The organism is Ruminococcus sp. AF20-12LB (assembly GCF_003478985.1).
GTDB lineage: Bacteria > Bacillota > Clostridia > Lachnospirales > Lachnospiraceae > Blautia_A.
The window spans coordinates 173,014-230,684 of record NZ_QUGH01000002.1 but is presented as its reverse complement, the minus strand read 5'-3'; the positions used below and the strand labels follow the sequence as shown (position 1 = coordinate 230,684).

General features: G+C 45.4%; 54 protein-coding genes and 1 pseudogene (2 of these 55 only partly in view). 6 read left to right on the top strand and 49 right to left on the bottom strand.

All coding sequences use genetic code 11. The annotated features are described in order from the left end of the window. From gltA to DWX61_RS03720, 8 genes are all read right to left on the bottom strand, one after another. Window positions 1-416: the 5' end (the start) of an NADPH-dependent glutamate synthase gene (gltA, locus tag DWX61_RS03755; RefSeq protein WP_118513425.1), read on the bottom strand. It extends 979 nt beyond the left edge of the window; the window shows 416 of its 1,395 coding nt (coding positions 1-416); the start codon lies at window positions 414-416; its stop codon lies beyond the left edge, outside the window. Then, complete coding sequence (locus DWX61_RS03750) at window positions 416-1,303, bottom strand: sulfide/dihydroorotate dehydrogenase-like FAD/NAD-binding protein (protein ID WP_118513423.1); 888 nt, start codon at window positions 1,301-1,303, stop codon at window positions 416-418. The genes gltA and DWX61_RS03750 overlap by 1 nt, the downstream gene beginning before the upstream one ends. A 165-nt stretch (window positions 1,304-1,468) precedes the next feature. Further along, window positions 1,469-2,182, bottom strand: a complete 714-nt coding sequence (locus DWX61_RS03745) for a ClpP family protease (RefSeq protein WP_118623889.1) — start codon at window positions 2,180-2,182, stop codon at window positions 1,469-1,471. Between the two features lie 67 nt (window positions 2,183-2,249). Then, window positions 2,250-2,993 (bottom strand): YebC/PmpR family DNA-binding transcriptional regulator, encoded by a 744-nt coding sequence (locus DWX61_RS03740; protein WP_118368856.1) that lies wholly within the window; start codon window positions 2,991-2,993, stop codon window positions 2,250-2,252. A gap of 154 nt (window positions 2,994-3,147) precedes the next feature. Further along, window positions 3,148-3,495, bottom strand: coding sequence for a type II toxin-antitoxin system PemK/MazF family toxin (locus tag DWX61_RS03735; RefSeq protein WP_021650556.1), 348 nt, complete (start codon window positions 3,493-3,495; stop codon window positions 3,148-3,150). Between the two features lie 156 nt (window positions 3,496-3,651). Then, the gene (gene alr / locus DWX61_RS03730; protein WP_118623887.1) at window positions 3,652-4,821 is read right to left on the bottom strand and encodes an alanine racemase; all 1,170 of its coding nucleotides are present in this window, start codon (window positions 4,819-4,821) and stop codon (window positions 3,652-3,654) included. After that, complete coding sequence (locus tag DWX61_RS03725; protein ID WP_118623886.1) at window positions 4,818-6,335, bottom strand: NAD(P)H-hydrate dehydratase; 1,518 nt, start codon at window positions 6,333-6,335, stop codon at window positions 4,818-4,820. Before DWX61_RS03725 ends, alr begins: the two co-directional genes overlap by 4 nt. A 61-nt stretch (window positions 6,336-6,396) precedes the next feature. Then, window positions 6,397-7,047 carry a redox-sensing transcriptional repressor Rex gene (locus DWX61_RS03720; RefSeq protein ID WP_502685119.1) on the bottom strand — a complete coding sequence of 217 codons (651 nt, stop codon included), beginning with the start codon at window positions 7,045-7,047 and terminating at the stop codon, window positions 6,397-6,399. 211 nt (window positions 7,048-7,258) lie between these two features. On the opposite strand from DWX61_RS03720, the gene abc-f reads away from it, so the two are divergent. Then, on the top strand, window positions 7,259-9,175 hold the full coding sequence (gene abc-f, locus DWX61_RS03715; RefSeq protein WP_118623884.1) for a ribosomal protection-like ABC-F family protein: 1,917 nt from the start codon (window positions 7,259-7,261) through the stop codon (window positions 9,173-9,175). Between the two features lie 30 nt (window positions 9,176-9,205). On the opposite strand, the gene DWX61_RS03710 is transcribed toward abc-f, so the two are convergent. Then, window positions 9,206-10,072: a pyridoxamine kinase gene (locus DWX61_RS03710; RefSeq protein WP_118623882.1), complete on the bottom strand. Its 867-nt coding sequence runs from the start codon at window positions 10,070-10,072 to the stop codon at window positions 9,206-9,208. 92 nt (window positions 10,073-10,164) lie between these two features. Between DWX61_RS03710 and pdxR the strand changes: the two genes are divergently transcribed. After that, window positions 10,165-11,481, top strand: coding sequence for a MocR-like pyridoxine biosynthesis transcription factor PdxR (pdxR, locus tag DWX61_RS03705; RefSeq protein ID WP_114002416.1), 1,317 nt, complete (start codon window positions 10,165-10,167; stop codon window positions 11,479-11,481). Here the strand turns inward: pdxR and DWX61_RS03700 are convergent. The 21 genes from DWX61_RS03700 to DWX61_RS03600 form a co-directional block, all read right to left on the bottom strand. After that, the gene (locus DWX61_RS03700) at window positions 11,478-12,119 is read right to left on the bottom strand and encodes a precorrin-8X methylmutase (protein WP_118623880.1); all 642 of its coding nucleotides are present in this window, start codon (window positions 12,117-12,119) and stop codon (window positions 11,478-11,480) included. The genes pdxR and DWX61_RS03700 overlap by 4 nt on opposite strands. Before the next feature lie 2 nt (window positions 12,120-12,121). Continuing rightward, on the bottom strand, window positions 12,122-13,642 hold the full coding sequence (locus DWX61_RS03695; protein ID WP_118623878.1) for a cobyric acid synthase: 1,521 nt from the start codon (window positions 13,640-13,642) through the stop codon (window positions 12,122-12,124). Continuing rightward, a complete protein-coding gene (gene cobD, locus DWX61_RS03690) occupies window positions 13,627-14,679 on the bottom strand; it encodes a threonine-phosphate decarboxylase CobD (RefSeq protein WP_118623876.1) in 1,053 nt (350 codons plus the stop codon). Before cobD ends, DWX61_RS03695 begins: the two co-directional genes overlap by 16 nt. Window positions 14,680-14,706: 27 nt before the next feature. Further along, on the bottom strand, window positions 14,707-15,684 hold the full coding sequence (gene cbiB, locus DWX61_RS03685; protein ID WP_118623874.1) for an adenosylcobinamide-phosphate synthase CbiB: 978 nt from the start codon (window positions 15,682-15,684) through the stop codon (window positions 14,707-14,709). Then, entirely contained in the window at window positions 15,671-17,074 is a 1,404-nt protein-coding gene (locus DWX61_RS03680) for a cobyrinic acid a,c-diamide synthase CobB (RefSeq protein ID WP_118623872.1), read from the bottom strand. Before DWX61_RS03680 ends, cbiB begins: the two co-directional genes overlap by 14 nt. Continuing rightward, a complete protein-coding gene (gene cobK / locus DWX61_RS03675) occupies window positions 17,075-19,048 on the bottom strand; it encodes a precorrin-6A reductase (RefSeq protein WP_118623870.1) in 1,974 nt (657 codons plus the stop codon). Beyond that, entirely contained in the window at window positions 19,041-19,772 is a 732-nt protein-coding gene (cobJ, locus tag DWX61_RS03670; protein WP_021650567.1) for a precorrin-3B C(17)-methyltransferase, read from the bottom strand. Before cobJ ends, cobK begins: the two co-directional genes overlap by 8 nt. Further along, window positions 19,765-20,853, bottom strand: a complete 1,089-nt coding sequence (locus DWX61_RS03665) for a cobalt-precorrin 5A hydrolase (RefSeq protein ID WP_118623868.1) — start codon at window positions 20,851-20,853, stop codon at window positions 19,765-19,767. Before DWX61_RS03665 ends, cobJ begins: the two co-directional genes overlap by 8 nt. Before the next feature lie 3 nt (window positions 20,854-20,856). Continuing rightward, the gene (gene cobM / locus DWX61_RS03660; protein ID WP_118513401.1) at window positions 20,857-21,615 is read right to left on the bottom strand and encodes a precorrin-4 C(11)-methyltransferase; all 759 of its coding nucleotides are present in this window, start codon (window positions 21,613-21,615) and stop codon (window positions 20,857-20,859) included. Window positions 21,616-21,618: 3 nt separating this feature from the next. After that, complete coding sequence (gene cobI, locus DWX61_RS03655; protein ID WP_015524809.1) at window positions 21,619-22,320, bottom strand: precorrin-2 C(20)-methyltransferase; 702 nt, start codon at window positions 22,318-22,320, stop codon at window positions 21,619-21,621. A gap of 108 nt (window positions 22,321-22,428) precedes the next feature. Next, window positions 22,429-23,646, bottom strand: a complete 1,218-nt coding sequence (gene cbiD / locus DWX61_RS03650) for a cobalt-precorrin-5B (C(1))-methyltransferase CbiD (protein ID WP_118623866.1) — start codon at window positions 23,644-23,646, stop codon at window positions 22,429-22,431. A gap of 19 nt (window positions 23,647-23,665) precedes the next feature. Then, a complete protein-coding gene (locus DWX61_RS03645; protein WP_118623864.1) occupies window positions 23,666-25,006 on the bottom strand; it encodes an MATE family efflux transporter in 1,341 nt (446 codons plus the stop codon). Window positions 25,007-25,222: 216 nt separating this feature from the next. Continuing rightward, window positions 25,223-26,812 (bottom strand): AAA family ATPase, encoded by a 1,590-nt coding sequence (locus DWX61_RS03640; protein WP_118623862.1) that lies wholly within the window; start codon window positions 26,810-26,812, stop codon window positions 25,223-25,225. 177 nt (window positions 26,813-26,989) lie between these two features. After that, entirely contained in the window at window positions 26,990-27,220 is a 231-nt protein-coding gene (locus DWX61_RS03635; protein WP_182433939.1) for a hypothetical protein, read from the bottom strand. Window positions 27,221-27,260: 40 nt separating this feature from the next. Beyond that, the gene (locus DWX61_RS03630; RefSeq protein ID WP_182433938.1) at window positions 27,261-27,632 is read right to left on the bottom strand and encodes a GNAT family N-acetyltransferase; all 372 of its coding nucleotides are present in this window, start codon (window positions 27,630-27,632) and stop codon (window positions 27,261-27,263) included. 15 nt (window positions 27,633-27,647) lie between these two features. After that, window positions 27,648-28,031 (bottom strand): SMU1112c/YaeR family gloxylase I-like metalloprotein, encoded by a 384-nt coding sequence (gene gloA2 / locus DWX61_RS03625; protein WP_015524800.1) that lies wholly within the window; start codon window positions 28,029-28,031, stop codon window positions 27,648-27,650. A 185-nt stretch (window positions 28,032-28,216) separates the two neighbouring features. Next, on the bottom strand, window positions 28,217-30,085 hold the full coding sequence (glmS, locus tag DWX61_RS03620) for a glutamine--fructose-6-phosphate transaminase (isomerizing) (RefSeq protein ID WP_118623856.1): 1,869 nt from the start codon (window positions 30,083-30,085) through the stop codon (window positions 28,217-28,219). Between the two features lie 94 nt (window positions 30,086-30,179). Beyond that, window positions 30,180-31,565, bottom strand: a complete 1,386-nt coding sequence (gene glmM / locus DWX61_RS03615; RefSeq protein ID WP_118623854.1) for a phosphoglucosamine mutase — start codon at window positions 31,563-31,565, stop codon at window positions 30,180-30,182. A 15-nt stretch (window positions 31,566-31,580) separates the two neighbouring features. Continuing rightward, window positions 31,581-31,655 (bottom strand): hypothetical protein, encoded by a 75-nt coding sequence (locus DWX61_RS19510; protein ID WP_353652862.1) that lies wholly within the window; start codon window positions 31,653-31,655, stop codon window positions 31,581-31,583. A gap of 559 nt (window positions 31,656-32,214) precedes the next feature. Continuing rightward, window positions 32,215-33,369 carry a Coenzyme F420 hydrogenase/dehydrogenase, beta subunit C-terminal domain gene (locus tag DWX61_RS03605; protein ID WP_118623852.1) on the bottom strand — a complete coding sequence of 385 codons (1,155 nt, stop codon included), beginning with the start codon at window positions 33,367-33,369 and terminating at the stop codon, window positions 32,215-32,217. Window position 33,370: 1 nt separating this feature from the next. Beyond that, on the bottom strand, window positions 33,371-34,777 hold the full coding sequence (locus DWX61_RS03600) for a lipopolysaccharide biosynthesis protein (RefSeq protein ID WP_118623850.1): 1,407 nt from the start codon (window positions 34,775-34,777) through the stop codon (window positions 33,371-33,373). Window positions 34,778-34,987: 210 nt separating this feature from the next. Here DWX61_RS03600 and DWX61_RS19070 point away from each other — a divergent pair, with 210 nt between their 5' ends. After that, entirely contained in the window at window positions 34,988-35,203 is a 216-nt protein-coding gene (locus DWX61_RS19070) for a hypothetical protein (RefSeq protein ID WP_147419608.1), read from the top strand. Between the two features lie 54 nt (window positions 35,204-35,257). Here DWX61_RS19070 and DWX61_RS03595 read toward each other — a convergent pair whose 3' ends face one another. The 11 genes and pseudogenes from DWX61_RS03595 to DWX61_RS03545 form a co-directional block, all read right to left on the bottom strand. Beyond that, window positions 35,258-36,352: a polysaccharide pyruvyl transferase family protein gene (locus DWX61_RS03595; RefSeq protein WP_118623848.1), complete on the bottom strand. Its 1,095-nt coding sequence runs from the start codon at window positions 36,350-36,352 to the stop codon at window positions 35,258-35,260. Between the two features lie 4 nt (window positions 36,353-36,356). Beyond that, window positions 36,357-37,517: an O-antigen ligase family protein gene (locus DWX61_RS03590; protein WP_118623846.1), complete on the bottom strand. Its 1,161-nt coding sequence runs from the start codon at window positions 37,515-37,517 to the stop codon at window positions 36,357-36,359. 15 nt (window positions 37,518-37,532) lie between these two features. Further along, the gene (locus DWX61_RS03585) at window positions 37,533-38,555 is read right to left on the bottom strand and encodes a glycosyltransferase family 2 protein (protein WP_118623844.1); all 1,023 of its coding nucleotides are present in this window, start codon (window positions 38,553-38,555) and stop codon (window positions 37,533-37,535) included. A 113-nt stretch (window positions 38,556-38,668) separates the two neighbouring features. Next, a pseudogene (locus DWX61_RS19665) lies at window positions 38,669-38,884 on the bottom strand (DapH/DapD/GlmU-related protein); the annotation flags it as partial. A 522-nt stretch (window positions 38,885-39,406) separates the two neighbouring features. After that, window positions 39,407-40,348, bottom strand: coding sequence for a glycosyltransferase family 2 protein (locus tag DWX61_RS03575; protein ID WP_118623840.1), 942 nt, complete (start codon window positions 40,346-40,348; stop codon window positions 39,407-39,409). After that, window positions 40,348-41,442, bottom strand: a complete 1,095-nt coding sequence (locus DWX61_RS03570) for a glycosyltransferase (RefSeq protein ID WP_118623838.1) — start codon at window positions 41,440-41,442, stop codon at window positions 40,348-40,350. The genes DWX61_RS03575 and DWX61_RS03570 overlap by 1 nt, the downstream gene beginning before the upstream one ends. Window positions 41,443-41,446: 4 nt before the next feature. Beyond that, window positions 41,447-42,184: a WecB/TagA/CpsF family glycosyltransferase gene (locus DWX61_RS03565; RefSeq protein WP_118623836.1), complete on the bottom strand. Its 738-nt coding sequence runs from the start codon at window positions 42,182-42,184 to the stop codon at window positions 41,447-41,449. Window positions 42,185-42,188: 4 nt separating this feature from the next. Further along, window positions 42,189-42,848, bottom strand: coding sequence for a D-sedoheptulose-7-phosphate isomerase (locus DWX61_RS03560; protein ID WP_118623834.1), 660 nt, complete (start codon window positions 42,846-42,848; stop codon window positions 42,189-42,191). 26 nt (window positions 42,849-42,874) lie between these two features. Continuing rightward, window positions 42,875-44,206, bottom strand: a complete 1,332-nt coding sequence (gmhB, locus tag DWX61_RS03555; RefSeq protein WP_118623996.1) for a D-glycero-beta-D-manno-heptose 1,7-bisphosphate 7-phosphatase — start codon at window positions 44,204-44,206, stop codon at window positions 42,875-42,877. A gap of 4 nt (window positions 44,207-44,210) precedes the next feature. Further along, complete coding sequence (locus DWX61_RS03550) at window positions 44,211-45,212, bottom strand: GHMP family kinase ATP-binding protein (protein WP_118623832.1); 1,002 nt, start codon at window positions 45,210-45,212, stop codon at window positions 44,211-44,213. A 634-nt stretch (window positions 45,213-45,846) separates the two neighbouring features. After that, entirely contained in the window at window positions 45,847-47,028 is a 1,182-nt protein-coding gene (locus DWX61_RS03545) for a zinc ribbon domain-containing protein (RefSeq protein ID WP_118623830.1), read from the bottom strand. A gap of 562 nt (window positions 47,029-47,590) precedes the next feature. Here DWX61_RS03545 and DWX61_RS03540 point away from each other — a divergent pair. Continuing rightward, window positions 47,591-48,487 carry an RluA family pseudouridine synthase gene (locus tag DWX61_RS03540; protein WP_118623994.1) on the top strand — a complete coding sequence of 299 codons (897 nt, stop codon included), beginning with the start codon at window positions 47,591-47,593 and terminating at the stop codon, window positions 48,485-48,487. A 54-nt stretch (window positions 48,488-48,541) separates the two neighbouring features. On the opposite strand, the gene DWX61_RS03535 is transcribed toward DWX61_RS03540, so the two are convergent. The 4 genes from DWX61_RS03535 to DWX61_RS03520 form a co-directional block, all read right to left on the bottom strand. After that, complete coding sequence (locus DWX61_RS03535) at window positions 48,542-49,306, bottom strand: type III pantothenate kinase (RefSeq protein ID WP_021651710.1); 765 nt, start codon at window positions 49,304-49,306, stop codon at window positions 48,542-48,544. 19 nt (window positions 49,307-49,325) lie between these two features. Continuing rightward, window positions 49,326-49,964, bottom strand: coding sequence for an ECF transporter S component (locus DWX61_RS03530; RefSeq protein WP_118515968.1), 639 nt, complete (start codon window positions 49,962-49,964; stop codon window positions 49,326-49,328). Between the two features lie 154 nt (window positions 49,965-50,118). After that, complete coding sequence (gene coaBC / locus DWX61_RS03525) at window positions 50,119-51,324, bottom strand: bifunctional phosphopantothenoylcysteine decarboxylase/phosphopantothenate--cysteine ligase CoaBC (RefSeq protein ID WP_118623828.1); 1,206 nt, start codon at window positions 51,322-51,324, stop codon at window positions 50,119-50,121. Window positions 51,325-51,338: 14 nt separating this feature from the next. Beyond that, complete coding sequence (locus tag DWX61_RS03520) at window positions 51,339-52,226, bottom strand: peptidylprolyl isomerase (RefSeq protein WP_118515966.1); 888 nt, start codon at window positions 52,224-52,226, stop codon at window positions 51,339-51,341. Between the two features lie 278 nt (window positions 52,227-52,504). Between DWX61_RS03520 and DWX61_RS03515 the strand changes: the two genes are divergently transcribed. After that, window positions 52,505-52,984, top strand: coding sequence for an S-ribosylhomocysteine lyase (locus DWX61_RS03515; protein ID WP_015524777.1), 480 nt, complete (start codon window positions 52,505-52,507; stop codon window positions 52,982-52,984). Window positions 52,985-53,176: 192 nt separating this feature from the next. Here DWX61_RS03515 and DWX61_RS03510 read toward each other — a convergent pair whose 3' ends face one another. The 3 genes from DWX61_RS03510 to DWX61_RS03500 form a co-directional block, all read right to left on the bottom strand. After that, window positions 53,177-53,707, bottom strand: coding sequence for an SH3 domain-containing protein (locus DWX61_RS03510; protein ID WP_118623826.1), 531 nt, complete (start codon window positions 53,705-53,707; stop codon window positions 53,177-53,179). Window positions 53,708-53,798: 91 nt separating this feature from the next. Further along, the gene (locus DWX61_RS03505) at window positions 53,799-54,803 is read right to left on the bottom strand and encodes an XdhC family protein (protein WP_118623824.1); all 1,005 of its coding nucleotides are present in this window, start codon (window positions 54,801-54,803) and stop codon (window positions 53,799-53,801) included. 32 nt (window positions 54,804-54,835) lie between these two features. After that, window positions 54,836-55,981 carry an aminotransferase class V-fold PLP-dependent enzyme gene (locus DWX61_RS03500; protein ID WP_118623822.1) on the bottom strand — a complete coding sequence of 382 codons (1,146 nt, stop codon included), beginning with the start codon at window positions 55,979-55,981 and terminating at the stop codon, window positions 54,836-54,838. A gap of 84 nt (window positions 55,982-56,065) precedes the next feature. On the opposite strand from DWX61_RS03500, the gene DWX61_RS03495 reads away from it, so the two are divergent. Beyond that, the gene (locus tag DWX61_RS03495) at window positions 56,066-57,286 is read left to right on the top strand and encodes a dicarboxylate/amino acid:cation symporter (protein WP_118623820.1); all 1,221 of its coding nucleotides are present in this window, start codon (window positions 56,066-56,068) and stop codon (window positions 57,284-57,286) included. Between the two features lie 170 nt (window positions 57,287-57,456). On the opposite strand, the gene yedF is transcribed toward DWX61_RS03495, so the two are convergent. Then, window positions 57,457-57,671 carry the final stretch of a sulfurtransferase-like selenium metabolism protein YedF gene (yedF, locus tag DWX61_RS03490; RefSeq protein ID WP_118623818.1) on the bottom strand. It continues 397 nt past the right edge of the window, so 215 of the gene's 612 nt are visible here — the last part of the coding sequence; its start codon lies beyond the right edge, outside the window; the stop codon is at window positions 57,457-57,459.

Sequence of the window (57,671 nt, the reverse complement as noted above, 5' to 3'; positions counted from 1 at the left end):
TTAACCTCTGCTCCTGCAGGTTTGATATCATGCTCCAGAGCATAGTCTGCAACGAATCTCTCCAGCTTACCGATAGAAACAGCCTCGCCCTTCTTACCGCGGATACACTGTCCCTCGCACTGGGATTCCTGCGGACATACACGACCACAGATAGCCGGAAGTGCGGAAGATAAACCGATCACCTTGTAAGCCTCTTCCATGTTGCCCTCTTTGATGTGCTCGATAAATCCCGGAATATCGATGGATACCGGACATCCCTCTACACATTTCGGTTTTTTGCACCCGAGACATCTCTGTGCCTCTTCCATTGCTTCTTCCTGGTTATATCCAAGACATACTTCCTCGAAGTTTGTCGCACGTACCTTCGGATCCTGTTCTCTTACAGGAACTTTTTTTAACATTTTTGCATCTGCCATTAGTTGTCACCTCCGCAATGTCCGCATCCACCGTGGTGGGTATCGCCTTCCTGAAGCTTCAGTAATGCACGGCCCTCCTGGGTCTTATACATCTGACTTCTCTTCATAGCCTGATCGAAATCAACGAGATGTCCGTCGAACTCCGGTCCGTCTACGCAGGCAAATTTGATCTCATCACCGACCTGGAGACGACAAGCGCCGCACATACCGGTTCCGTCAACCATGATCGGGTTCATGCTGACAATTGTGTGGATACCAAGCTTCTTGGTAAGAAGACAGACAAATTTCATCATGATCATCGGTCCGATCGCTACACAGACGTCATAATGCTTGCCCTCATTTGTCACAAGATCCTCAAGAGTCTTTGTTACCATACCGGAACGGCCATAGGAACCGTCATCTGTTGTAACATAAAGATTGGAAACAGCGCCAAGCTCTTTCTCAAGGATAACCATATCCTTAGTCTTGGAACCAAGGATAACATCAGCTGTGATGCCGTGCTCATGGAGCCATTTAACCTGCGGATAAACAGGTGCGGTACCGACACCACCGGCTACGAATACCATTTTTTTCTTCTTAAGTTCTTCGATATCCTCATGGACGAACTCAGACGGACATCCCAGAGGTCCTACGAAATCACGGAATGAATCTCCCTCTTTCAGTGCGGACATCTTAATGGTAGATGCTCCGATCTCCTGGAATACGATGGTGACTGTACCAGCCTCGCGATCGTAATCGCAGATGGTAAGCGGGATCCTCTCTCCCTTTTCGTCAAGTTTAACAATGATAAATTGTCCTGGCAGACAATGGCTTGCCACACGTGGTGCATGCACAACCATAAGATGGATCTTAGCTGCCAGCGTTTCAGCTTTTAAAACCTTATACATGGTCTTCCTCCTCGCGCAAATTATAAACCTTTATTAATAATACGCTAAAAATCAGCATATGACAAGAGTAGATTTACAATTTCTGTCAAAATTCTTTACCACAGCACAGCGCAACCATATTAGTCTTATGCAACTAACATCATCAAAAACCACATACAAAACTGGTTATTTCTGCGATTTTTTCCTTTCGATGAGGGTATACAATCGGTCCAGTGCCTCCCGGATCCCTCCTACTTCATCGATGAGCCCTTCCTTTACCGCTTCCTCCCCTTCCAGCATAGTTCCTACATCTTTTACAAGCTGGGAGGTATCCAGCATCAGCTCCTCCATCCGTTCTGCCGTGATATGTGAATGTCCGGATACAAAGGCAATGATCCGGTCCTGGATCTTTTCCATATTGCGGTAGGACTGCGCCACGCCAATAAACATTCCGTTCTGACGCACCGGATGGACCACCATGGTAGCACTTGGCACGATAAAGGAATAATCTGCTGATACCGCCATGGGTACACCTATGGAATGTCCCCCGCCCAGCACCAGGGAAACCGTAGGGATACTCAGAGACGCGATCATCTCCGCAATGGCAAGTCCTGCCTCCACATCTCCTCCTACCGTATTTAAAAGGATAAGAAGCCCCTCGATCTCTTCATCATCCTCAATGAGAGCCAGCTTTGGCAGTACATGCTCATACTTGGTTGTTTTGCTGTGAGACGGCGCGGATTCATGGCCTTCGATCTCCCCGATCACCGTCAGAAGCTCCACTTTATGCTTCCGGGAATTTCCATCGAGCACTGCCTGCCCGGTTTCCCGGATCTGCTCGTTCTGACTCGCTTCCCGGTCCAGTTCCTTCTGTTTTCCCTCTTCGTTCTGTTTTTCCATAAAAAATACCTCCGGAATCTGAAATTCTGGAGGTATTATATGCAAAATATTATTTTCTATTCAGAGATCACTCGTCCCAGTTTGTCCATACGTCAGTAACGTCATCGTCATCATCAAGAAGATCCAGTGTTCTGTGAAGATCCTTGATAGCCTGGTCGTCAGTCAGCTCCACATATGTCTGCGGGATCATGGCGATCTGTGCTTCTACAAGCGGGATCCCGGCTTTCTCAAGAGCCTCACGTACAGCACTGAAATCGTCCGGTGCTGTGATGATCTCAAAGCTGTCCTCTTCCTCGCTGAAGTCCTCAGCACCTGCATCCAGAGCTGTCATCATCAGCTCGTCCGCATCCATCTCACCGCACTCATCCTCAAGCTCTTCCTTGTCGATGATGATCTGGCCCTTCTGGTCGAACATAAAGGATACGCATCCCTGTGTTCCGATGCTTCCGTTACCTTTGGTAAATGCGTTACGTACATTACCTGCAGTACGGTTTTTGTTATCTGTAAGAGTCTCTACGATAATGGCAACACCGTTCGGACCATATCCCTCATATACAGCCTTCTCGTAGCTGTCTGCAGAATCCGCACCTGCTGCCTTCTTGATTCCACGATCGATAGTATCGTTCGGCATGTTGTTCGCTTTTGCTTTTGCGATGACATCACGAAGCTTGCTGTTGTTTGCAGGATCCGGGCCGCCGGCCTTTACTGCCATAACGATCTCACGGCCGATGACTGTGAAGATCTTACCCTTCTTGGCATCATTTTTCTCTTTCTTATGTTTGATGTTGGCAAATTTTGAATGTCCTGACATGGTATCTTCCTCTCCTTGTTACCGTATATTTTCTTTCGTGCCCTGCTCATTTTGGGTACCGTTTTACATAATTGCAACTCGGTTTAATATAGCACTTATGAAAGATTTCGTCAAGAATCAGAAAACAAACCGGTCAAAATTCCTCATGTTCCCCTTAAAAAGTCAGTTCCAGACTGATCTCAAGCGCATGATTCACCTTATCAAGCATAGCACTGTCCAGATGACACACCTTATCCTTCAGACGCCGCTTGTCGATGGTGCGGAGTTGTTCCAGAAGGATCACGGAATCCTTTTCAATCCCGTAGGCAGATGCATCGATCTCAATATGTGTCGGCAGCTTTGCCTTATTCATTTTTGATGTAATTGCCGCACAGATCACTGTGGGGCTGTGACGGTTGCCTACATCGTTCTGGATGATCAGCACCGGACGGATGCCGCCCTGTTCACTGCCCACTACAGGTCTTAAGTCCGCATAAAAAATATCCCCTCTTTTTATAACCACACAATTCACACTCCGATTCTGGTCCGGCTTATTTGCAAGCCGTATTCCTTTTTACAGATAAGTATTTCCACAATTTCTTTGTGTATACCATGCGTGGTACTTTTTTACCGGCCTTATGTCTGACCCGGCGTTTTCCGGATCCGGGTATTTACGGATCTACTGGAAAAAGCTCTCCTCTTCTCCACATTCCTTACCGTCTTTGATATAAACTCGCGGAACACGTTTACTGATCCCGCAGACAAATTCATAGGAAAATCTTCCGGAAAGATCTCCCAGTGTCTCCACACTGATAAATTCCTCTCCGTCTCTTCCCATCAGGGTGACCTCGTCCCCGGCCTTCACCTCCGGGATATCTGTGACATCAACCATAAACTGATCCATGCAGACACGTCCGAGGATCGGAGCCTTTTTGCCCCGGATCAGGACCCAGCCCTTATTGGAAAGCTGTCTCGGATAGCCATCTGCATAACCTACGGGAATCGTTGCCATTCTGGTAAAACGTTCCGTAACAAACGTTCCTCCATAGCTTACCGCTGTTCCGCGTTCCACATTTTTCACATAGGATACATGACTTTTCAGCTCCATTGCAGGTGTCAGCTTCACGATATCACGTTCTACTTCTTCTGACGGATAAATACCGTAAATGGTGATGCCGGCACGAACGACATTGAGATTTGCTTCCGGAACACGGATGATACCTGCACTGTTGGAGCAGTGACGTACCGGGATATGAACGCCTCTTTTTTCCAGAAGCTCTGCAAAACGGAGATAACGGTCCAGCTGCACCAGTGCAGGAGAACGGTCAGCCTCATCCGCCCTGGCAAAATGAGTAAACATTCCCTCGATCACCAGATTCGGGATTTTTGAGATTTTTTCGATCTTTACCGCATTTTCCGGAATATCCGCATATCCGATCCTTGTCATTCCCGTATCCAGAGCCAGATGAATATGTACATTTTTTCCAATGCGTGCACCTGCTTTTGCATATTCTGCCGCTGTATTAAGATCCGATATGGTAATCCGGATATCATTGGCTGCAAGTTCCTCATAATATTCCTCAAATACAAGGCCAAGGATCAGGACAGGCTTGGTGATCCCTGCATGCCGAAGCTCCAGTGCCTCCTCTGCAGTAGCTGTTGCAAATCCCCAGATATAGTCATAGTCCTGGATCAGACGGGCAATAGCTCTGGCTCCATGGCCATAACCATCCGCTTTGATCACAGCGATGATCTTTGTCCCTTCTTTGACATTTTTATGCATTTCCTCAAAATTGTGGGCAATGGCGTCCAGTGATACCAGTGCTTTTACTCTCTCGTATTTTTTCATAATTCCGACTCCTCTTCACCTATAGCTAATGCCCTGGGCAGATATTCTATGATATCTCCCGCCAGCATACTGCGCTTTCCTTTTTCAGCGGCTGCAAGATCACCGCAAAGTCCGTGAAGATAAACACCTAACGCGGCCTTTAAAACCATGGGAGGCTGTTCCTCCGTTTTCAGATACATACATAACACTGCTGCCAGGATCCCGGAAAGCACATCTCCGCTTCCTGCAGTTGCCATTCCGGAATTACCGGAAAGATTCAGATACATCTGTCCTTTCTCATCTGCGATCACTGTACATGCATCCTTCAATACGCACACAGAGCCTGTTTCCGCAGCGCATTTCAATGCAGTATCTGCGATCTCATGCTGGATCTCCTGGATCGTTCTGCCACTGAGCCGGCTCATTTCTCCGATATGCGGTGTCAGAACCACATGCTCTCCCAGATACTGGTGCCACTGAGGATGTGCAGCCAGAAGGTTCAGACCGTCAGCATCCAGGATCAGCGGTTTTTTCTCCCGGGCAGCCGCCGTGAGAAACCACTGTTCTCTCTCACGGCTGGCCACTGATGTTCCAAGTCCCGGTCCGATCACGATCACATCACACCAGGATAGAAGCTGTTCATTGGATTCCTGATCAAAGCGGCTGCAGACCATAGCCTCCGGAAGGAGTATCTGCAGTGGGATCCTGTTGGCTTCCACAGTCTGGATCTTTACCATTCCCGCACCGGCACGAAGTGCTGCACTGGCGCTTAAATAAGCAGCTCCGCACATTCCCTCACTTCCGGTCACAAAGAGCACTTTTCCGAAGGTACCCTTGTTTCCGCCGGGATCACGTTCCGGAAACAGCTTCAGATCTTTATTTTCCAGACAGGCGGCAGATGCAGTCACAGCTTCCTGTTCATAGATCCCGATATCGGCGGTAACGATCCTTCCTGCATACAGTCTTCCCGGATAAAAGCAAAGGCCTCTTTTCCGGTAGGCAAATGTGACAGTCAGATCGGCGCTGAAGGCAATTCCCATTTCCAGGCCAGTATCTCCGTTCACTCCTGACGGGATGTCAACTGCGATCTTTTTGGCCCTCGCACTGTTCATCTCATGGATGATATCAGCATAATGCCCCTCGATCGGACGCGTCAGGCCTACCCCAAACACGGCATCTACTATAGTAGTATATTCACTCCACTGCGGGTTATTCACCTCCGGGACACGATAACCGGAAGCGATCTTATACTGAAGAGCTGTCTCTCTGGTCATTTTATCTTTGTTTCCGACCATATAAAACTCTACCCGAATCCCCTTCAGATGGAACAATCTGGCAACAGCGATACCGTCACCGCCATTATTTCCGCTTCCGCAAACTACCAGGATCCTTTCGTCCTTCTGGAGATACTTTTCTGTTTCCTCTACCACCTTCAGTGCTGCCCGCTCCATCAGAACCTCGGAGGGAACTCCGATCTCACGGATCGTTGTGGAGTCCAGATCCTTCATTTCTTTGCAGGTAACAAGCTTCTTCATTCTGTCTTCTGCCTCCCCTCTATCATAGAGAAAGCTGCCGTCTCCGGCAGCTTAACAATTCTTACTTATCCACATGTTCCTGCCTGTATTTACTGAGATTATAAGACAGTGTCATCAGACTCTCGGAAAGATGAACGTTCTCTACGATCACATCATCCGGTGTCTCAAGATCAAGATGTGCAAAATTCCAGATTGCCTTGATCCCGTTCTCCACCAGGATATCTGCCATTTCCTTGGCTTTGTTCTTAGGAAGTGTCAGGATTGCGATCTCCACGTTATTCTCTCTCAGGAAAAACGGAAGCTCACTGAGCATCTGGATCTCAAGTCCACGGACTGCGATGCCCTCAAGCACAGGATTTACGTCAAAGATACCAACCAGCCTGAAGCCACGCTTCTCAAAATCCACATAATTGGCAAGTGCCTGTCCCAGATTACCAGCACCCAGAATGATCATCGGATGAACGGTATCCAGTCCCAGGATCTTACCGATCTCTGTATAAAGATAATGTACATTATAGCCATACCCCTGCTGCCCAAAACCGCCGAAATTATTAAGATCCTGACGGATCTGAGAAGCTGTGGTATGCATCTTCTTACTTAATTCATTGGAAGAAATACGTTCTACATTGTCTTCCATCAGCTCTCCTAAGTAGCGGTAATAGCGTGGCAGACGCTTAATCACCGCTTTCGAGATTTGTTTTGTCTCCACGATAGTTTTCCTCCTTACCTTACACTAGGTTAATTATAACGAATTGACATTTTCCTGTCAATTAAAGTTGTCTATTCTGTACAAATTTCTTTATAATTTTTCTAATAATTGATTTTTTCTTTGAAATCCCGGCAGTTTCCGTTATAATAGGTGGAGGATTTTTCCCTGTTCAGGCATAAACAGGGGTGATTCTTTATACAGGAGGACAGTTTTTATGATTTTATCATGTCAGAATATATGCAAGGCCTTTGGCGAAAAAGTAATTTTAAATGATGCATCCTTTCACATTGAAGACCGTGAAAAGGCTGCTCTGATCGGCTGCAACGGTGCAGGAAAGACCACACTGCTGCGGATCATCATGCAGGAGCTTTCTGCTGATTCCGGTACCGTGGTGCTTGCCCGGGATAAAAATATCGGCTATCTTGCCCAGTACCAGGATATCCACGGACATCATACCATCTACGAGGAGCTTCTTACCACCAAGCAGCACATCATCGATATGGAACGCCGTATCCGCAATATGGAACAGGAAATGAACACCGTGACCGGTGATGATCTGAACCGTCTGATGGAAACCTATACCCGTCTAACTCATCAGTTTGAACTGGAAAACGGATACGCTTACAAAAGTGAGCTGACCGGTGTCTTAAAGGGTCTCGGCTTCACGGAGGAAGATTATGACAAGCAGATCGAAACTCTTTCCGGCGGTCAGAAAACCCGTGTGGCACTGGGCAAGATGCTTCTTTCCAAGCCGGATATCCTGCTTCTGGATGAGCCAACCAACCACCTGGATATGGAAAGCATCTCCTGGCTGGAAACTTATCTTTTGAATTATCCGGGAGCTGTTTTTATCGTCTCCCATGACCGTTATTTTCTGGATAAGGTGGTCACCAAGGTCATTGAGATCGAAGCCGGACAGACCCGCGTATACAGCGGCAACTATTCTGCCTATGCTCTCAAGAAGGCTCAGCTTCGTGACGCACAGTACAAGGCATACTTAAATCAGCAGCGGGATATCAAGCATCAGGAAGCCGTTATCGCCAAGCTGAAATCCTTTAACCGTGAAAAATCCATCAAGCGTGCGGAAAGCCGTGAAAAAATGCTGGACCGTGTACAGAGGATCGAAAAACCTCTTGAGCTCCAGGACCGGATGCGTATCTCTCTGGAGCCACGGGTGTTAAGCGGAAACGATGTGCTCCACGTAGAAGAGCTTTCCAAGGCCTTTCCGGGACAGACCCTGTTCTCCGATATCTCCTTTGATATCAAACGAGGCGAGCGTGTGGCACTGATCGGAAACAACGGAACCGGAAAGACCACCATGCTGAAGATCATCAACGGTCTTATTGAAGCAGATGCCGGCAAATTTTCCCTTGGTTCCAAAGTGCAGATCGGTTATTACGATCAGGAACATCATGTTCTGCATATGGACAAGACAATTTTCCAGGAGATCTCCGATACTTATCCGACTCTCACAGAGACCGAGATCCGAAATATGCTTGCCGCATTTCTCTTTACCGGAGATGATGTTTTCAAGGAAATCTCCGCACTTTCCGGTGGAGAAAGAGGCCGTGTTTCCCTTGCAAAGCTGATGCTTTCCGAAGCCAACTTCCTGATCCTTGACGAGCCTACCAACCATCTGGATATTGCCTCCAAGGAGATCCTGGAGGAAGCACTGGTCAGCTACACCGGTACAGTCCTTTATGTATCCCATGACCGTTACTTTATCAATCAGACTGCGACCAGGATCATGGAGCTGACAAACCAGGCAGTGGTAAATTACATCGGTGATTATGATTACTATCTGGAAAAGAAGGATGAGCTGACCAGTACCTATGCACCGGGAAGTACTTCTCCGGAGGCACCTGCCGAAGAAAAAACGTTTTCCGAGAACAAGCTTTCCTGGCAGCAGATGAAGGAAGAACAGGCAAAGAAACGAAAACGGGAAGCCGAGCTGAAAAAAGTCGAAGCCCGTATCGAAGAGCTGGAAACAAGAGACAGCGAGATCGACGAAACCATGGTCCTTCCGGATGTCTGCACCAATGTAGCGGAATGTACAAAGCTGAGCCGCGAAAAAGCAGCCATCGCTGAAGAACTGGAAGAGCTTTATGAAAAATGGGAAGAGCTGGCCTGACGGTCAGCTCTTTTTTATCCCCTTATGTTTTTATGGAAGCAGCATGCCGAGATGCTGTTCAAAGCATACACCATCGTTACGGTCTGTTCCTTCCTCCACCGCATCCCGGATCGATGCCGAGATAAAATCCACGGCCAGCTCTGCACAGGTTTTCATGGAATATCTTTTTACCAGCCCTGCACTGAGCACGGATGCAAAAAGATCTCCTGTCCCGGAATAGCTTCCGCCGGATTTCTCTGCAAATACCCAGGAGCTGTTTCCGTTTTCCAGGACAAGATTTCCCATTTTCAGAGGCTGCCCCTCCTCCCTGTGATCCACTCCGGTGATCACAACGGCAGGAAGTGAAAATTTCCGGGCAAGTCCGCACCCGATCTCCCGGATCTCTTCCATCCGCCGGGCCTCTGATGCCTTTTGCAGTTTATTCCAGATCTCCTCCATTTTTTCTTTTCCGTAGAGAAGAAGGAGGGCTTCCGTAAGGTTCGGTGTGATCACATAGGAACGACGTGTCAGTTCGCAGAACCGGCTGCGAAGCTCTTCTGTATAGATCGGATAAACCGCGCCGTCATCCCCCATCACCGGATCTGTAAGGATCAGAGTATCCTTCCCTGCAAACGCATCCATAAATTTCAGGATCCTGTCTGCCTGCTTATCATCAGAAAGAAATCCTGTATAGATCCCATCCGGGAAAAATCCTCTTTTTTTCCACTGATCCATATATGGTTCCATATGCTCTGTGAAATCCTCACAGAAATAACTTTCATAACCGGTCTGGTTGCTTAAAACAGCGGTGGGAAGTGGACACGCCTGGACTCCCATCACCGAGATCACCGGGATCGCTGCTGTCAGTGAACATTTCCCCAGCCCGGAAAGATCATTGATCACTGCTATTTTTTTCATGGTAATTCTCCAGTCTTGAGTTTTTTTCTGTAATATTATAGAATGAACTGTCAGGTTTACGCAATCATTTTTGGAAGGAAATCATCATACTTATGTTAAATATATCCGCAGAACACAAAAAAGAACACCTTTATCTGGAGGTTTACCACTATTACCGGAAGCTGATCCTGGAAGGCCGTCTCCTTCCCGGAAGCAAAATGCCCTCCCTCCGCAAATGCGCCCAGGAGCTGAAGCTGAGCCGTACCACCATCGAAAATGCCTATCTTCTGCTGGCAGCAGACGGCTATATCATCGCCAGGGCACAGAGCGGCTATTATGTCACCGGCATTGCTTCCAAGCAGCATCTGCTTACCCCCGAAAAACAGGATAAGGACATCACGCCCTGCCTTTATGATTTTGCCTCTTCCGGTGTTGACCGGGAAAGCTTCCGTTTTGATCTGTGGCAGCGTTACATCAAAAGCGCCCTCCGCCAGGGCGACCGTATGCTTTCTTATGGCGAACCCCAGGGCGAAAGCGATTTCCGGGAGGTTCTCGCAGACTATATCCGGGAACGCAGAAATGTGATCTGCTCCCCGGATGACATTGTAGTAGGGGCCGGTCTCCAGCCCCTTCTCCAGATCCTCTGCCCTCTGATCCATGAACGGAAAACCGTTTCGTTCCCCACACCGTCCTTCACCACATGCAGCACCATCTTTCAGGATTACGGCTTTGATGTCCATTACCGGGACAAAAGCTGCGATGTGATCTATGTTTCTCCTGCTCACATGACGAAATGGGGCGAGATCATGCCGGTAAAACGACGCCTGGAGCTGATCCGTCATGCAGAGATCAATGACCATCTGATCATTGAGGATGATTTCGAAAACGAATTTGTTTATTTCCAGAAGCCGACGCCTTCACTTTTCGGTCTTGCAGGTGGTGAAAACGTTGTCTATATCGGTTCCTTTTCCAGGCTGCTGCTGCCCTCCATCCGTGTCAGCTTCATGGTACTGCCGCGCTCTCTCCGGGAAAAATATACAAAAAAAGCAGCCTTTTATAATCAGACTGCTTCCAAGGCAGAACAGATCGCGCTCTGCCAGTTTATCCGCGACGGGCATCTGGCTTCCCAGACAAGAAAGCTCCGCCGCCTTTATTCCCAGAAGCTGAAGGCTCTTTCCCAGGCTGTCCGGGAAACCTTCGGCCAGGACTGCCAGATCCAAACAGGAGCCGCAGGAACCAGCCTTGCCCTTACTCTTCCCTGTTCTCTCACAGGCAGTGAACTGACAGACAGAGCCCGGAACCGTGGTCTGGGACTGGAGGTTCTCAGAGAAAACGGAGCCGAGGTCACCCTGGTCCTCTCCTGCTCCTCCATTCCATCCAAGGATTTTCTGCCTGCCTGTCAGCTTCTGAAGGAGGTTACCGGCTCCTAATCTCTCCGGTTATCGATCATGTAGAGCAGGGCATTTACAATGCACGCAGCAATATTGCTTCCACCCTTGCGTCCTTTTGCCACAATATAAGGCACATCTGCGTGCATGATCAGCTCCTTGGACTGCACAACATTCACAAATCCTACCGGCACACCGATGATCAGCTCAGGAGAAAGCTTTCCGTTCTCAATAAGCTCATAAAGACGTACCAGTGCGGTAGGTGCATTTCCAATGGCAAAGATCAGCTTTTTATCCATCTCTGCTGCCTTGTCCATGCTGGCTGTGGCTCTGGTAGTCCCGTTCTTTTTTGCAAGGGCAGCCACATCCTCGTCGGACATGAAGCAGTAAGCCTCACCGCCGTAGCGGGCAAGTGCACGCTTGTTGATCCCGGCCTTTGCCATCTGGGTATCTGTGACGATGCAGGCACCGTTGCGGATGGCGTCCATTGCCTTCTCCACTGCCCCCTCCGAGAAGCAGAGATTTTTTGCATAATCAAAATCTGCGCTTGTGTGGATGCAGCGTTTTACGATCAGCTCGGTTCCCGGGATCAGGGGAGTATCCCCAAGCTCTTCTGTGATGATCTCAAAGCTTCTTTTTTCGATCTCCATGGGTTTTACATTTTCAAGCTCTACTTTCATTTCTATTCTTCCTCCGTAATCCCGTTTTCCAGTATCTCATAGATTTTTTTCATATCCAGATGCTTCCGCAGCTCTGCAGCCAGGATATCATACTGCTGTTCCTTAAATGCCGCAAAATCCACGCCTGTCATATTTTCCACATCAATCCCTTTTTTCTCGCCGATCACGCGTATGATCGCCTCTGCAGATGCTTCCTTATCAAAAACGCCGTGGATATAGGTTCCGCACACATTTCCCGCAAAAGCACCCTCTTCTTTTTTCTTACCGCTGACGCTGTCTGTAATCTTCGTTGCTGTTCCTGCATTCTCCTTCAGGATACTTTCGCCCATATGGATCTCATAGCCCTCGATCTCCGCACCGGAAAGAGGAGCAAACACACCGGACAGCTGACCGAAATGCCCCTGCACCCTGGTCCTGGTTTTCTTTTCGGCAAATACCGTTTCCATGGGAAGAAGTCCCATCCCTTTCATGGAACCGCCATTTTCAACTCCATGAGGGTCACTTAAGGTTTCACCCAGCATCTGATAGCCACCGCAGACACCAAAGATCAGCTTGCCTCTGGAGGCTTCCTTGAGAACTGCTGCCTCCATTCCGCTTTCCCGCATCCAGATCAGATCACCCATGGTGTTCTTAGTTCCAGGAAGGATGATCATGTCCGGAGAGTGAAGATCTCTCGGGTGTTTTACATAGCGGAGAGAAACTCCGGGAATGCTCTCAAAAGGATTAAAATCCGTAAAGTTGGAGATCCTTGGTGTACGGACCACTGCGATATCAATGACACCGGCTTCCTGCTTCCGGTCAAAACGCTCCGTCAGGCTGTCCTCATCCTCCACCTGGATATCCAGATAAGGCGCCACACCCACCACCGGGATCCCGCTTCTTTCCTCAAGCATGACAACACCAGGGTCCAGAATAGTCTTATCTCCGCGGAATTTGTTGATGATCAGCCCCTTTACCATAGCCTTCTCATCGTCCTCCAGAAGCTCTACCGTACCGATCAGCTGAGCAAAAACACCTCCACGGTCAATATCTCCCACAAGAAGGACCGGTGCCTTGGCCATCTTTGCCATACCCATATTTACAATATCCTCATCCTTGAGATTGATCTCGGCAGGACTTCCCGCACCTTCGATGACAATGATATCGTTTTCCGCTGCAAGAGCGTTGTACGCCTTCATCACATCCGGGACCAGGGTCTTCTTATATTTGAAATAATCCCTGGCACTCATGGTTCCAAGAACTTCTCCGTTTACGATCACCTGGGAGCCTACATCATTGGTTGGCTTCAGAAGGATCGGATTCATCAGGACAGACGGCCGGATCCCGGCTGCCTCTGCCTGCATGACCTGGGCCCGTCCCATCTCAAGACCATCCTCTGTGATAAAGGAATTCAGTGCCATATTTTGTGATTTAAAAGGAGCCACACGATATCCATCCTGCTTAAAGATCCTGCAAAGTCCCGCAGCCAGCAGGCTTTTTCCGGCATTGGACATGGTTCCCTGTACCATTATTGCTTTTGCCATAATATACCTCCCTCAAGTACTTCGATCAGTTTTACATTTTCTTCATGGCGCTTTACCGCGATCCGGTAATACCCCTTTGTAAGACCCGGATAATTGCTACAGTCACGGATCAGAATCCGCTTGCGCAGACAGAAGTCAAACAGCTCCTCCGGTCCTTTAAAGAAAATATAATTTGCTTCCGACGGAAATACTTTATACCCAATGCGGACCAGCTCATCCTTCAGCCACTGTGCCTCCCGAAAAACAAGCTGTCTTCCCTCCTCTACATATTCCGTCTCTGTAAGTGCCTGGAGCCCGGCTGCCTGGGCCATGGTGGAAACATTCCATGGCTGAACGCAGAGCTCCATCCTTTCTATCAGCTTTCTGTCAGAACAAAGGCCATAGCCCAGCCGCACCCCGGCCATGGCATATCTTTTTGTAAATGCTTTCAGGATAAAAAGATTATTGAACCCGGAAAGAGAACGCTTCAGAGAATACTCTTCCGGTTCCTTTACAAAATCAAGGAAACATTCATCTACCACCAGCAGGATATCCAGCTTTCTGCATTTCTCCAGGATCCTTTTCAGAAGCCTGTGGGGGATCAGCATGCCGGTAGGATTGTTGGGGTTACATAAGAAAGCCATATCCAGTCCCTTATGGAGGATATCCAGATAGGCTTCACTGAGCACAAAACCGTCATTTTCCGTCAGCATGTAATATTCCAGCTCACAGCCAGTGCTGGCCAGAGCCTGTCCGTATTCCGCAAAAGTAGGCGCCGGGATCAGAGCCCGCTTTGGCTTTACTGCATGACAGAGCGTAAAGATCACTTCTGCTGCTCCGTTACCGCATATTACCTCTTCCGCTTTTACCCCTTCTGATTCTGCGATTCTTTCCCTGAGAACGCCGCATCCCACCTGGGGATACTGTGCAATATGATCCAGACTGTGGATAATGGCCTGCTTCACACTTTCCGGTGTTCCCAAAGGATTCAGATTTGCCGAAAAATCCAGGCAGTCTTTATGTTTATATACGTCTCCTCCATGTATGTGTTTTGTCATTGGTCATTCTCCTGTCTGTATTTATTGTTACCTTAATAACCCGAACCGGATCCCCGCACTGAGCAGTCCAAATACAACCACACCCAGTATGGATGCCGCGTACATCAGCCGGTTAGCTCTTTTGATATCCTCCGGCTCCACCGGGCGGATCGGATCCCCGATCGTGGGTTTTTCATATAATTTCCCGAAATAATATGCATTTCCCGCAAGCTGTACATCCAGCGCTCCGGCCATGGCAGCCTCTGTCTGAGCAGAGTTGGGGCTTGCATGATTTCTCCGGTCACGTTTGTAGATCTTTGCCGCATTTTTTGTATCCATTCCTGTAAAAACAGTTCCTGCCACCATCAGCCATCCGGAGATCCTGGCAGGGATATAATTGGCCACATCATCCAGCTTTGCCGCAATACGGCCGAAATAAAGATATTTGTCATTTTTATATCCAAGCATGGAATCCATGGTATTGATACCCTTGTACAAAAACATCAGCGGCACTCCGCCGATAGCCATATAAAACATGGGGGCGATCACGCCGTCGGATGCATTTTCCGCAACGGTTTCCACGGCAGCCTTTGTCACGCCGGTTTCCGTAAGCTCTCTGGTATCACGGCCTACGATCATGGACACCGCATAGCGTGCCTCGTCCAGAGTCCCGTTTTTCAGCCGGTCATAAACCTTCATACTCTCATCCTTCAGGGAACGGGTGGCAAGAAGCTGATAGCACCAGAAAACCTCCAGCACAAATCCGGCCACCGGCAGATACCGGTAAAGATAATAAAGCACCAGAAGCGGCACCCCGCCGCTGAACAGACAGACAAGCACTACGATCAGAAAGCCTCCTGTCAGCTCACCGCCGTGATTTTTCGGAAAAATCTTCCGGATCACCTTTTCCAGCACTGCAATCAGATTGCCGATGACACAGATCGGATGATAAAGCCATCTGGGATCCCCGATCAGAAGATCCAGCACAAATCCTATGACCAGTGCAGGAAGACTATATTTCAGCATCTTTTTTCTGCCTCCGTTCCTTCTTATATTCCAGTGCGTTCTTTAGAAAGCGTGCCGGAACCCTGGGATTTCCGTAATAATAAAGATGCGGAAATCCTGCCATCAGCCTGCCCCGGTCATGGATACAATCCCATCCTCTTTTAGATGCCGGCTTTGCCGCATGAAAATCCTCTCCGCAATCTGTGGAATCAAAATAATGGAATTCATGAGCCGGGATCTCACCAAGTCCGGTATCCTGTTTTTCCGTAAGGGTGATATAACCGAACCGGTTCAGCTTCGGTGTCCGGTAAGCCCTTCCAGGGATCACCCCGCAGACTCTGCGCTGCTTTCCTTCCATATCCTCCATCTCCTGATGAAGATACATGAATCCGCCGCATTCTGCCAGACAGGGCATTCCGTCCAGGATAACTTCCCGGATCCGGGTGCACATTTCCTGATTTTCTTCCAGCGCCTCCCCGTTTAATTCCGGGTAACCGCCGCTTAAAAGAAGCCCGTCCAGATCCTCCGGAAGCTCTCTGTCATGAATGGGTGAAAAACGCACCAGCTCCGCTCCCATCTGCTCCAGAAGATTTAAATTATCCGCATAGAAAAAGCAGAAGGCTTCATCATCCGCCACACCGATCCGTACCTTTTCCTCTGTCCGGTATCCGAAGGCAGTATCCTTCTGTATAAGCATTTCCGGCTCCGGCGCCGCAAGCTCCGGTGCTCCCCCTGCAAGCTCCAGGATCCCATCGATATCCAAAGTTTTCTCCAGCACCTCAGAAAGCTTCTGCAGACGGCTTTTCAACTCCGGGATCTCCTCCGGAAGCACCAGCCCCAGATGACGGCTTTCGATCACACAGTCCTCCACCTTCGGAACATATCCCAGTACCTTTACGGAAAGCTCCTCTTCCAGAAGCTTCTTCATCCTGGGATACAGCATGGGAGACATCTGGTTAAAGATCACGCCGCAGATATGACTGTCCTTTTTGTATTCCAGAAAGCCCTTTACATAGGCAGCCAGGGAAACACTCATGCCACGGCTGTTTACGATCAGGATCACCGGTGTATCTGTGGTAGAGGCCAGATCATAGGCGCTGGCTCTGGAGGTAATCCCTCCTACACCGTCATAATACCCCATGACTCCCTCCATCACTGCAATCTCACAGTCCGATGCGTTCTTTGCCAGAAGATACTGGGTTCTGTCTCCATCTGTAAAAAATGTATCCAGGTTTCGGGATCTTGTACCGATCACACGGCTGTGGAACATAGGATCTATGTAATCCGGGCCGCATTTAAAAGAAGCCACCTTAAGGCCACGGTTCACCAGCGCCTGAAGCAGCCCGCAGGTGATCAGGGTTTTTCCGCTTCCGCTGGCACCTGCCGCAAGAAGTATTCTCGGGATCTTCACCTAAATCTCCTCCCCTCTTCCGCTGCAGGAAATGATATAGATCGGATTCTCACCCATCATCATATGATACCTTCCGATAGATTTTGATCTTGCCGCAGACAGCTGTACGATATCCACATCCGTCAGGCTGAAATCTCGTATGGCATTCATGGCTTCCGTCACCGTCTCCAGTGTGATGCAGTTGATCACGATCCGTACTTTTGGATTTTTGTCCAGAAGAAGCCGGATGATCTCGTTCATATTTCCGGAGGACCCGCCGATAAAGGCATGTGTCGGAACAGGCAGTTCCACCATCGCTTCCGGTGCAGTACCCGGCACGATCTCCAGATTGTCTGTGGCAAATTTCCGTCTGTTCTCTTTCAGAAGAGCAAGGGCATCCTCCTTTTTCTCGATGGCATAGACCTGCCCCTTCCAGGCACGAAGCGCCATCTCAACGGAAACCGAGCCTGTGCCCGCTCCCACATCATAGCAGACAGAATCCTCCTGAAGCCGAAGCTTGGACAGAGAAACCGTACGCACCTCTTCCTTTGTCATAGGCGCCTTCCCACGGAGAAATTCCTCATCACAGATCCCGTGAACTGCGGGCAAAGGTACTGCCTTTTCATTGCACGCAGTTACCACGCTTAACGCATCTCCCCGGTATTCTGTAAGCTCTGCCGCACTGGCATGAAAGATCTTTTCATTTTCGTAGGAAAGATTTTCGCCCACATAGAGGGTCACATCACCCATTCCATACGCAACCAGACGAGAAGCCAGACGAGCTACCCCATCCTCTGTTCCCAGAATGGAAAAAACCTTGGGGTTATGCCGGATCAGGGAAATCAGATTGCAGTCTCTTCCATGGGCACTGACGATCCTGGCATCATCCCAGGAAAGACCAATCTTCGCCATAAAATAAACAACGGAAGAAATCCCGCAGATCACCTGGACATCGCCATCCAGAAGATCGATCAGCTTCCTTGCACCGCTGTAGAAGCCCACATCGCCGGAAAGGGCAATGGCTACGGTACGGTACTGTGGATGTGTCTTGATATACTCCACGATCTTATCACTGCGGTACTCATGGAGAACCATCTGCCCCGGCCTCTGTACGGCATCTGTCATACGCTTTGCACCGATCAGAAGCTCCGCCTCATCAAAGGCCTTCTTTCCTTCCAAAGTCAGGGTTTTTTCCGCACCCATGCCGATGCCTACAAGAGAAACCCTCTGTGACAGGGTAAGGCCGAACAGCTTTGCCAGAAATACCCTTGCTTCCGGCAGGGACAGCCCCTCCTCCTGCAATGGTCTTCCGATGATCACAGGTGTGACGCCGCAGCGCTGACAAGCCTCCATCTTTTCCGGGAATCCACCAGCCAGACCGGTATCCTTGGTGACCAGATAGCTGCACTGAAACTGTCGAAGCATGGCTTCGTTGATCTCTGTAGAAAATGGCCCCTGCATACCGATGAGATGCTTTCCTTCGATCCCCAGCTCCGCACAGGAGCTGATCACGGAAGGGATGGACAGCACCCGGGCAAAAAGCCTCTCCTGGTAATCCGGGATCACTGTAAATTTAGACAGCTCCTTGCTTCCTGTGGTAAGAAAAATGTTCCCCTCTGTGCCGGAAAGAAGCTCTGCCGCCTTCTCCGTGCTTTCCACATAGATGGCTTCCCTGTTCTTCTCCCCCTCCGGGCGAAGAACACGCTGATAGCGGATGCTTCCGTTCTCACAGGCAGTCCGGATATTTTTTGTCACCTCTGCTGCATAGGGATGAGTGGCGTCCAGAACGATCTCCGGCGCTTCCCTTCGGAAAAGCTCCTCCATATCTTCGGTTTTCAGCCTTCCGGCGCTGACATGGAGAAATTCATTTTCCTTCAGAAGGGAGCCGCCATATTCCGTGGCTGCACAGGCATAGACCGGAACATGATTTTCCGCAAGGAACTCACAGAGCGCATAGCCCTCGGTGGTCCCTGCAAAAACAATGGCTTTATACATTCTTATATCCCCTTGGTGTTACCATCTTGCCGTTTACATTCTTAGTCTGTGAATTTCCCACAAATACGGTAGTAAACATATCCACTTCTGTATCACGGAGCTCCTTCAGTGTCATAACCTGTGCAGTCTCGCCGTCACGTGCGATCTGGGCAACCGTGCCGCAGACAGTATCCGGAGACTTGTATTTCATCATCAGATCACAGGCCTTCTGAAGATAATCCTTACGTTTTCTGCTGGACGGATTGTAAAGGCATACCACAAAATCCGCCTGTGCTGCTGCCAGAAGCCTTGCCTCGATCTTCTCCCACGGAGTCAGAAGATCACTTAAGCTGATCAGGCAGAAATCATGGATCAGCGGTGCACCCAGCACTGCGGCGCCGCCTGTGGCTGCTGTCACACCCGGGATAATGGTCAGCTCCACATCCGGATAGTTTTCTCCCACCTCATACATCAGACCTGCCATACCGTAAACACCGGCGTCACCACTGCAGATCATGGAAACGGTTTTTCCTTTTTTTGCCTCATCAAAAGCAAGTACACAGCGGTCTACCTCTTTTTTCATCGGTGTGGTCATGAACTCTTTACCTGCAAAATACTCCTTTACAAGATCCACATATACGGTGTAACCGATGATCACATCACTTTCATTTAATGCACGGATCGCTCTTCCAGTCATCTGGTCATACGCACCCGGGCCAATTCCTACAACATAAATCTTACTCAAAACGTATCCTCCGATTTCCGGCTGCAAGGGCGGTGGTCACACCGTCCCGGCCTGTTTTTTTTCTGATCAGTGTACCCTGTCCGCAACCCAGAACCGCGCTTCTCTCACAGACATTCTCTACACCTGTTATCTTTTTTACAAATTGTGACGGGGTAAATTCACCCTGCACTGCCTTCAGCTCTTCCTCTGTAAAGGTCAGAAACGGAAGCTGCCAGGCTTCTGCCAGAGAAAGAAGTCCCACCTCTTCCTTCTTCAGATCGATACTGGCAATAGCGCTCAGCGCTTCTCTGTAAACATCCGATTCTCTCAGACATTCCTCTGCCGCCTTCCGGATGGAGGCTGCATCCTTTCCCCTGCGGCAGCCCATTCCCAGAGCTGCAGCGGGCGGCACCACATGGACTGTGTTTTTAAAGGGCCGGCAGCCTCTGTGGATCGTCACCGCAATACCTGTTTCCGGTGCCTCACCGGCTGTCTCACCATTCTCCGGATCCGCTGCAGCTGAGGGCCTTCCGTCTTTTCCGCAAAGCACCAGACCCTCCGGCAGCTCCCCGTCCCATGGAAACTCACTGTAAAAGCCAACGCTCTCTCCCGCAAGAAGGGCCGCAGAAGCCTCCTTTGCAGCCTTCATATGAAAAATAGCACAGCCATTCTTTTTTGCAAAAACATCCACTGCAAAACGGCTGTGAAGATCTGTGGCTGTTGTCACAACCGGCACCGCCTTAAGATATCCGGCACAGCGAAGAGCCAGCTCATTGGCTCCGCCTAGATGTCCGGAAAGAAGAGCAATGACAAATTTTCCGCATTCATCGATCACCAGCACAGCCGGATCCGTCTTTTTTCCGGCAATGTAAGGTGCGATACTGCGCACTGCAATCCCGCAGGCACCAACAAAGATCACGCCCTCTTTTCCTGTCCGAAACTGTTCCCCTGCCCACTGGGAGGTGGAAACAGAGATCGGATCCGGAAGGTACCGGCTCTTTTTTGAAAGGGTGACACTCTCACCCTCTTTTTCCAGAGCCCTCTGAAGTCTTTCCCCTGTCTCCAGCCCTGTCATACTGAAGCAAATGATGGAAATGTTCATATTTTATTTCGTAGCCTCACGGAACTCTGTGGTAAAGCCCGGATCATACAACTTGGATCTGTCATAGCTTGCAGCATTGACCGCATCACCTACCAGCATAAGCGCTGTTTTTGTGATCTTGTTCTCTTTTGCTGTCTGGGCCAGAGTACCCACTGTACAGATAAACTTCTTCTCATCGGGCCAGGTTGCCTTGTAGACGATGGCAGCCGGTGTATCCTCACGGTATCCGCCCTCCACCAGTCTGCGGCTCAGCTCCTCCAGCATACCTGTACTGAGGAAAATAACCATAGTCGCATTATGAGCGGCAAAGGACTGAATACTCTCTTTTGCCGGCACCGGTGTCCTTCCTTCCATTCTTGTGATGATCACACTCTGGGAAATATCCGGAAGTGTATACTCCAGGTTCAGTGCAGATGCAGCTCCGCAGAAGGCACTGACACCCGGGCAGGAATCATAGGGGATTCCCTTTTCATCCAGGATATCCATCTGCTCACGGATCGCACCATAGATACATGGATCGCCGGTGTGGAGACGAACGGTCATCTTACCTTCAGCCTCTGCTCTCTCTATAACAGAGATCACTTCCTCAAGGGTCATCTTTGCACTGTTATGGATGGTGCACACATCCTTGGAATACTCCAGCAGCTGGGGATTTACAAGAGATCCCGCATAGATGATCACATCTGCCTCTTCCAGATACTGTTTACCTCTTACTGTGATAAGATCCGGTGCTCCCGGACCTGCTCCTACAAAATGTACCATAATCTATTCCTCTCTTCTGTCTTTGTTTTCTTTGATAATGATCAGGGAATAATATCCTGCATCCTCAGGGATCTCCTCCACGGTCCGGTAGATCTTTTCATCCGGCATTCCGCAGTTTTCGATCATCATGGCCTCTGCCCCCTGGGAAAGAAGCTCCGCCTTCACATCCTTCATTTTCTTTCCGGCCTTCATAAGGACCTTGGTACCGGAAAGCTTCAACGCATCCTCAATCTGATAGGAAGCCGGGATCACGTGAAGAGGCTCTGCCTTCTCCACAAGTCCGGTGTTCAGACGTGCAGAAACTGCACAGAAAGATGTGATACCACAGACGATCTCCGTCTCATAGCCCTGCGCCACAAGTCTGTGATGGATATAGAGATATGTGGAATACACGGTAGGATCTCCCAGTGTGAGAAATACCACATCTTTCCCCTGATCCAGAACAGCCTTGACTTTATCTGCTCCTGCATCGTGATAGCTCTTCAGCACCTCTGGATCCTTGGACATTGGAAAAGGAACTGCAAGAAGCTCCTTCTTTCCAAGCTCCGGATAAGCCCCCTCCACGATCTTAAACGCTACCGTATCCTCCGGAACCTGTCCCGGAAGTGCGATCACCTCTGCCTCTTTTACAAGACGAAGTGCTTTTAAGGTAAGAAGCTCCGGATCTCCCGGTCCTACACCTACACCATATAATTTACCTGCCATATTTCTTTCCTCCTAACTATATTTTCCAGACAGGATAAAACCTGTCTGTTATTTATATCAAATTTTGTCCTGAAATTAAAAAACTTCCATCCGGACCGGGGTTTCCTGTCATGAAATATCATTCACCCCGACTGCCTGCTCCTGTATCTTATGGATCAGCTCTTCTGCATCCCGAGTCTGCCCCAGCAGTCCGTATACATTGGAAAACACCACAGCGCCCAAAAGGATCTGCTCATAAGACCTGTGGTCCAGATAAAACTGGATCTTCTCCATGACCACAGCCATAGTCTCTTTCAGGATACCATAGCTGTCAAGAACAGCCAGCGCCTCATCGGTAGTCCCCGCCTCCAGGATCTCTCTGGCACATTCCAGAGAGCCCCCTGCACGGATGGCACTTGCACAGAGAACCTCCATCCTTCCGTCAGCACAGTGGGAATGGGTATTCATGATCCCGGCGGCAACCTTTACAAACTTACCGATATGAGCCACAAAAAGAATGCCCTTTACGCCCATATCAATGGCCATGTCAATGGTCTCTCCTACATAATTGCTGCACTTGATATTGTTCTCAAAGGGAATGGACATATGCTCCCTGAGATAATCCGCACCGTAATTCCCCGGTGTCACCAGGATATAGTTTTCTCCCTGGCAGAAATGCTGCTTCATCTCCACATGGATGCTTTCGATCAGAGCCTTCTCACTCATAGGCTCTACGATCCCGCTGGTTCCAAGTATGGAGATCCCGCCAAGAATGCCAAGACGGGGATTAAAGGTTTTCTTCGCGATCTCCTCCCCCTGGGGGACGGATACGGTAAGCTTCAGACCGCCCTCGTAGTCATATTCCTGGGCCGCCTCTTCGGCTTCCCGCAGGATCATGGCTCTGGGAACCGGATTGATCGCCGCCTCGCCCACGTTCTGGGAAAGTCCCGGCTTGGTGACACGACCCACACCGATCCCTCCGTCCAGGATGATCTGAGGCCGGGATTTCTCTGTTTTCCGCTGCTGCCCGGCCTGTTCTGACGCTGAAATAGAAAACTCCTCCGCTTTTACATAGACCAGGATCCCGTTGGTGGTATCCGGATCATCACCTGCATCCTTCTGTACAGCACAGGAGACATAGGTTTCGCCCCGGGTAATATCGTGAAGCTGTAATGTGAGAGTGATCCCCTTTGGGGTATCAAGCTCTACCTCGGAAAGAGTTTCTCCAGAAAGCAGCATCCGAACTGCACCCCTGGCTGCCCCGGCTGCACAGGAGCCTGTTGTGTAGCCGTAACGGAGGCGCTTGTTGTTTTTTATGACATACTGATCTTCCAGTCCGTTCTTCATATATACGACGCCCTCCTTTTTAAATCACCTTGTGCTCCAGCCATTTGCGGCTGTGGAAACGCCAGGTAAAAATAATCCCACGAACAGTCCAGTCTGCAAACATTCCGATCCAGACACCCATAGGCCCGAAGCCCAGGACACGGATCAGGAAAACACAGAGACAGAACCTGCATGCCCACATGGTACAGCAGGAGGTGATCATGGAAAACTTCACATCACCGGCTGCACGAAGACCATACCCCGGCACGAACGCCATTGTCCATACCACAGGCTTTACGATGGTGATCCATGTGATCATGTGGATGCACATTTCCGCACTGGTACTCTCCATTCCGCCAAGGATCGTTACCGGTCTGACCAAAACATACACAATCAGACAGCTTACGATAATAACTGCCTCTGCAATGACGCAGAGTTTTTTTATGTAATAGACCGCCTCATCCTTTCGACCGGCACCAAGACACTGGCCTACGATAGTCATCAGGCCCACACCTACTCCGATGGCTGCGATACCATTCAGGTTCTCAAGGATATTAGTCATTGCCTGCGCTGCGATGGCTGCTGTGCCCAGTGTGGAAACCGTAGACTGGATGGCAAGCTTTCCAAGCTGAAACATGCTGTTCTCAATTCCCGAAGGGATCCCAAGTCCCAGGATCCGTCCGATCATGCTCCAGTCCGGGCGGATCTTCAGGTAATCCCTCACAACGACAGGCTGACGATCCTTACGCAGCTGCCAGAGAACAACCACTGCACAGAAAATACGGGAAACCAGTGTGGAGATCGCCGCTCCTGCAACACCAAGGTGGAAAACCCAGATCAGAACCGCATTTCCGCCAATGTTCATGATATTGGAGATCATGGAGATGGTCATAGGCCCCTTGGTATTCTCCTGGGCACGAAAGATCGAAGCCGCAGAATCATAAGCCGCAATAAAGGGGAATGACAGTGCCGTGAAAAAGAAATAGGTTTCCGATGCACGCATAACATCCGCATCCACCGCACCGAAGATCAGCCTCAAAAGCGGCTTCTGAAAAATCAGACAGACTGCAGACACCACTACAGAGATCGCTGTGATGATAAAAAGCACCTGCCTGGCAGACATGTTCGCCTTCTCGTAATTCCTCTGTCCGATATACTGGGCGCAGACAATGGCGCCTCCCGCTGCCAGCGCCGAAAAAGCCTGGATCAGAAGCACATTGATGGAATCCACCAGCGATACCGCAGAAAGAGCCGCAGATCCCACATTGCTGACCATCATGGTATCTGCGGTTCCCATTATCGAATTCAAAATCTGTTCCAGCACTACCGGCACCAGAAGATTACGGATCATCCGGTTGGTAAACATATGCTGCTGTTCCATTGTTACATCCTCCGCCTCACTTATTTATGACCTGACAAAGCAGAAAAAAACGTCTGTATTTTATCAATCACACTTTCTCTGACATTATACCCTTTTCCCGCTCTTTTTCCAATATATTTTCTGTGTTTTTTGTACAAACTGCAAAATGCCGCAGGCGCGAAACCTGCGGCAGTCTTTGTATTTTGTGTTTTTTTATTATACAATTATGTTCCAAAGTCACTCTTTTTCATATTTTTCGATCAAACATTGATGTTCCTTACTGGTTTTATCATAGTTGATCCCAACAAGCAGGATTTCACCTGTGTAATCCAGAATTGAAGAAGGATATTTTTTATCTTTAATCTGCATCACGGCAGTCTGGGCATTTTGATTCCACTTCAGCTCTACGATCAACGCCGGATAAGATGAACAGTACTCTATCTTTGGGATAAACACAAAATCAGCAAATCCACGGCCTGTCGGCAATTCCCGGACAGGTTTAAAATAGTACTGCATTGCACTTAAATATGCAATTGCCAAAACACTGCTCAGCGAATTCTCATTGTTATATTGAATGGAAGACGCATACTCGTTGTGGATTTTTTCAATCTGAGCAGCAACTTCTACTCCATCCATGTCCAACGTAGCATCAAGTAAATGTTCCGAATTTTTCTGGAATTCCAGCATCTCATTCCACTGCTTACTTTCAACAGCAGCTGTAAGTTCTTGTCGAATCTCTTCGTTCGGCACGAAGGCAGTCTTTAATTTGGGGTTATATCCAAAATAGCCCAGGTGAATCATGTAGGTTAACACATCATCCTTGCTTTTGATGCTTACTGTATCGTTCTTAAAGGTTGCTGTGTTTACTTTAACCTCTGCACCAGAGATCATTTCAATAATAGCTGTTTTCAAGCCGCCATAATTCATGTTGATCAGCGGAACAATCGCGTCATACGAAGCTGTTTCTGACCAATAGCTCTTGAATTCTCCCCGAAGCATCACGCCGACAACTGCTCGCGGATTATAAACCTGATGACCATTCAGCAGATATCCATCATACCAACGCTTTACCTCATCGAAATCCTGATGATATTCTTCTGCCAGTTTCCGCACTTCATTCTCAGTAAAACCAACATACGGTGCGAGACTGCCTGGGCTCAGCATAGAAAACTCATCAAAGTTATTCAGAGCTGACTGTGTTTTTTCCTTCTTTATGGGAAGAATACCTGTAAGGTACGCCAGTTGAATATACTTTGTAGGTTCTATTCCTTTGAACATTCCTCGCAGGAAATTTATATAATCTTCCTGTGCTTTTTTATTGGCCGCCTCATCACGAATCAGTACATCCCATTCATCAATGATGACGATAAACTTCTGTCCCACCTTATCTTTGATTCTTGAAAGTGCATCCGGCAAGCCAGATACTTCAAGTGGCAGAACATCCGGATAAACCTCCCGCAATTCATCCAGAACCGCCTCCGTGACATGCTTCACTATATTATCCGCATCATCACAGTTTGCCAGAAACCACTGAATATCGATATGGATCACATCATACTTGTTAAGATGCTTTTTAAAGTCGGCCTCCCTGCTTATCTGCAATCCAGAAAACATCTGCTCAGAATCTGCGCCTTTGCTATAATACGCAGCCAACATATTAGCTGCATAAGATTTTCCGAACCGGCGTGGCCGACTATTGCAGATATAAGCATTTGTTGTATCAAGAACACTGTTTGTGTACTCGATCAGGCCAGTCTTATCCACATATATTCTGGAGTTAAGAGCAACCTGAAATGCACTGTTGTCCGGGTTCACAAATCTTCCCATGCTTTTCAGACTCCTTTCTGAAGCTGTTCCTCAAGCACGAGGTTACAACTCACCTGTTTTATTTTGATTTTACCATTTCATAGAGCAAATAACAAGTTGATGGCTGTTTTACTTCATGCAACATATGCAAACCCTGCTCGAACAGTACGTTCTTTCCCAGTTCCGTCAACCATTATTTCATTTTGATCTCGCTGTTATACGAACATCTGCTGATCCTTCTTCTGTTGTGGCATTCCTCCACCGCTTCATCGCTCTGTACCTCCGCTGCCGCTCAGCTCCAACACTGATCTTATCTGCCACATCCGATGCATACACACCGGCCGTGATAAACAGCTTCCGAACCTTGATCGAGTTCAGCCCCAGCTCATCTGCGATAACCCGCAAAGACATTCCCGCTTCATAAAACACAACAGCCGGATCCATCAGTTCCTTAAGGATCTTCCCGACATCATACTCCGGCTTTTCTTTCCGATCCTACAATGTGCTCCATCAATTTCCGGGCCAGACCCTTACCACGCTGCTCCGGATGCACTGCCAGAACATGAACGACCATAACCTCATCCGAATCGATCTGCCACGGCACATCTGCGTAGCCATCCACCTTTTCATCATTAACTATCGCACAGGCCGCAATCTCGCCGCCATCTGCCAGTACATACAGTTCCTCCTTACCAATACTGTTATGCAGCATTTCATCAGAAGGATGGATACCCTTCTTCCAATGTGGAAACGATGGATCACCCTGCTCCTGGTCAATCAGCTCCCAGTACAGAGATTTTATGTTGTCAAAATCCTCTTTTACTCCCTTACGAAATATCATTTGTTCCATCTCCCCTTACTCATGCAGTTCCAGCGGCAGTCCGTCCGGGTCATGAAAAAACGTCATCTTCTTGCCGGTAAAATCATCCACACGGATCGGCTCACATTCGATCCCGACCTCCGCCAGCTCTTTCACCGTCTGCTCCACGCTCTCCACACAGAAAGCAAGATGACGCAGGCCACAAGCCTCCGGACGGCTCACCCGCTTCGGTGGATTTGGTTCTGCAAAAATCTCCAGCTCCGTGTGCTCATCCACACGCAGATCCAGCTTCCAGTCCCTGCGCTCCGGACGGTAGTTTTCTCTGATGATGGAGAATCCAAGCTTGTTTACGTAGAAATCCTTTGCGGATTCGTAGTTGGATACGATGATTGCGATGTGGTGTATTTTTGATAGGTTCATTTTTCTTGTATTCCTTTTTTGGTTTGTTTTATTTTCGTTATAAACTATATGTCAAGTTTTAAAATATACCGTGTGTGCTTTAGCTCTGAAGGAGTATGTGTTTCACACACGGCATTATTTCAATCTTTCACTCGCGTTTTAGTATATCACAAATCTGCAAATAAATCAGCCTTGTACACGTATTTTTACTCCACTGTAACACTCTTTGCAAGATTTCTCGGCTTATCAACATCTAGACCCTTTGCAACAGAAACATAATAGCCCAGAAGCTGCAGAGGAATAACTGCCAGGCTGCCCACGAAATGCTCATCCACCTTCGGCACATACACAGTGAAGTTCACCTGATCCTCAATCTCGTATTTGCCATATGTAGTCAGCCCCATCAGGTAGGATCCGCGGCTCTTGCACTCTAACATATTGCTTACAGTCTTCTCATACAGTCCGCTCTGAGTCAATACACCAATGACCAACGTTCCCTGCTCGATCAGACTGATCGTGCCATGTTTCAGCTCACCTGCTGCGTATGCTTCAGAATGGATATAGCTGATTTCCTTCAACTTCAAACTGCCCTCCAGACAAACTGCATAATCAATACCACGGCCCACAAAGAATACATCATGGGCATTGGCATACTTTGCAGCAAACCACTGGATACGTTCTTTATCTTCCAGGACCTTCTGCATCTTTTCCGGAATAGTCTGCAGCTCAGAGATATAGTAACCATACTGCTCATCTGTGATCTTTCCTCTGACTTTTGCAAACTGAACAGCCAGACAGTACATAGCCACAAGCTGTGCGCTGTATGCCTTAGTCGTAGCAACAGAGATCTCCGGACCAGCAAGTGTGTAGAACACCTTATCTGCTTCACGGGCAATACTGCTGCCAACCACATTGACGATCGCCATCGTAGCGATACCCTTTTCCTTTGCAAGCCGCAATGCTGCCAGTGTATCTGCTGTTTCACCAGACTGGCTGACAACGATCACCAGGGCTTTCTGATTAACTGGCATTTTACGATAGCGGAACTCTGACGCAAGTTCCACACGTACCGGGATATCTGCCATATCCTCCAGTACATATTGAGCAGCCATACCAACATGCCATGCAGAACCGCAGGCAACAATATAAATCTGCTCAAAGTTTTTAATCTCGTCCTCATTGATCTCCACGTTGGACAGATCAATAGCACCATTCCTGATCACGGAATTAAGGGTATCCTGGACAGCCTTCGGCTGCTCGTGGATTTCTTTCATCATGAAATGTTCAAAGCCGCCCTTTTCAGCAGCCTCAGCATCCCACTTGATTTCTGTAGTCTGCTTCTCGATCTCGTCACCGTTCAGATCATAAAAATGAGCCTCGCCCGGTGTCAGCTTTGCAAACTCAAGATTCCCGATATAATATACATTTCTCGTATATTTCAGGATTGCCGGGACATCAGAAGCCACATAAGTCTCGCCATCTGCAATACCAATGATCATCGGACTGTCCTTACGAGCCACCCAAATCTCGCCCGGATAATCACGGAACATCAGCTCAAGAGCATAAGAACCGCGGACACGGACCATTGTCTTCGCAATGGCATCGATAGGACCAAGGCTGTACTTTTTATAATAGTAATCAACCAGCTTAACAACCACCTCTGTATCTGTCTGACTGTAAAAAGTATAACCGTGCTTCAGCAGCTTCTCTTTCAATTCTGTGTAATTCTCAATAATACCGTTATGTACACCAACGACCTCAGACTCCACAGCACCGGAACCTGATTTACTGCAGTTACCAGAAACATGAGGATGCGCATTGATCTGGCTGGGCTCACCATGGGTAGCCCAGCGGGTATGTCCAATACCACAGGCTCCTTTTAACGCTTTGCCTGCATCTGTTTTCTCGACCAGATTTGTCAGACGGCCCTTTGCCTTCACGACCTCTGCCAGAGCCTCTCCATCACGGACAGCCAGTCCAGCTGAGTCATATCCTCTATATTCCAGTTTCGACAGACCGTCCAGCAGGATCGGTGCTGCCGGACGCTTTCCTGTAAAACCAACGATTCCACACATAGGTTTATCCCTCCCGTTATTTAAATCTCTCGTCTAATATACTTCCCTATTATGCAAAACGGCTCTGGATGATTGCCCAGAGTCGTCATTGACCTTATGCTTTATATCCCTTTTCACAAATTACGTTGACCACTTCATCAACATACTTCTGGCAGATATCATGGGCAGGTGCTTCAACCATAACACGCACGACCGGCTCCGTTCCGGACTCACGGACAAGAATACGGCCAGTATCACCCAGCGCTTCTGCAACCCTGGACACCGCTTCCTGTACAGCAGGATCATTCTGTGCAGCCTTCTTATCTGTCACACGGATATTTTCCAACACCTGCGGATAGATCTTCAACGGTGCTGTCAGTTCACTCATCGGCTTCTTCTTCGCCAGCATGACTTCCATCATCTTCAGACTGGTCAGTATACCATCGCCGGTGCTGGCATACTTGGAGAAAATAATATGCCCGCTCTGCTCACCGCCAATACGGCAGTCATTCTTCACCATATACTCGTAAACATACTTATCACCGACAGCAGTCTTGGCATAACCAATACCCTGCTCATCAAACGCCTTATACAAACCAAAGTTTGACATGACCGTAGTAACAACTGTATTATTCAGCAGCTTACCACGTTCTTTCATATAGCAGCCGTAAATATACAGGATATGATCACCGGTGATGACATTACCCTTCTCATCCACGCACAGGCAACGGTCTGCATCACCATCGTAGGCAAATCCAACATCCAGACCTTTCTCCACAACAAACTTCTGCAGTCCCTCGATATGGGTGGATCCAGCATTGTTATTGATATTGGTACCGTTTGGCTGGTTATTGATAACATAGGTATCTGCACCAAGAGCATCAAAAACAGACTTCGCAATATTCCATGAGCTGCCATTCGCACAGTCCAGACCAACCTTGACACCTCTGAAAGAATAGATACCTAAGGAAATCAGATAACCCATGTAACGATTTCGGCCTGCCACATAATCCACCGTACAGCCAACATGATCACGGCTTGCAAACGGCAGCTCCGGCCAATCCTTATCGAACACATGGAGCTTACCATCAAGGTAATCCTCTATCAACAGCAAAGTCTCTTCCGGCATCTTCTCACCGTAACAGTTGATCAACTTGATACCGTTATCATAGTATGGATTGTGGCTTGCAGAAATCATAATGCCACAGTCAAAATCATCCACACGGGCAATGTAAGCCACGGATGGGGTGGTGGTAACATGCAGAAGATAAGCGTCTGCACCAGAAGCCGTCAGGCCAGCAACCAGGCTGTACTCGAACATATAGGAACTGCGACGAGTATCCTTACCGATTACGATACGAGCAGGGTTGGTATCACCACTGTTCTCACGCAGAGCATTATAATACCAACCTAAGAAACGCCCAACCTTATACGCATGGTCTGATGTTAATGTAATTCCGGCTTCACCGCGGAAGCCGTCTGTTCCAAAGTATTTGCTCATTTTTATTTTCCTCAATTATGCTTCTTTCGCTACTTTATATAGACAGACCTTCAAACAATGGTAGCATCTAACACACTTGTTTTCATTTATCTGCAGCTACTATGTAATACTTCACACTGTAGATCAATAAATTCATTAATATTTTATTCTCCAAAATGATGTTTTATTCTCTCAGCATATTCAAGTTTATTCATTTTACGAATCCACTATAATATCTCCGGTGTTTTTTCTCCAAACACGCCGCATTTATTTGCCATTTGAAAAAGCCATATGCTTCCACATTTTTTCCTGTATATGCCGTATTACCTAGATTGGTTCTTTCCAATATATTATTTGAATTTTCGTTGACCTAATTTCAAAAAAGTACTATCCATATTAATATTTTTTATCATTAAATTCAGATTCCTCACCTAACATCAAATACTTTTGTTTCCTATAGCGTTATTATCCACAATAAAAAATAATACTACATAAACAATAATTTCCAGCATACAAAGAACAGAACGTTTTATTGTGAGGTCATGATAAACAACTTTTCATGAGTTTTTGTCTATAGTATGTGTCCCTGTAAGTTTTTAAAGTTATTCAATTTTCTTTTTGAGTCATAGCTATATACAAGTTCACTAGCATTCGTAATGTTTATTTCATTTTACCCTTTGCAGCCATAATAACTACTACTTGATAGTGACTTTTGCCCCCCCCCCAAAAAAAATTTAATCTTATATAACAAAGTTTTTATAGCATTTTTAAAATATTTCTTAGGATAACATCTTCTTACAGCTTTCTTAAAACCACTACCCTTTTTTAGTTCTTTAAAAAGCAATTCACGCTCCTTTGGTTTCTGTGATGGCTGATATAGCTGATGATTGCTTTCTATTGCTTTTGCCAAATCTACGTCTATAAGAGTCAAATTTGATTCATTTATAAGTTCTCTTCCCTTTTCATTTTGGCAGAGAACCAAAGAGATTCCTTTATCCTGGATACATTTTTCAAGTTCACTCCCCCATGAATCTCCAAGTGTGATATCACCAGTTCTTTCAATTCTGGCATATTGGCACTGATAACAATTCTCTGTGTATGTTGTCGAATTTAAAAATGTCATCAAATAATTATCGATAGTTGTTGGAACAGCAAAGCACTTTCCATTCTGTTCTAGTTTAAAATTATCTTTCACTCGAAATCTTATACTTTGGGCTTCGTTTAATCGAATTCCATAATCAGCCAAAAAACTGTCTAAAATCTGTGGTGAAGGAGTTCCATGGCAAATCAAATCAATTGTATACAAGTTTTTGTGATTATTTGTGTACTGCTTAATCGCAGAAACCTGACACGGCAAACCAACAAAAAGTACTTTTCTCCCCAGTTTGAGTTTTTCTAAAATTTTTCTGTATATACCTTTCGGGTTACTTTTTACATATTTTGAACCCGTAAATTTACCTACTTCATCCTCTGTTTCAGCAAACTCAAACGCAAACCTTCCAAAATCAAATGTACAACTGCAAACTATCCCACCAGCTTTAATAAACCCCTGTTCTATTGCTGCTGCTATTCCTCCAGATGAAGAGCGCATACGAACAGCATCGTCTTGCGCCCATCCTTGTTTCCAATAAATGGGTCTCGTTAACACTTGTTTAGTATTATTTTGACATGCGTTATGACACGCATTGCATTGAATACATTGTTCAGGATCAATTATCGCATTATACTCTATCAATGAATCAATAACTTTTATTGCATTTTTAGGACAAATATCAATGCATTCCATACAACCAGTGCATTTTCCTTTTTCACATACTGTAATCATATCATTGTCTCCTTTTTAATTGAAACATTTTTCTTACTATTGGCAACCAGATATCCGAAAACAGGCATATAACAACTAACAAAAGGAAACATTGCAAGCCGAATCCACTCCAATTGTCTACATACATTAAGGCAGCAGATAAAAATAGAATTATACTACCCAACAAAAATTCTTTATTCTTTATATTATATTTAATATACTTTCTTGTATGAAAAAGTCTGAAAACAAATACAAGAATATAGCTGATACATGTAGCAATTGCAGCACCATAAACACCTATTAGAGGAATTAAAATAAAATTCATCACAATGTTAAATATTGCGCCAAACATTCCAGAAAAAAGATAGCCAAAACTATCTTTATGAACTGTATAACTAGTTGCCATAAAACTTGCCATTGTCAAATATACGCAACCCACTGTCAAAAACGGCATATACTTCCACGCTATATAATACTCTTTCGATACATATACACTCAAAAAAGGTTTTGCAAATGTTAATATACCTATTCCAGTTAACATCACAATTCCGATTAAAACTTTAAATATTTTATTATTATATTCGCTTTCATCCGCTGTTCCCTCTTCACGAATTGCTGAATAACTCCATGCCTGATTAAAGATTGTTGTCAATGTAGACACTAACGTAGGAAGTTTATATGAAACAGCATAAATTCCATTAGCAGCCACACTTATCATGCTGGACACCATAATACGATCTGAAGAATTCATAATCCACCACATAAACGAATTAGGAATTAATACTATCGAGTATTTGGCCATTCTTGCCAATAGTCCTTTATCAATTTCTGAGAAATTAAAAGATTTATATCCTTTTCCTACTACAATTGCATAAATTGCAGTAAGTGTATTGGCAATAATATACGCTTTTAAATATCCCTCAATTCCTTCTTTCAATACCACAAGAAACAGAATGTTTAATGCAGCTATAAAAAAAGTATTTAATACATTTCCAATTGAATAATAGACCAAAAGTTCTTTTCCACGCAAGTCACACAAATAAAGCTGACTCATTGACAAAGCAACAACATAAAAGTAAACAAATTCCGAATATTGGGATATCTTATTAAAAGAATGACATATTGGGAAAATCAACAAACCAAGTAGCATCCCAATTATCAATATTCCTGTTCCTATTTGTGTTATTTTCTTTTTATCAGCATCTTTATCCAATGCAAACCGCATAACTGCTTCAGAAATGTTTAATGTAAGAACTGGAACTGCAACAGTTCCAACCGTTACAATAAGATCAACTACTCCATATTCAGTTGCTGTAAGCGCATAAGTGTATAATGGAACCAAAAAAAATGATATTAGCTTTGATCCCAAATTTCCCATAGTAAATATAATTGTATTTTTAATTAAATAATCACTTCTGTTTTTTGCCATCCTCTAATTTCTCCCCCCCCCCTACTCAATTACATTATTTATCCTAAATTATGTACAGTAAAACGGTTAGCTTGGATGAAAGCCACACATAGTTACTGTATAATTGTATATTGCTTTTCACGTGTTGGTGAATGAAAAAAGAGCATCGATTTGTGGTAAAATTTAGGTATTCAAGTCTTAACTTAACAAGCCCAAACATAGGGTTCCTTTATGAATAAAACAAACTCCCTAGCCCTTGAAAACAATTGGCAATTTAAAATAATTTTTGATGAAGGCATTTTATTCTCCAATGCCAACTTTCTCCTCATTATAGAATACGCAAGCAAATTTGGTATTGAATGCCTTCTAAACAGTTCATTTAAAACCAACAATTCTGCAGTATTTTATTATCATACAGACAGGGATAATTTTCTCCCGATAATATAACCTTATGATATAAGTATGTATTTTTGCTAGTTCACTAAATATATAATTTGGTCTTTAAAAACCACATAATTTTAAATATTCATGAGTGTCCTTAATTCCTTTTTTGATTTCCATATTACACAAATCATAGTCATCTCTAATTTGCAAAATTGAATCAATATTGTTTTCCTTATGATAAATATGCTGCTGTATATGAAGGCGTTCAACAAGATCCTGCAATTTATTATAATTACTATCTCTAACTATAACAGCAACAGGCTTATTATATTTTGCTGCAATAACAGTTCCATGAAATGTATCAGTGACTATGCAGTTCGCATTCTTAAAATATGCAAGAACTTGAAAAGGTGTCAAAATTGCAAACTCATCACACCAGGGGAGGGACCCACCAATTGCGATAGTTTTAAGACCATTATTCCTTGCATACTCTTGAATACTTTTAATCTCTTTCTTATCATCTATTCGATTATGATATGCATACACAACCATATATGGTTCAGTTGGAATCCCCTCATTTTCTCCATTTTTTACTTCTTCATAAAAATCATAAACTAAAACGGGATCCAAATTATAATTTGCAATTCTTCCTGATATATCTTCAACAAAGTCGAATGTATTTCTATCGCGTACTGAAATATGCAATAGTCTTTTTAATCCACTATCTATAGTTTTTCTGTCCTCAGCTCGAATATTCTCTAATCCAGTATATCCACAAGAAGCTGCATAACTTACACAAAAATCCACATTCTCTATATTTCCGAACCGTTGTCCTTTAATTCCCCATACACTATTTGAATCACAATTAAAAATTTCATCGCTTCCTATTACAACTGCTTTACATTCCGTGCTCCTCATTATCGACTTATCCAGACCAAGATATTTTTCCTGCGCATAAAGGATAGTTTTATTGAGCTTACGATTTTTTCTACTATCTACGATTCTTCGAATCAAGTAGTGATCAACCAGTTTGAACTTATTTAAAATATCCAAAAATCTATTTTTCCTGTTTAAATCTGTTTCTGTATTACTTTCAATGTCAACAAATCTAACTTCATTTCCCATTTTTTCAAGTTCACGCTTTAGTGCATATGCTTGAAGAAAAGAGCCATAATTTATTACTCTTTGCATTGACAAAATACCAACTATCATGAATTCATTCCTTTCTTTCACATCCAAACGCAATAATTGCCAATGACATAAAAACAATCATATGCGTAAGATTAATTTCTACTAACGATGCTACAAGCATAGCATATAAAAAAGCAAGCATTGAAAAGTTGTTCTCGAATTTTTTACTATTTAAAGGTTGCAACATAATAAATAACAAAGCGACATAAAGCAATAATCCAAATATTCCTGTGTCTAATAGTATTTTTAAAACACCATTCTGTGGATTTCCATAGCCAAGATATTTTTCAATCACTCCGTTGTAATATCCATACCCAATCCAAACTTTTTTTCTAATAAATTCAAATATTATCGCCCAAATTTGTGAACGTCCATTAAGCGTAGACGATTTACCTAACACATTTTGAATAAAATATTGCACATGAACATTTGTCATCAATTGTGCTGTTCCAAAATTCAAAATATTCATAATTCCAGCAGTTGCAATCAATGCATAATTTGATGATAGAATTTTCTGTATTCTAGTTGGCATTATCATTAACAAAGTCAATACAACAACCGCAATCATTCCTGTAGAAGTTGTAACTTTCATACATATGAAAAACGAGAGTACTGCCACAACAAAGCTTTTGATTGCACATTTTAATTTCTTGCAGTTAATTTTTCCTTTCCTTAAAAATGGAAAATCTTCCTTCTTATATTTGTAAAATACTAATGCAGTCCAAAAGCAATGGACATATGCTATAACAAACTTATTTCCTATTAAATACTCCTCACTTGGATTCAAAAAATTATAATTTACAAATAGCATCAGTAAATCACTCAAAACTGCAAGGAATCCAAATATATAAGTTAACCAATTTATAAATACACATATACCATGCCTTTTAATTGCTCTATGTGAAACAATAAATATTGTCACAATTTGCATTCCATATATAAAAGAAGCCACTACTGTATTTATTGACATTGCATTTGCCGCCGTAGAAATCAATGTTACAAGCCCATACATTATTGCTGGAAAAATTATTTTCCAAATAGCTTTGATTTCTTTACAGTATTTTACAAATAAAGCTACAATCACAACATATTTATATGCTAAAAATACCTCATGCTGAACAATTGGTGGCTCATAGAATGTAAGACATAGCATTGTAATATCTATGACATCCCATTTTTTTCCCATCTATTACTCCTCTATTCAAATAACATTAAAACAAGACAGAACATACAATAATAACGACCACCTATAAAAGATAAGTTTCAAGAAAACTCGTTGTTTTATTCCCAGTTCATTTATTGGATATCCTTTTATCGCACTATTCAATATAGAATCTGTGCACATACGCTTAATTGAATTGATTTTCATTATCACTTTTTTTGATTGCGCATTTTTTTCTTGTCTTATACACATTCTCGTATAAATGAAAAACATTCGGTCAAGTCGAAACATAGTTTCTCTACCATATCCTAATCCTTGAAGTTTGTTCTTCATCTCCAGATAAAAGTGTTTACTCGCTTCAAATCGATCTGGTCGATAACTAGTACTCAACGATTTTAGATTAATTCGATAATTATATCCCACTGCTTCAATCGTACAAGCACCATCTGCATGCTGCATATAATCAATATTAAATACCAAATCTTCTGAGATAAATTCTCGTTCTGATACAAATTTCAAATCATATTCTTTTATTAAGGAAGTTTTATAAATTGCTCCACACACACACATTTCAACACTATCATGATGCGAAGGTGAACTTCCTATCATTCGTGGTAATAATTCCCGTTTTGCACAGGCTCCTTTATATAGTTTATTCTCGTACTCACGTATTGAGACAATCGTGCCTGAATTCTCAACTCGTTTAAACCCACCTTTACACATGTCAACCCGGAATTGCAAAAGATTTTTATACAGAACTTCAATGCAATTTTCTTCCAGATAATCATCTGAATCTAAAAAAGTAACATATTCTCCATGAATATGCTCAAGCCCAGTATTCCGAGCCATTCCAAGTCCTGCATTTTTTTTATGTACCACATGAAAATTTTCATATTTTTCTGCGTATTCATCGCATATTTTTCCACTAGAATCCTTTGAGCCATCATTTACCATGATGACCTCGATATTTTTATACGTTTGTCTCAGTAGACTGTCCAGACACTGCCGTAAATATTTTTCAACATTGTACACAGGCACAATCACACTTACCAATGCATCCATTTTAACCTCCTAATATTCAACGTTTGCGTCATAACAGATATACAACTTCACATAAATCCTTATAGATTTCACTGCCAGAAACAATCTCTTCCAACTTTTCCATTTAAATTTTCTTAATGAAACAAGGGCGGTTCTCCGATTTTGTACTTGAGATTGTTTGTTCTTTTCCTTATATATCTAGCAGGAACCCCTCCCCAGATTTCATAAGAAGGTACATCCTTTGTAACAACCGCCCCTGCTGCTATAACCGCTCCATCACCTATATTTACACCTTGCAAAATCGTAGCGCCCGTTCCAATCCAGCAATGATGACCTACATGAATGGGTTTAAAATCTGCTGTAAAGTCTGGATCATCAATATCATGGCTTCCTGTAATCATCTTTACATGGCTAGAAATATTCGTATCGTGATCTACTGTAATACCACCGCGTGCATCCAACTCTGCAAACCAGCCCACAGCAACTCCATCGCCTAATTTCAAACCTTGCGGAAGAAGAATTTCCACACGGCGGCACGGGAATGTTTTTTTTCCCATTTTTGCCCCAAGTAACTGAAAAAACCATTTTCGCAAATGGCGGCTCGGAATCTTACTCCAGATTGCATTGCCAAACAATGTCACTGCATAGTAAATACACTTAACTGGCTTGGACATTTGATTTCCTAAGCTTTTTGTATGTGTTTTGTTCTCCATCAGAATTCTAATTCGCTCCAATCTTTTGTGGTCTAAAGAAATTTATTAATCAACTTATTAGGTGTAATTTTTGAAAGCATATACAAGACTCCACCCAATTTCATTTTCAATAAGAAAAATGGTATAGATTTTAGTGTCATAACTTCTGGTTTAAATTCTTTAATTGCACACTGAACATCTTTGTTTCTCATATATTGCCGAAATATCTTCCACCACCCGTTTATCGTGTGATAATCGAAGGGACAACTGGACTGCCGAAAGCACCAAGGTGCCCTGCCAATATATATGCGTATCTACGCCTTGCATTGCAGCAAGAGTATCAATTTCGCTTCGGGCAGCTATAAGTTTTTCTTTATTTTGAGCCATAAACACCGGATTGCTGTTGCTTGTCACATTTGCACTACCATCGCGAATCGTTAAATAGTATAATGTCTTTTTCAGTATTCCTACTGAATGTGTATAAAGGAAATATGTATTAATAAATTTTGTATCTTCACCTAGCCAAAGAGAAGTATCAAAATAAATCTGGTTTTCCTTAACTACTGATGCGTCCAACATAATTCGCCATAGCGCTGTATGCTCTTTCCCTTCTCTTTGCCCCTTTTCGCCTCGCAACCATTGATTCACATCATCAAATGAATGCCCCAAAAATGCAGGTAATAATTCATTCAAAATTCTATCATTACGGTATATCCCATCTATTTTAAATACATGTTCATCTGTAAGCTCCCCATTGATTTTATTTCCATAGCCGTAAAGCACGCTTTCAACATCGTTAGCTTTCACATATTCAATACAATCTTTGATAAGACATGGCCCAAACGTATCATCCGAATCAAAAAAGAAAATTTTATCTCCAGTTACTTTATTTAGTCCTAAATTCCTAGCAGCAGATACACCTGAATTTTTTTGATAATAGTATTCAATTCGTGGATCTTTAAAACTCTTTATAATCTTTGCGGTTTTATCTGTTGATCCATCATCAATAAATATTAGTTGCAAATTTGTATACGTCTGCTTCAATAGACATGTTATCATTCGTTCAATATATCCCTCTGTATTGTATGCAGGTACAATTACAGAAACTTTTATTTCATCCATCAGTTTTCTCGCAATCCTTCATAATAATGCAAATATGATTTTTTTAATTTTTCAAATGAAAATTCAGCCTGATACCATCGTATCGCCTGTGCTTCCATTTTCTTCCGAACTTCTGGATATTCGATCAATACATCAATTTTCTCTGCAATTTGAGTAGCATTTTTTGATTCAACCAGATATCCATCAATTCCAGTTCTAATTATTTCCTGTGTTCCATCAACTGCAGTTCCGATGACTGTTTTGCCAACAGAATACGCTTCAATAGGAGTTAGTGGCAATCCTTCCCAGAGTGAACTAAGAACAACAAAGTCCAGCTGACTAATAACATTCTGTATATCGTTGCGATATCCTAGGAATAAAAACACATCCTGCAAATGTTTACTCTTAACACGTTCATGTAACTGATCTTTCAACTCACCATCACCTACAATGACAAATCGTGCTTCCGGATGGTTTCTCGTAACGATTTCAGCGGCATCAATAAAATAGTTCATACCTTTTTGTTCAGACAACCTACCAATATTACCAATCAATATATGTCCTTCTTTTTTTTCTATATCTAAGGTTGATATTTTTTGTACGACCCCTTCAAAAGGTTTGACCGCATTATGTATCACACTTACCTGATTTTCTGGAATCTTGAAAAAATCTGTTAGATTTTCTCTAACCATTTCTCCCACTGCAATTATTTCTGTATTATGATATGCAAATTGTGTTAACTTCTTTTTATCTTGAAAAGTATTATGCGCATTAGCAACTTTAATAACGCCTTTAGGTGCTGCCAGTTCGGCATAGAAAGCAGCCATTCGATGATGAGAATGTACTATTGTAATCTTCTCTCTTTTTATTATAGATTTGATTGAACTATAAATTCTCAGCATACTCACTGGATTTTTGTTTGCAACGTCTTGGATCGTATAATGTTTGATTCCCATTGTCTGAAGCTTCGACTCATGAACTCCACCTGACGAACATACTACTATCTTGTTTACTCTTCCTGCCAAAATTTCACATAATTGCAATACAACATTTTCAGTACCACCCAATCCCATTGTCCTAACTATAAATAGGATATTTTGCTTTTCTAACACCATTTGTTCACCTGTATTTTTTTATTAATCTTATAATTTTCACATCGTCAACAAAGTATCGTTTAAACATTCGTTTTGGTTCCTGCAAGAAACGATAGAACCATTCCAAGCCATGCTCACTCATCCAACGTGGCGCACGCTTTACATTTCCAGCAAGAAAATCAACCGTAGCTCCCGCACAAACAGACACCTTAGCACTATATTTTTCAATATTTTCATATATCCACTTTTCCTGTTTAGGACAGCCAAAGCACGCAATCAACAAGTCTGGCTGTGCTTCAGAGATCATGTGATTGATTTTATTAAGCTCTTCATCGTTTTTTTCAAATCCAAAAGGTGGTGCATATGTTCCAGTGATTTTAATATTGGGATGCTTAGTTTCCAGTTTCTGTTTGGCCTGTTCTGCGATGCCTTCTTTTCCACCAATGATAAAAATCTTGTAACCTTTTTCAGCCGCCACTTCGCATAACAGCGGAACTAAATCAGATCCCGAAATTTTTGCCTTCAAAGGCTTTCCATGCATCTTTGAAATCCAAACTAAAGGTTTTCCATCCACCAAAACCATATCTGCATTGTCCACTACTTTTTTTAGATATGGGTCTTGCTCTATTTTCATCACAACATCGACATTAATTGCAACCACATAGGATTTTTTATTAGCCTCAATCATCTGCTCGATAGCTGCAATAGTTTCCGGCATTGTTACATTATTTATATAAGTATTAAGCAGTGCCTGTTTTTTCATCACATCAATTCTCCCCAAAAAATTCATATTCAAGCATTAAGCACAGGCAATGGTACACCGGCATATGCAATTCCTGAATCATATATGTTTCATTCTGCGGAACTTTGATACATACATCACTCATCTGCTCTAGTTTGCTGTCTTTAGCACCAGTCAGACCAATCACATTCATGCCTTTTGCATGTGCAGTGATTGCTGCATATAACACATTCTTACTATTACCACTTGTGGAAATGCCTAAAAATACATCTCCTGCACTTCCATAACCATTTACCTGCTGTGCAAAACACAGAAGCGGTTCACAGTCATTCATATATGCAGTAGACAATGCTGGATGGCCATCCAGCGCAATGGCAGGAAGTGCACCTTGCAAATTTTCTGCCAAAACAGCTCCAAGCTCTTCATTTTCTTTAACAAGTTTATCTGTAAAATCAATATCTAGTTTTCTAGGGAGTTTAAAGCTTTTCATCAATTCTCCAACAATGTGCTCTGCATCTGCAGCAGATCCACCGTTTCCAGCAACCAACAATTTCCCACCATTTTTATATGACTCTGCAAGTAAAAAATATGCTTCTATAATTTCTTTCTTGACTGATTCTAGTGCTGGATATCTTTCGCAGAGCATCTCAACATTTTTTCCAATCTTCTCCTTTAACTCTTTCATTTTTCTTCCTCATATATTTTGAACTATTATATACAGTCGTTTACAAATTCTATCAACGAATTTTCGGTAATGGTTTGCCCGTAGTTTTCATGCTTATCACTAAGTAATATTGTCTTACATCCAGCATTAATACCCGCTTTGATATCATTCTCGCCATCGCCAATCATCCATGACTGTGATAAATCGATATTAAAATCTTCGGCTGCTTTGAACAGCATTCCAGGCTTCGGCTTACGGCAAGCACAATCCATCTTCAGTTCCGGACGTTCACCTTCATATCCTTTATGGGGATGATGCGGACAATAATAGATTGCATCAAGATAAGCGCCTTCTTTTCCAAGAAGAGTTTCCATCTTATTATGGATTTCGTTCAACTCTTCAAAGGAAACCTCACCGCGAGCTATAACTGGCTGATTTGTTACGACAATAGCAAGATAACCTGATTCATTGATTTTGCGAATAGCTGCGGCAACACCATCAAGCAATTCAAATTCATCTATATTTCTTAAAAATCCAACATACTTGTTGATAGTTCCGTCCCGATCAAGAAAGATTGCTTTCTGCTTGTTTTTCAAATTCTTTCCAGAAACTCTGCCCGCTTTATAATCTGAACATACAGAGTAATACCTCTCTGGAGTGCCCATGTCTTTCACGTATTCTGGACTGTCGTAGCAAAACATTGTTCCTGTCCCCGCTAATGGTTTCAACAATTGACGATCCAAATCGATTTTGACTAGTTTACCATTTGCACCAATCTTACCTATTGAATCTACATCGATATCAAGCAGTTCTAGCGCTTTGGGGTTGATAACATGCAATCCTGCATTTACACGATTCCTGTAATACTTCGGACGCTCATCTTCCTTTGCAAGCCATTTTTCAACTATGCCATTCTTATCAGCGATAATAAGTCCGCTATCATACGGATGGCTGTTCGGATGTGTAAAAAGTGTAACTAATCCACCTTTTTCCTGATGAAACGCAGCAAATCGGTTAAAGTTTACATCGAACATTGCATCTGCATTTAGAAGCAGAAAATCAGATGTTAACTTATCTTTTATTTTGAATAACGCACCTGCATTGCCAAGAGGTTCTTTTTCAAAATAGTACTCAATGTGTACATCAAATGGCTTACCTGTTATTGGAGAGATTCCAGAACCATCGCCAAAATAATTCATAATAATATTTCCCAGATGACTCACGGTAATAATAATGTCATCGAATCCTTGATTTTTCAGGCATTCTATTTCCCTTTCCAGTACAGGAACACCCTCAATTTTTATCATCGGTTTAGGAATATCACTCGCTACAGAAGAAATACGAGTTCCTTTCCCCCCTGCCATAATCACTACTTTCATATCTTTAGTCCTTTGGTACATAATCTTCTGGTGTGTAATGAATTACACGTGTTCCGACATCTTCAAACTTAAAGGGAATATATAATAGGTCACGCATCGCCCAGCGAACAGCATCCTGCCTTTCTGGCTGTACATAAAATACAAGGAACCCACCACCGCCAGCCCCAAGAAGTTTTCCACCTAATGCACCTGCTGCAATACCTTTAGTATAAAGTTCATCAATACTATTCGTAGAAACAGCAGATCCGGTCTGACGTTTCAGCTTCCATGTGTGATCCAACAATCTGCCAAAATCATCCAAATCTTTTTCTTTATCCGTCAGTACTCTCTCTGCATCGTCGACCAATGCCAGCATTTCTTTTAGCTGAGCTATTTTATCAACCTTACTAGCCGCATTTGCTTTCTGAACATCAGAAGAAAAACGGGTAAAACCGGTAAAGAACATCATCAGATTCTGATTAAGTTGTTTCTTTCGTTCCGGAGAGATAATCACCGGCAGAACGTCATAACCATCTGCATTGAAATTAATACGATTAAAGCCGCCAAATGAAGCAGCAATTTGATCCTGCCAACCACCTGCTTCCTGACAAAGATTTCTTTCCAAAAAAATTGCCTCATCTGCCAGTTTCTTCTTATCAGCATATTTTCCCTTTAACGCATAAAAAGCATTCAGCATTCCTACGGCAAAAGAACTTGAAGTTCCTAAACCAGAACGTGCAGGAAGATCTGCCTCATAGGTAAGACGAATCTCATGCATATCTAACATCTTCATTGCATTTCGAATTGCTGGATGCTGAATACTTTCTATATTTGTTATTCGTTCGGTCTTTGAATAAGATAACTCAGTGGAATAGTCAAAGAAACGCGGCAAATGGCGCACATTCACATAACAATACTTATCAAATGTAGTAGACAAAACGGCACCGCCGTTTTCTTTAAAAAAGCTTTCCATATCTGTTCCGCCACCAAAGAAAGACATGCGAAACGGTGTCTGTGTAATAATCATCTCTAACTCCTCCGGTTCTTATCGAACCATATCCCCTCTGAAAGGTAAATTTTGTATCTATGTACACATCCCAAAGGATGGTATTTCTCTTTCTCTCGCCGTTCACACGGCTAAATGTGTTTTCCCTTACTGTCGAATATTCTTCTCTTAGCAACCGTATTGCCACTATTCCTGGTTCATTTTCTACTTCATAAACCATTTGCTGAGTACATTCGTCTCTACACTGTGCTTTTTTATATAGTCGAGCCTATATAACTCGCAATGACAATTTTCTAAATATGGTATTATTGCATCGAACCTTGTTTATGTATGAGTTTTATAGAAACTGTACATATCATTCAATCTCACTTCAGTCAAAATCAACGATTTTATATTGCTATAATATATTGGTCAAAGATTTCTCTGTTACATCCTCATTTTTTCAACATCTATATACCGAACCCAGCCCCAGGCCAAGTTTCAGTAATTTCACATTCTTATAACTTCGAATACACCCCGTACCACAAGGCACAGTTCTTCGGCGACGCCTGCGTTGGGCCGCCTGGCGGTATTCAACCGGAAAGGAGGCGTCACTGGCGCTTCCTCTCTTGCTGATCACTCAGCATTTATATATAAGAGGCATTCCTGCCGCTTATTAACTTGGTTTGTTATTTTTCCGGAAGCTTTCCTGGCATTTGTGTCCCAGATTTCGGGCGCCGTTCAGGAAGCGGTTGACCTGATGGCCGTTCTGGCAGATGAATACACTGCCCTGTTTTTTTCCGGTGGCTCCGCAGATGGAACATTGCTTTTCTGTTCCGTCGGCGCGCAGCTCAAGTACCAGGATTCCTTCTGCCCAGGCTTTGTATTTCAGATAATTCCGGATGCGGATACTTAAGTGAAGGGGCGAATAATTGCCGCTTCTGTACATGGATATCCTGGAAAAATCTTCATCATACTCCGGCAGTACCAGTATCCCGGTGTGTTTTTCTTTGCAGAAATCTATGATCTCCTTGCTGACCTGATGTGCATAATGTTCATTCAGGTGCTTGAGATGCATGTAATATTTCCTGTTTGGCTGACTGACGTTGTCTTTATCGGTAAATGCCCTGGATGCTTCTACTTTTTTCAACAAAGCTCTGCAATGATGTCGGTATGCATTTCCACCTTTGCAGTTTTTTACAGCCAGCTGCCTGGATTCTTCATCCAGAACTGTGCATACTGCAAAGCTGTCCGTATTGGTAAAGCGGACGCTGCATACTCTGGCGCCTTCCTGCATTCGTTCCTTTGCTATCCGGGCATCGGAGTTTTCCTGCTTGACAGGTACATGGAACATGAGCCATTTTTCCTCATGGACCAGTGTCGGTGAAAGGATCGCTGCTTCCTTGGGGAAGGGGCGTCCTGTAAGTCCGCAGGGTACCCAGATCCATTTCTTTCCGTTCCAGAGCTTCAGCACTACGGAGGTGTCTGTCAGGTCTTTGTACATTCCCTTGAAAAATGTGATGTTGGCATCTATCTTTTCGGGGAAGCTTTCTGCGCTTGCTGCGGTCTTTACTGCCATTGCAGCTTTGTTCATGGCAGATCTCCGAAAGTAAACGGGGAGCTTTCCGCCTGGCGGGATGTACTTTGGTTCTCTTCCGTCTCTTCCGGGAACGGTGAGTTTTTCCAGATATCCCTGGATGGTCAGCAGATTTTCGGCCCAGAGCTCTTCTCTTTCTTTCAGTAGCTCGTAGTAAAATGCTACGGCATCCCGATACAGGGCTTCGGTTGTTTCGATCATCTGCTTTTCCGGACAAAAGAGCCGCATTTTCCATGTTTTGATACTGTATCCTGTTTTCATGGCATCTCTTTCTGCTGTCAGGTATCGCTTAATATCTTCATTAGCGAAAAAGAGCTTGAAACACTGTTAAATGCTGCTTTTTTCGGCACAGCTGACCACGATTTTGACCACTAATAATTGGAAAGAAAAAGGAAAAAAGCTTGAAAAGTATTGATTTTACGCGGATTTACGCAAGAAAAAAGTGACCACTTTTTGTGACCACTAATGTTAGATTTCGATGATTATCAGACTGTTTATTCACTTTTTGATAGAAAACGACTGCATATGATGCTTAAAAAACGACATTATTAGCATGCTTCATGTCTTTGGCACGCCTTGACAAAGGAAAATATCAATGGTATTCTTACATATGGCTGTAAAATATATCTTTTTTGGTCTGTGACTAATGAAGATAATAAGCGACACATTTCCCATAATCCACGAGCTGTCCAAGGATATTTCCTCTTGTACCAGCTCTTTTTTTATGTCTAATCGACATTTCCCTCCCCAAATGCTATACTATACCCGCAGGCCGCGCGTTTTGACTTTTGGCCTGCTAAATTTCAGAAAAGGATTTTTTTCTATGGAGAGAATTATTACCTATACGATCTCAACCGGGGAGTCCGGGGAAAATGTTCTTGGGTTTCTTCGGAAAAAGGGGTTTTCCAAACATATATTGACTACTATGAAGCGGGCGGAGCAGGCGATCCTGCTGAACGGGCAGCCGGCTTTTGGCAGAACGGTCCTGAGGGAGGGGGATGTTCTTCGGATCCTTGTTCCGGAAGAGACCGGGAACGGAGCGGAGTCTTCCATTATTCCGGTGCCGCTGCCTCTGGATATCCTGTATGAGGATGAGGATATCCTTGTGCTGAACAAGCCTGCTGATATGCCTGTGCATCCCTCTGCCGGGAACTACGAGAATACGCTTGCCAACGGTGTTGCCTGGTATTATAAGCAGCAGGGGAAGGCTTTTGTCTACCGCTGTATCAACCGGCTGGACAGGGATACCACCGGGGTGCTGGTGCTGGCCAAGAACCCTCTGAGCGGGGCTCTTCTCTCTGCCCAGATGAAGCAGCGCCAGATCCGACGTACCTATCTTGCACTTACTGACGGGATCCCGCCGGAAAAGGGGACGATCTCCGCTCCTGTTGCGAGAATGGATGCTTCTGTGATCACAAGGGAGGTTAATTTTGAGCGTGGTGAGGCTGCCGTGACTCATTTTGAGCGTCTTGCAGTCAGCAATGGATATGCTCTTGTGGAGCTGCATCTGGATACGGGGCGGACTCATCAGATCCGGGTGCATATGAAGTATATCGGCTGTCCGCTGCCGGGGGATTTTCTGTATCATCCAGTTTTTGACCGGATCGGACGCCAGGCCCTGCATTCCTTCCAGCTGGAATTTGCCCACCCGATCACCGGGGAGCCCATGTGTTTCCTGGCGCCTGTGCCTGAGGATTTCCGCAGAGCATTTGCACAGTAAAAAAATCAGCTGTCCGGTACGTGTTTTCTGCACCGGCAGCTGATTTTTTTGTTTTTATTTATTTTTTTTGTAGATCACAAGGAGTCCCTTGAGCAGAAGGTCCTCATCCAGAATGATTTCCTTCTTACAGTGAGAAATGATCTTTTTTGCAAGACCGCCTGTTGCGATCACAGTTGTTTTCTCACCAAGCTCTTCTTCCACCCGGTCTATGATCCCGTCGATGGCTGCTGCGTTGCTGTAGAGCACGCCGCTTTTCATGCATTCGATGGTATTGCGCCCGATCACATGCTTCGGGGCATCGATGCTGATCCCGCTGAGCTGGGATGCTCTGGCTGTCAGTGCATCCAGGGATATTCCGATGCCAGGAAGGATCATTCCGCCAATGTATTGCTTTTTGCTGTTGACAACCGAAACTGTAGTGGCGGTTCCCATATCGATCACAATAAACGGAACCGGATATTCATTTAATCCTGCCACAGCGTCTGCCACAAGATCCGCGCCCAGCTGTCCGGGGTTGTCCATCATGATGTTCAGACCTGTTTTTACTCCTGGTCCCAGGACCATGACTTCTTTTTTGAGAATCTTTTCTGCTGCCAGCTTGGCAATGTTGGTGATCTGCGGGACTACAGATGAAATGATACAGCCTTCTATGTCTGCCTTTTTGATGTGGTAGATCTCCAGTAAGGTTTTCAGGTCTACGGCATATTCCAGTTCTGTTTTTGTTCTTACGGTAGCAAGTCTCTCGATGAAGTATGTTTTTTGATCATCGATGCAGCCCACGACTATGTTGGTATTTCCAATATCAATTGCTAATATCATAATTTTATTTTCCCTGTCTTTATGCTTTTGTCTTCTCACGGCTGATCTGTGCGGATGGGATCAGATGTGCCTTGGAAAGTGCGGCTCCCACTGCTCCTGTGATCACTGTGGAGGAAATCATTTCGCATACTGCGTTGATCCCTACCATGAGACAGCAGCCGATGATGATGTTATGACCGCCCATCAGATTTTTTACATAATCGGTATTTCCGAACAGTCCTACAAGTGCCGCCATGAAGAACAGTGTATTCAGGAATGCGGAAAAGAATCCGGTTACTGCACATGCCACATAGGTATTGCTGACCTTTCGCATGCCTTTAAAAATATATCCGAGGCAGATACCGTCCAGAAGACGTGGGATGAAGCGCTGGATAAAGGCAAATACCGGATTAATACCGAAAAGCACAACTCCCATTGCACTGGAGCCGCCTACTCCGATGCACTGGAGAAAGCTGGTCAGGCCGAAGATCGCACCTGCCACGGCTCCTCCTACGGGTCCGAGGACGACTGCACTGATGGCTACCGGGATCACGTTAAAGGAAATGGCCAGTGGCCCGATGTTCAGATATCCCAGTGGTGTGTAGGCCATCAGCAGAAGGATCGCTGCCATCAGGCCCAGTAACGTAAGCTGCGCTGTTGTAAATTTGTTGTTTTTCATTTCTTCTCCTCCTTGTTACCGTTCCGCTCTGTGAATGTTTCCGGAAATACAGCATTTCCCGGCATTTTCTGCGGATACAATACGGTGATGGAAAGCGGTGATCTTTTTGTTCCGCTTTTCGTTGTTAAAACCGGCTCCCTGACCGGCTCTGTAGCTATGCTTCTGCCTTTGTGGTAAGCAGAAGGATCTTATCCAGGATCTTTAACGCTGCATCCTCCTTGCTCATAAGCGGGAGTGACACTTCTTCATCCTGTGTGATAAGAGTCAGGACATTGGTATCTCCCTGGAATCCGGCACCTTCTACCTTCAGGTTGTTGGCTGCCACCATATCCAGGTTTTTCTTCTCAAGCTTAGCTCTGGAATTACGGAGCATGTCTCTGGTCTCCATGGAAAATCCGCAGAGGAACTGGCCCTGCTTTTTGTGCTGGCCCAGATATTTCAGAATGTCGTCTGTCCTCTCAAGCTCTATGGAAGCCTGATCGTCTTTTTTCTTAACCTTGTCTTCGCTGACCTGCTTCGGACGGTAGTCTGCCACTGCGGCAGCCTTGATGATGATATCCTGTTCATCACTTAAACCGGTGACTGCCTCGAACATATCTCTGGCAGATGTCACAGGTACGACCTTCACAAAAAGGGGCGGCTCAATGGCAGTAGGTCCGCTTACCAGCGTAACCTCCGCTCCTCTGAGCATGGCCATTTTTGCAATGGCGTATCCCATCTTTCCGGATGAATGGTTGGTGAGACAGCGGACTGGGTCGATGGCCTCCTGGGTAGGTCCTGCCGTTACCAGGAGCTTTTTACCGGCAAGGTCTTTCTGGAAGGCGGCTTCCTTCAGGATATATTCCAGAAGGGTTTCCGGCTCCGGCATTTTTCCGGCTCCGGTGTCTCCGCATGCCAGGTAGCCGCTGGCCGGTGTGATCACCTCATATCCGTAGGTTTGCAGCTTCCGGATATTGTCCTGCACCACGGGATTCTCATACATGGCGGTATTCATGGCCGGTGCAAGGATCTTCTGACACCTGCAGGCCATTACCGTAGTGGTGAGCATATCGTCCGCAAGGCCGTTGGCCAGCTTTCCGATCACGTTTGCACTGGCCGGTGCGATCATCACAACATCTGCCTTCTTGGCAATGGATACGTGCTCTACCTGGAACTGAAAGTTCCGGTCAAAGGTATCCACCAGGCATTTATTCCCGGTCAGTGTTTCAAATGTGATCGGATTGATAAAGTGCGTTGCATTCTCTGTCATCAGTACATGGACATCTGCATGAAGCTTATGTAATGCACTTGCCAGATATGCGATCTTGTATGCAGCAATACTTCCTGTGATGCCAAGAAGCACTGTTTTCCCTTTCAGCATCCTTGTCCCTCCTGTCAGTCAACCATACGGATACTCTCGATCACCGGCTGCTGATCCTTTGCAATAGTTCCGTTGCCGTCTGTCGGCTTGGCATCCTTGCAGATCTGATCTACAATGTCCATCCCGGAGGTCACGTGTCCGAATGCAGCATAGTCGCCGTCCAGATGTGTGGAATCGGACTGTACGATAAAGAACTGAGAGCTTGCGCTGTCCGGATCTGTGCTGCGGGCCATGGAAATGGTTCCTCTTACATGAGAAATATCGTTCTTCACTCCATTGCTGGAAAATTCGCCCTTGATGGTATCCTCTGCTCCGCCGGTTCCGTCTCCGTTTGGATCTCCGCCCTGGATCATAAATCCGTCAATGATCCGGTGGAAGGTCAGACCGTCATAAAAATTGTCCTGTACCAGCTTTACAAAATTTGTGACTGTGATGGGTGCAGTGTCTGCATCCAGCTCTACATCGATCTCGCCATAGTCCTTTACGGTGATGGCAGCATGATGGGTTCCTGTCAGCTGCTGGCTGGTATCGATCACAGTTGTTCCTGCCATTTGTGCATCCTCGGAACCATCGGAAAATTCTCCGTCTGCGCTGTCTGTATCCTCTGTACTGTCTGCAGAAGCTTCGGTTTCATGTGAAGTGTCCCCTGCATTACCGGAAGCCTCCTGATCATCGGCGCTTTCTTCATGATCTGAAAAGCCTGCCGCCTCAGCCTCCTCCTCGGATACTGCATTGGCTGCTGTCTCTTCATCTACGCCTGTCTGTCCTTCTGAGGTTTCTTCCTCCAGAGATTCTTCCTTCTTGTCTGCTTTGTCAGAAGTGCTGTCTGTGCTTCCGCATCCGGAAAGCATTCCTGCGGTAAGAGCTGTCGCAAATAATACGGCTAAAACCTTACGTTTCATATTTATAAGTCCTCCTTATCAGATCCCGAAAACGCCTGTTCCGGCATTTTCAGGTGAGCTTTTCACTCTCCCCCTGTAAGCTTTTCTCAGTTTAACATCATCTTTTCATAAAGTCAACTTTGCACGGAACCAGGTACAGGAGTTACTATTCACTCCGTTTTCAGTAACGTGCAGGATTCCCTTTGTTTTTGCCTTGTATCTCTTCCGGTTCTCTGCTAAAATCATGTATGGAGCTTATCATGGGCTCCGTACATATAAGTAGAAAGCGAGGAATCAACATGGAAAAGATCACAAGTTTTACCATTGACCATATCAAGCTTCAGCCTGGCGTATACGTTTCACGTAAGGATCCGGTCGGAGATCAGGTGATCACCACCTTCGATATCCGTATGACTTCTCCCAATGAGGAGCCTGTTATGAACACAGCCGAGCTTCATGCCATGGAGCATCTGGCGGCTACCTTCCTGCGGAACCATAAGGAGTTTGGCCCGAAGGTCATTTACTGGGGTCCTATGGGCTGCCGTACCGGAAATTATCTTCTTCTTAACGGGGATTATGAATCCAGAGATATCGTTCCGCTGATGATCGAGATGTTTGAATTCATCCGTGATTTTGAGGGTGAGATCCCGGGAGCCTCTCCCAAGGACTGCGGAAATTATCTGGATATGAACCTTGGCATGGCAAAATATCTGGCAAAGAAATTCCTGAACGAGGTTCTCTACGATATCAAACCGGACCGTCTTGTTTATCCGGAATGATCTGCGGGTACGATCCGCTGGCATGATCCTTGTGTTCTGAACGGACTATATGCCGAAACAAAAAAACAGGCTGCCTGTATCGATGTATTTCATCGGATACAGCTGCCTGTTTTTTATTATATCAAGGAGATATCTGCAATTGAAGCAGAATCAGGATTTCCCTGATCTGGTCAAAAGCCTGTAATCCGTGCTCTACTGTGCTGCTTCTGCGGTAGTATCTGCTGCCACTGCTCCTACCGGCGGGGTTGTGCTGACGTAATCGCCGGATGCGTAGCAGGTCTGGCCATTATAATCCACACGGATCCATCCATTGTCACAGACACCGGTACACTTCAGGGATTCTCCGGAAAGGACACCTGCCACGAACTCTGCCTCTGCGTTGGCGTCAGAACGTAAATTCACACCCTCCACTGCATAGTAGGTGGCATCCTGAGCCTGTACGTTGATGCCGCTTGGGGTCTGCTCCGTAGCTGCTGTCTGTGCTGCGGGATCTGCTGCCCCAGCTGTGGTGGAGTCTGCCGCCGCTGCCGCTCCGTCCGCTGTGGAATCAGCTGCCGCTGCTTCCGGTGTGGGTGTTGCAGTTGCCTTCGGCTTCTCTGTGGGCTCCGGCGTCGGTGTGGAATCTACTACTGTTACCACTGCATCGGTTCCTTCCTCATATCCACAGCCCTGTGCAAGGAAAGCCGCGCCTATTATCAAAGCCATAATACATTTTTTCTTCATTTTATCTGATTCCTCCTTATACGCCGGTAAAAAATTCTCTGCGTTCAATATACACGATTCTTCAATATTATGCAAGTCCTGGCCGGTTCTTTCACATATTTACCGGCTCAAAAAGCACCCGGACAGTTCCGCCGCAGATCATTCCCAGATCTCCTGCTCCCTGCCCCAGCTCGTAAACCTTTGTTTCCGTATTTCGGATATTTACTGCGTGTTTTCCGGCTTCAAACTCCACTTTTCCGCCGCCGATGCTTCCTGCCGTGCTTCCGTCCCGGCATACGAACATCTTGCTCCCGGTTCCTCTCGGAGAGGAACCCTTCTTTTCGATGATCGTGACCATGGTTCCCAGTGTCCTGCGGCGTACTGCTGCCTCCACCTCCTCATCACAGTAGGTACGGAAATGCCGGTTTTTCTCCTGCACGATCTCCGCCATGATGCTCACGGCGATCTCAGCCGGCATCTGTCCTCCGATGGGAAGTCCGATGGGGGCATGGATCTGATCCAGCTGTTCCTCCGTAAATCCCTCTTTCAGGAGCTTTTCCCTGGTGATCCGCACCTTTGTCCTGCTCCCGATCATTCCGAAATATGCAAAGGGTCTCTTAAGGATCGCTCTTGCACAGGCAGAATCTCCCAGATGGCCTCGTGTCACCACTACATAGTAGGCATTTTCATAGGGAGGGATCCTGTCGGACAGGGTATCAAACGCTCCAAAGATCCTCTCATCTGCCATGGGAAATCTTTCCTCAGTCACAAATTCCTCCCGGTCATCCATGACTGTTACATGAAAGCCCAGCATCCTGCCGATCTCTGCTACCGGAAGAGAAACATGGCCGCCACCCAGTATGATCAGCCTGGGATTCTTCTCGTAGGTTTCCACAAATATCTCCCTGTCTCCGTTTTTCACAACGCCGGTTTCCACGGCTGCTTCCACGGAAGCCTTCAGGAATTCTTCTGCTTCTTTATTTCTTTCTGCTCTCTTCGGATAAAAAAAGCTGCTTTCTTCCAAAAGATATTTCAGCCCGGCATCCTTTCCGTTCAGAAGGATCCCTGTTTTTACACGCCCTCTTTTTTCTACCACATCATATATTGTCTGATACATTCTCTGTGTCCTTTCTGTCCGTCTTTCGCTGTTTATTCCGCGGCAAGCTCCTTTACCGCCCCGGCAGCAGTGTCCACCTCTTCTTCCGTATTAAAATAAGAAAAGCTAAAGCGGACAGTTCCTGTTTTTTCGGTTCCCAGTGCTTTGTGCATCAGCGGTGCACAGTGGCCGCCGGCTCTTACACTGATTCCGTACTCTTCATCAAGGACCATGGCCACCTCTGCCGAATCCATCTCTGCAATATTCAGAGTCACCACAGGGGAGCGTTCTTCCCTGGAAAAATCCCCGTACAGGGTAATTCCCGGAATTTCCTTTATCTGGTCATAAAAACGCCACATCAGCTGCTGCTCTCTTTTTCGGATCTGTTCTGTCCCGGTTTCCCTGATCCAGCTGATGGCTGCGCCAAGACCTGCGATCCCGTGGCTGTTCAGGGTGCCTGCCTCCAGTGCCTCCGGCATATCCTGCGGATGCTCCCTCTGAAAGGTGAGGACGCCGCTTCCGCCTACCTTCAGAGGCTCCACAGATACCCCCGGTCGAACGCAGATGGCGCCTGTGCCCTGGGGCCCCATAAGGCCCTTATGTCCGGAAAAGCAAAGAATATCTATATGATCTTTTTTCATAGAAATCGGAAATACTCCTGCTGTCTGGGCAGCATCCACAATAAAAAGCTTCTGGTGCTTCTGTGCGATCTCACCGATGGCGTGGATATCATTGAGATTTCCTGTCAGATTGGAAGCATGGGTACAGACGATCACCTTCGTCTCCGGACGGATGGCTGCTTCAAGCTCCGTAAGGGAGATCCGTCCCTTGCGGTCTGCCGGCAGGATCGTAAGCTTCATGCCCTTTTTTTCCAGGCGGTACAGCGGACGGAGCACACTGTTGTGATCCATCTCCGTACAGATCGCATGGATAGTTCCCTCCTCTGGATGGAGTGTTCCCTGCAGAGCGATATTGAGCGCTTCCGTGTCATTGGATGTAAAGGCCACACATTCCGGTCCCCATACGTCAAACATCTCTGCGATCTGGCATCTTGTATTAAAAATAAGCCTTGAGGCTGCCATTGCTTCGCCGCTGCTGCCCCTTCCGCTGTTTCCTGCATGCTGCATGGCTTCCACCACAGCACGCGGCACACAGTCCGGCTTATGAAAGCTTGTAGCCGCGTTATCCAGATAAATCATTTCATTCTGCTCCTTGTGATTTTTATCAAATGCCTTTATAATAAACTCTGGCTTTATTTTATACTATCCGAGGAGGTTTTTCCAATGAAAAAAACATCTTTTTTCAACAGTCTGCCATTTAAGCTGCTGGTTGCTGTGATCCTGGGGATCATGGCCGGGCTTATCCTGAACCGGTACAGCACCAACGGAATCTCCATGGCAGTTCTCAATATCACAGTTACTATCAAGTACATTCTGGGCCAGATCATTACCTTCTGCGTACCGCTGATCGTGCTGGGATTTATCGCTCCGTCCATTACCCGGCTTGGCAAAAATGCTTCGCTGATGCTGGGAGTTGCGGTTGTCCTCGCTTACGGCTCCTCTGTTGGCGCAGCGCTTTTTTCTACAGCCTCCGGCTTTCTGATCATTCCACATCTGTCCATCCATTCCTATGCTGCAGGACTGAAGCAGCTGCCGGAGGTGATCTTTGAGCTGGAGATCCCGCAGATCATGTCCGTTATGAGTGCTCTTGTGTTTGCAATGATGCTGGGCCTTGCCGCCACCTGGACAAAAGCGAAGCTGATCACAGGACTTCTGGATGAATTTCAGAAGATCGTTCTTTCTCTGGTTGCACGGATCATCATCCCCATTCTTCCGCTGTTCATCGGCACTACCTTCTGCAGCCTTGCCTACGAGGGAACCATCACCAGACAGCTGCCTGTTTTTCTGAAGATCATCGTACTGGTGCTTGCCGGGCATTTTATCTGGATGGCTCTTCTTTACATCCTTGCAGGAATCTATTCCGGAGAAAATCCTCTGGAGGTTGTCCGCCATTATGGTCCTGCCTATCTGACTGCCGTAGGGACCATGTCCTCTGCTGCCACACTGGCCGTTGCACTGCAGTGTGCCTCCAAAGCCAAACCGCTCCGCAAGGATCTTGTCAGCTTCGGGATTCCTCTTTTTGCAAACATCCATCTCTGTGGTTCCGTCCTGACAGAGGTTTTCTTCTGTATGGCGATTTCAAAGATCCTGTACGGCTCCGTTCCCACACCGGGTACCATGGTTCTGTTCTGCCTTCTTCTGGGTATCTTTGCCATCGGAGCTCCCGGCGTTCCCGGCGGAACCGTCATGGCATCCCTTGGTATCATCACCGGGATACTGAAATTCGACAGCTCCGGCACTGCATTGATGCTTACCATCTTTGCACTGCAGGACAGCTTCGGAACTGCATGCAACGTGACCGGTGACGGTGCGCTGACGCTGATGCTTACCGGCTATGCAAAGCGCCATCATATTGAAGAACAGCAGCTTGATGTGGAATTATAAGATCAGCGCTTAGTCAGGCGGATATTCACGATCCGCTCCGCTTCTTGCTCATAACCGGATATAACCTGGATATCAACTGGATATTAACCGGATATCAGAAATGCCGCAGGCTTCAAAATGGCTCTGCGGCATTTCTGTATGCTTCTGTCTGTCTCTATATGTTTCTCTGTTTACGGGCGGATCACTTTTCCTGCTTTTGTGAGCTTTTCCGCTATGGTATACATATTTGTTACGGTTCCCACTGCCGGTTCCTTCAGTCCATAGAAGTTCACGCAGGTTCCGCAGGTCAGGATCTCTGTTCCCTGCTCCTGTAAGGTCTTAAGGTCTTCGATACATGGTGAATCCTGTGCAGTAAGTCTGGCTCCGCCATTATAAAACAGCATAA

Bases quoted from the DNA above. Each gene is read 5' to 3' on its own strand.
- DWX61_RS03750 (WP_118513423.1), bottom strand. From the start codon at position 1,303: ATGTATAAGGTTTTAAAAGCTGAAACGCTGGCAGCTAAGATCCATCTT.
- DWX61_RS03745 (WP_118623889.1), bottom strand. From the start codon at position 2,182: ATGGAAAAACAGAACGAAGAGGGAAAACAGAAGGAACTGGACCGGGAA.
- DWX61_RS03740 (WP_118368856.1), bottom strand. From the start codon at position 2,993: ATGTCAGGACATTCAAAATTTGCCAACATCAAACATAAGAAAGAGAAA.
- alr (WP_118623887.1), bottom strand. From the start codon at position 4,821: ATGAAAAAATACGAGAGAGTAAAAGCACTGGTATCACTGGACGCCATT.
- DWX61_RS03725 (WP_118623886.1), bottom strand. From the start codon at position 6,335: ATGAAGAAGCTTGTTACCTGCAAAGAAATGAAGGATCTGGACTCCACA.
- abc-f (WP_118623884.1), top strand. From the start codon at position 7,259: ATGATTTTATCATGTCAGAATATATGCAAGGCCTTTGGCGAAAAAGTA.
- DWX61_RS03710 (WP_118623882.1), bottom strand. From the start codon at position 10,072: ATGAAAAAAATAGCAGTGATCAATGATCTTTCCGGGCTGGGGAAATGT.
- pdxR (WP_114002416.1), top strand. From the start codon at position 10,165: ATGTTAAATATATCCGCAGAACACAAAAAAGAACACCTTTATCTGGAG.
- DWX61_RS03700 (WP_118623880.1), bottom strand. From the start codon at position 12,119: ATGAAAGTAGAGCTTGAAAATGTAAAACCCATGGAGATCGAAAAAAGA.
- DWX61_RS03695 (WP_118623878.1), bottom strand. From the start codon at position 13,642: ATGGCAAAAGCAATAATGGTACAGGGAACCATGTCCAATGCCGGAAAA.
- cobD (WP_118623876.1), bottom strand. From the start codon at position 14,679: ATGACAAAACACATACATGGAGGAGACGTATATAAACATAAAGACTGC.
- cbiB (WP_118623874.1), bottom strand. From the start codon at position 15,684: ATGCTGAAATATAGTCTTCCTGCACTGGTCATAGGATTTGTGCTGGAT.
- cobK (WP_118623870.1), bottom strand. From the start codon at position 19,048: ATGTATAAAGCCATTGTTTTTGCAGGGACCACCGAGGGCTATGCGCTC.
- DWX61_RS03665 (WP_118623868.1), bottom strand. From the start codon at position 20,853: ATGAACATTTCCATCATTTGCTTCAGTATGACAGGGCTGGAGACAGGG.
- cobM (WP_118513401.1), bottom strand. From the start codon at position 21,615: ATGGTACATTTTGTAGGAGCAGGTCCGGGAGCACCGGATCTTATCACA.
- cobI (WP_015524809.1), bottom strand. From the start codon at position 22,320: ATGGCAGGTAAATTATATGGTGTAGGTGTAGGACCGGGAGATCCGGAG.
- cbiD (WP_118623866.1), bottom strand. From the start codon at position 23,646: ATGAAGAACGGACTGGAAGATCAGTATGTCATAAAAAACAACAAGCGC.
- DWX61_RS03645 (WP_118623864.1), bottom strand. From the start codon at position 25,006: ATGGAACAGCAGCATATGTTTACCAACCGGATGATCCGTAATCTTCTG.
- DWX61_RS03640 (WP_118623862.1), bottom strand. From the start codon at position 26,812: ATGGGAAGATTTGTGAACCCGGACAACAGTGCATTTCAGGTTGCTCTT.
- DWX61_RS03630 (WP_182433938.1), bottom strand. From the start codon at position 27,632: ATGATATTTCGTAAGGGAGTAAAAGAGGATTTTGACAACATAAAATCT.
- gloA2 (WP_015524800.1), bottom strand. From the start codon at position 28,031: ATGAACCTATCAAAAATACACCACATCGCAATCATCGTATCCAACTAC.
- glmS (WP_118623856.1), bottom strand. From the start codon at position 30,085: ATGTGTGGAATCGTTGGTTTTACAGGAAAGCGTCCGGCAGCACCGATC.
- glmM (WP_118623854.1), bottom strand. From the start codon at position 31,565: ATGAGCAAATACTTTGGAACAGACGGCTTCCGCGGTGAAGCCGGAATT.
- DWX61_RS03605 (WP_118623852.1), bottom strand. From the start codon at position 33,369: ATGATTACAGTATGTGAAAAAGGAAAATGCACTGGTTGTATGGAATGC.
- DWX61_RS03600 (WP_118623850.1), bottom strand. From the start codon at position 34,777: ATGGCAAAAAACAGAAGTGATTATTTAATTAAAAATACAATTATATTT.
- DWX61_RS19070 (WP_147419608.1), top strand. From the start codon at position 34,988: ATGAATAAAACAAACTCCCTAGCCCTTGAAAACAATTGGCAATTTAAA.
- DWX61_RS03595 (WP_118623848.1), bottom strand. From the start codon at position 36,352: ATGATAGTTGGTATTTTGTCAATGCAAAGAGTAATAAATTATGGCTCT.
- DWX61_RS03590 (WP_118623846.1), bottom strand. From the start codon at position 37,517: ATGGGAAAAAAATGGGATGTCATAGATATTACAATGCTATGTCTTACA.
- DWX61_RS03585 (WP_118623844.1), bottom strand. From the start codon at position 38,555: ATGGATGCATTGGTAAGTGTGATTGTGCCTGTGTACAATGTTGAAAAA.
- DWX61_RS03575 (WP_118623840.1), bottom strand. From the start codon at position 40,348: ATGGATGAAATAAAAGTTTCTGTAATTGTACCTGCATACAATACAGAG.
- DWX61_RS03570 (WP_118623838.1), bottom strand. From the start codon at position 41,442: ATGGTGTTAGAAAAGCAAAATATCCTATTTATAGTTAGGACAATGGGA.
- DWX61_RS03565 (WP_118623836.1), bottom strand. From the start codon at position 42,184: ATGAAAAAACAGGCACTGCTTAATACTTATATAAATAATGTAACAATG.
- DWX61_RS03560 (WP_118623834.1), bottom strand. From the start codon at position 42,848: ATGAAAGAGTTAAAGGAGAAGATTGGAAAAAATGTTGAGATGCTCTGC.
- gmhB (WP_118623996.1), bottom strand. From the start codon at position 44,206: ATGAAAGTAGTGATTATGGCAGGGGGGAAAGGAACTCGTATTTCTTCT.
- DWX61_RS03550 (WP_118623832.1), bottom strand. From the start codon at position 45,212: ATGATTATTACACAGACACCGTTTCGCATGTCTTTCTTTGGTGGCGGA.
- DWX61_RS03545 (WP_118623830.1), bottom strand. From the start codon at position 47,028: ATGAAAACAGGATACAGTATCAAAACATGGAAAATGCGGCTCTTTTGT.
- DWX61_RS03540 (WP_118623994.1), top strand. From the start codon at position 47,591: ATGGAGAGAATTATTACCTATACGATCTCAACCGGGGAGTCCGGGGAA.
- DWX61_RS03535 (WP_021651710.1), bottom strand. From the start codon at position 49,306: ATGATATTAGCAATTGATATTGGAAATACCAACATAGTCGTGGGCTGC.
- DWX61_RS03530 (WP_118515968.1), bottom strand. From the start codon at position 49,964: ATGAAAAACAACAAATTTACAACAGCGCAGCTTACGTTACTGGGCCTG.
- coaBC (WP_118623828.1), bottom strand. From the start codon at position 51,324: ATGCTGAAAGGGAAAACAGTGCTTCTTGGCATCACAGGAAGTATTGCT.
- DWX61_RS03520 (WP_118515966.1), bottom strand. From the start codon at position 52,226: ATGAAACGTAAGGTTTTAGCCGTATTATTTGCGACAGCTCTTACCGCA.
- DWX61_RS03515 (WP_015524777.1), top strand. From the start codon at position 52,505: ATGGAAAAGATCACAAGTTTTACCATTGACCATATCAAGCTTCAGCCT.
- DWX61_RS03510 (WP_118623826.1), bottom strand. From the start codon at position 53,707: ATGAAGAAAAAATGTATTATGGCTTTGATAATAGGCGCGGCTTTCCTT.
- DWX61_RS03505 (WP_118623824.1), bottom strand. From the start codon at position 54,803: ATGTATCAGACAATATATGATGTGGTAGAAAAAAGAGGGCGTGTAAAA.
- DWX61_RS03500 (WP_118623822.1), bottom strand. From the start codon at position 55,981: ATGATTTATCTGGATAACGCGGCTACAAGCTTTCATAAGCCGGACTGT.
- DWX61_RS03495 (WP_118623820.1), top strand. From the start codon at position 56,066: ATGAAAAAAACATCTTTTTTCAACAGTCTGCCATTTAAGCTGCTGGTT.